Annotated in this window: 53 protein-coding genes and 4 pseudogenes (2 of these 57 running past the window's edge); 27 read left to right on the forward strand and 30 right to left on the reverse strand. The window is 44.4% G+C overall.

Annotated elements, in window-relative coordinates:
- On the forward strand, window positions 1–623 hold the end of the coding sequence (locus ACUALS_RS10955; protein ID WP_454448358.1) for a RecQ family ATP-dependent DNA helicase. The gene continues 1,309 nt to the left of window position 1, outside the view; the window shows 623 of its 1,932 coding nt (coding positions 1,310–1,932); its start codon lies beyond the left edge, outside the window; the stop codon is at window positions 621–623.
- A gap of 5 nt (window positions 624–628) precedes the next feature.
- Here ACUALS_RS10955 and ACUALS_RS10960 read toward each other — a convergent pair.
- Window positions 629–799 (reverse strand): annotated as a pseudogene (locus tag ACUALS_RS10960) (DNA polymerase IV); the annotation flags it as partial.
- Window positions 800–937: 138 nt separating this feature from the next.
- Between ACUALS_RS10960 and ACUALS_RS10965 the strand changes: the two are divergent.
- The 5 genes from ACUALS_RS10965 to dinB (ACUALS_RS10985) all read left to right on the forward strand — a co-directional run bounded on the left by ACUALS_RS10965 (window position 938) and on the right by dinB (ACUALS_RS10985) (window position 8,816).
- Window positions 938–3,277 carry a hypothetical protein gene (locus ACUALS_RS10965; protein ID WP_454448359.1) on the forward strand — a complete coding sequence of 780 codons (2,340 nt, stop codon included), beginning with the start codon at window positions 938–940 and terminating at the stop codon, window positions 3,275–3,277.
- Window positions 3,271–5,694, forward strand: a complete 2,424-nt coding sequence (locus tag ACUALS_RS10970; RefSeq protein WP_454448360.1) for an integrase — start codon at window positions 3,271–3,273, stop codon at window positions 5,692–5,694. Before ACUALS_RS10965 ends, ACUALS_RS10970 begins: the two co-directional genes overlap by 7 nt.
- Window positions 5,695–5,705: 11 nt before the next feature.
- Window positions 5,706–6,227: a hypothetical protein gene (locus ACUALS_RS10975; RefSeq protein WP_331402602.1), complete on the forward strand. Its 522-nt coding sequence runs from the start codon at window positions 5,706–5,708 to the stop codon at window positions 6,225–6,227.
- A 1-nt stretch (window position 6,228) separates the two neighbouring features.
- Window positions 6,229–7,593 (forward strand): tyrosine-type recombinase/integrase, encoded by a 1,365-nt coding sequence (locus ACUALS_RS10980; protein WP_331398979.1) that lies wholly within the window; start codon window positions 6,229–6,231, stop codon window positions 7,591–7,593.
- Window positions 7,594–7,766: 173 nt separating this feature from the next.
- Window positions 7,767–8,816: a DNA polymerase IV gene (gene dinB, locus ACUALS_RS10985; RefSeq protein WP_454448361.1), complete on the forward strand. Its 1,050-nt coding sequence runs from the start codon at window positions 7,767–7,769 to the stop codon at window positions 8,814–8,816.
- Window positions 8,817–8,854: 38 nt separating this feature from the next.
- On the opposite strand, the gene ACUALS_RS10990 is transcribed toward dinB (ACUALS_RS10985), so the two are convergent.
- On the reverse strand, window positions 8,855–9,184 hold the full coding sequence (locus tag ACUALS_RS10990) for a helix-turn-helix domain-containing protein (protein WP_331398976.1): 330 nt from the start codon (window positions 9,182–9,184) through the stop codon (window positions 8,855–8,857).
- 103 nt (window positions 9,185–9,287) lie between these two features.
- On the opposite strand from ACUALS_RS10990, the gene ACUALS_RS10995 reads away from it, so the two are divergent.
- The 5 genes from ACUALS_RS10995 (at window position 9,288) to ACUALS_RS11015 (ending at window position 13,240) form a co-directional block, all read left to right on the forward strand.
- The gene (locus ACUALS_RS10995; protein ID WP_331398975.1) at window positions 9,288–9,833 is read left to right on the forward strand and encodes a hypothetical protein; all 546 of its coding nucleotides are present in this window, start codon (window positions 9,288–9,290) and stop codon (window positions 9,831–9,833) included.
- A gap of 1 nt (window position 9,834) precedes the next feature.
- Entirely contained in the window at window positions 9,835–11,211 is a 1,377-nt protein-coding gene (locus ACUALS_RS11000) for a DEAD/DEAH box helicase (protein WP_454448362.1), read from the forward strand.
- A gap of 45 nt (window positions 11,212–11,256) precedes the next feature.
- The gene (locus tag ACUALS_RS11005; protein WP_269977267.1) at window positions 11,257–11,562 is read left to right on the forward strand and encodes a hypothetical protein; all 306 of its coding nucleotides are present in this window, start codon (window positions 11,257–11,259) and stop codon (window positions 11,560–11,562) included.
- A gap of 19 nt (window positions 11,563–11,581) precedes the next feature.
- On the forward strand, window positions 11,582–12,106 hold the full coding sequence (locus ACUALS_RS11010) for a hypothetical protein (protein ID WP_331398973.1): 525 nt from the start codon (window positions 11,582–11,584) through the stop codon (window positions 12,104–12,106).
- Between the two features lie 141 nt (window positions 12,107–12,247).
- Window positions 12,248–13,240 carry a hypothetical protein gene (locus ACUALS_RS11015; RefSeq protein WP_331398972.1) on the forward strand — a complete coding sequence of 331 codons (993 nt, stop codon included), beginning with the start codon at window positions 12,248–12,250 and terminating at the stop codon, window positions 13,238–13,240.
- A 120-nt stretch (window positions 13,241–13,360) separates the two neighbouring features.
- On the opposite strand, the gene ACUALS_RS11020 is transcribed toward ACUALS_RS11015, so the two are convergent.
- Window positions 13,361–13,489 (reverse strand): cyclic-phosphate processing receiver domain-containing protein, encoded by a 129-nt coding sequence (locus ACUALS_RS11020; RefSeq protein WP_454449252.1) that lies wholly within the window; start codon window positions 13,487–13,489, stop codon window positions 13,361–13,363.
- A 418-nt stretch (window positions 13,490–13,907) separates the two neighbouring features.
- Between ACUALS_RS11020 and ACUALS_RS11025 the strand changes: the two are divergent.
- From ACUALS_RS11025 to ACUALS_RS11035, 3 genes and pseudogenes are all read left to right on the forward strand, one after another.
- Window positions 13,908–14,236 (forward strand): annotated as a pseudogene (locus ACUALS_RS11025) (IS5/IS1182 family transposase); the annotation flags it as partial.
- Window positions 14,237–14,488: 252 nt separating this feature from the next.
- Window positions 14,489–15,304, forward strand: coding sequence for a phosphate/phosphite/phosphonate ABC transporter substrate-binding protein (locus ACUALS_RS11030; RefSeq protein ID WP_331398971.1), 816 nt, complete (start codon window positions 14,489–14,491; stop codon window positions 15,302–15,304).
- A gap of 9 nt (window positions 15,305–15,313) precedes the next feature.
- Window positions 15,314–16,969 carry an ATP-binding protein gene (locus tag ACUALS_RS11035; protein ID WP_454448363.1) on the forward strand — a complete coding sequence of 552 codons (1,656 nt, stop codon included), beginning with the start codon at window positions 15,314–15,316 and terminating at the stop codon, window positions 16,967–16,969.
- On the opposite strand, the gene ACUALS_RS11040 is transcribed toward ACUALS_RS11035, so the two are convergent.
- The 10 genes and pseudogenes from ACUALS_RS11040 to ACUALS_RS11085 all read right to left on the reverse strand — a co-directional run bounded on the left by ACUALS_RS11040 (window position 16,944) and on the right by ACUALS_RS11085 (window position 27,541).
- A complete protein-coding gene (locus ACUALS_RS11040) occupies window positions 16,944–17,297 on the reverse strand; it encodes an Hpt domain-containing protein (RefSeq protein WP_269977273.1) in 354 nt (117 codons plus the stop codon). The genes ACUALS_RS11035 and ACUALS_RS11040 overlap by 26 nt on opposite strands.
- 22 nt (window positions 17,298–17,319) lie before the next feature.
- Window positions 17,320–18,621: an HD domain-containing phosphohydrolase gene (locus ACUALS_RS11045; protein ID WP_331398969.1), complete on the reverse strand. Its 1,302-nt coding sequence runs from the start codon at window positions 18,619–18,621 to the stop codon at window positions 17,320–17,322.
- Window positions 18,618–20,243 (reverse strand): EAL domain-containing protein, encoded by a 1,626-nt coding sequence (locus ACUALS_RS11050; RefSeq protein WP_331398968.1) that lies wholly within the window; start codon window positions 20,241–20,243, stop codon window positions 18,618–18,620. The genes ACUALS_RS11045 and ACUALS_RS11050 overlap by 4 nt, the downstream gene beginning before the upstream one ends.
- A gap of 23 nt (window positions 20,244–20,266) precedes the next feature.
- Window positions 20,267–21,574, reverse strand: coding sequence for a sensor histidine kinase (locus tag ACUALS_RS11055; protein WP_331401867.1), 1,308 nt, complete (start codon window positions 21,572–21,574; stop codon window positions 20,267–20,269).
- Window positions 21,575–21,585: 11 nt separating this feature from the next.
- Entirely contained in the window at window positions 21,586–22,170 is a 585-nt protein-coding gene (locus ACUALS_RS11060) for a chemotaxis protein CheC (protein ID WP_331400857.1), read from the reverse strand.
- A complete protein-coding gene (locus ACUALS_RS11065) occupies window positions 22,167–22,535 on the reverse strand; it encodes a response regulator (RefSeq protein WP_269977278.1) in 369 nt (122 codons plus the stop codon). Before ACUALS_RS11065 ends, ACUALS_RS11060 begins: the two co-directional genes overlap by 4 nt.
- 9 nt (window positions 22,536–22,544) lie before the next feature.
- The gene (locus tag ACUALS_RS11070; RefSeq protein ID WP_331400858.1) at window positions 22,545–23,696 is read right to left on the reverse strand and encodes an HDOD domain-containing protein; all 1,152 of its coding nucleotides are present in this window, start codon (window positions 23,694–23,696) and stop codon (window positions 22,545–22,547) included.
- Window positions 23,697–24,150: 454 nt separating this feature from the next.
- Entirely contained in the window at window positions 24,151–24,879 is a 729-nt protein-coding gene (locus ACUALS_RS11075; RefSeq protein ID WP_331401716.1) for a transporter substrate-binding domain-containing protein, read from the reverse strand.
- 20 nt (window positions 24,880–24,899) lie between these two features.
- Complete coding sequence (locus tag ACUALS_RS11080; protein ID WP_331398690.1) at window positions 24,900–26,435, reverse strand: methyl-accepting chemotaxis protein; 1,536 nt, start codon at window positions 26,433–26,435, stop codon at window positions 24,900–24,902.
- 187 nt (window positions 26,436–26,622) lie between these two features.
- A pseudogene (locus tag ACUALS_RS11085) lies at window positions 26,623–27,541 on the reverse strand (IS5 family transposase).
- A gap of 169 nt (window positions 27,542–27,710) precedes the next feature.
- Here ACUALS_RS11085 and ACUALS_RS11090 point away from each other — a divergent pair.
- A complete protein-coding gene (locus tag ACUALS_RS11090) occupies window positions 27,711–28,973 on the forward strand; it encodes an EAL and HDOD domain-containing protein (protein WP_331398691.1) in 1,263 nt (420 codons plus the stop codon).
- A gap of 186 nt (window positions 28,974–29,159) precedes the next feature.
- A pseudogene (locus ACUALS_RS11095) lies at window positions 29,160–29,509 on the forward strand (transposase); the annotation flags it as partial.
- A gap of 355 nt (window positions 29,510–29,864) precedes the next feature.
- Here ACUALS_RS11095 and dinB (ACUALS_RS11100) read toward each other — a convergent pair.
- Entirely contained in the window at window positions 29,865–30,926 is a 1,062-nt protein-coding gene (gene dinB, locus ACUALS_RS11100) for a DNA polymerase IV (RefSeq protein WP_454448364.1), read from the reverse strand.
- 157 nt (window positions 30,927–31,083) lie between these two features.
- On the opposite strand from dinB (ACUALS_RS11100), the gene ACUALS_RS11105 reads away from it, so the two are divergent.
- A complete protein-coding gene (locus ACUALS_RS11105; RefSeq protein WP_454448365.1) occupies window positions 31,084–32,301 on the forward strand; it encodes a GGDEF domain-containing response regulator in 1,218 nt (405 codons plus the stop codon).
- Between the two features lie 64 nt (window positions 32,302–32,365).
- Here ACUALS_RS11105 and nqrM read toward each other — a convergent pair whose 3' ends face one another.
- The 9 genes from nqrM to ACUALS_RS11150 all read right to left on the reverse strand — a co-directional run bounded on the left by nqrM (window position 32,366) and on the right by ACUALS_RS11150 (window position 40,352).
- Complete coding sequence (nqrM, locus tag ACUALS_RS11110; RefSeq protein WP_005473545.1) at window positions 32,366–32,599, reverse strand: (Na+)-NQR maturation NqrM; 234 nt, start codon at window positions 32,597–32,599, stop codon at window positions 32,366–32,368.
- A 21-nt stretch (window positions 32,600–32,620) separates the two neighbouring features.
- The gene (locus tag ACUALS_RS11115; protein WP_454448366.1) at window positions 32,621–33,625 is read right to left on the reverse strand and encodes an FAD:protein FMN transferase; all 1,005 of its coding nucleotides are present in this window, start codon (window positions 33,623–33,625) and stop codon (window positions 32,621–32,623) included.
- A gap of 142 nt (window positions 33,626–33,767) precedes the next feature.
- Complete coding sequence (nqrF, locus tag ACUALS_RS11120) at window positions 33,768–34,991, reverse strand: NADH:ubiquinone reductase (Na(+)-transporting) subunit F (protein ID WP_005473488.1); 1,224 nt, start codon at window positions 34,989–34,991, stop codon at window positions 33,768–33,770.
- 33 nt (window positions 34,992–35,024) lie between these two features.
- Window positions 35,025–35,621, reverse strand: coding sequence for an NADH:ubiquinone reductase (Na(+)-transporting) subunit E (nqrE, locus tag ACUALS_RS11125; RefSeq protein WP_005436652.1), 597 nt, complete (start codon window positions 35,619–35,621; stop codon window positions 35,025–35,027).
- A gap of 7 nt (window positions 35,622–35,628) precedes the next feature.
- Complete coding sequence (locus ACUALS_RS11130; RefSeq protein ID WP_005473461.1) at window positions 35,629–36,261, reverse strand: NADH:ubiquinone reductase (Na(+)-transporting) subunit D; 633 nt, start codon at window positions 36,259–36,261, stop codon at window positions 35,629–35,631.
- Window positions 36,261–37,031: a Na(+)-translocating NADH-quinone reductase subunit C gene (locus ACUALS_RS11135; protein ID WP_005473481.1), complete on the reverse strand. Its 771-nt coding sequence runs from the start codon at window positions 37,029–37,031 to the stop codon at window positions 36,261–36,263. The genes ACUALS_RS11130 and ACUALS_RS11135 overlap by 1 nt, the downstream gene beginning before the upstream one ends.
- Window positions 37,021–38,265, reverse strand: coding sequence for an NADH:ubiquinone reductase (Na(+)-transporting) subunit B (locus ACUALS_RS11140; RefSeq protein ID WP_005473496.1), 1,245 nt, complete (start codon window positions 38,263–38,265; stop codon window positions 37,021–37,023). Before ACUALS_RS11140 ends, ACUALS_RS11135 begins: the two co-directional genes overlap by 11 nt.
- A gap of 5 nt (window positions 38,266–38,270) precedes the next feature.
- Window positions 38,271–39,611, reverse strand: coding sequence for a Na(+)-translocating NADH-quinone reductase subunit A (locus tag ACUALS_RS11145; protein WP_454448367.1), 1,341 nt, complete (start codon window positions 39,609–39,611; stop codon window positions 38,271–38,273).
- Window positions 39,612–40,043: 432 nt separating this feature from the next.
- Window positions 40,044–40,352 carry a BolA family protein gene (locus ACUALS_RS11150; RefSeq protein ID WP_005473588.1) on the reverse strand — a complete coding sequence of 103 codons (309 nt, stop codon included), beginning with the start codon at window positions 40,350–40,352 and terminating at the stop codon, window positions 40,044–40,046.
- A 138-nt stretch (window positions 40,353–40,490) separates the two neighbouring features.
- Here ACUALS_RS11150 and ACUALS_RS11155 point away from each other — a divergent pair, with 138 nt between their 5' ends.
- The 4 genes from ACUALS_RS11155 (at window position 40,491) to ACUALS_RS11170 (ending at window position 44,248) form a co-directional block, all read left to right on the forward strand.
- Window positions 40,491–41,621, forward strand: a complete 1,131-nt coding sequence (locus ACUALS_RS11155) for a methyltransferase (protein ID WP_454448368.1) — start codon at window positions 40,491–40,493, stop codon at window positions 41,619–41,621.
- A gap of 50 nt (window positions 41,622–41,671) precedes the next feature.
- Window positions 41,672–42,241 (forward strand): YajG family lipoprotein, encoded by a 570-nt coding sequence (locus ACUALS_RS11160; protein ID WP_005473590.1) that lies wholly within the window; start codon window positions 41,672–41,674, stop codon window positions 42,239–42,241.
- Window positions 42,241–42,786: a peptidylprolyl isomerase gene (locus ACUALS_RS11165; protein WP_038139609.1), complete on the forward strand. Its 546-nt coding sequence runs from the start codon at window positions 42,241–42,243 to the stop codon at window positions 42,784–42,786. Before ACUALS_RS11160 ends, ACUALS_RS11165 begins: the two co-directional genes overlap by 1 nt.
- Window positions 42,787–42,856: 70 nt before the next feature.
- The gene (locus ACUALS_RS11170) at window positions 42,857–44,248 is read left to right on the forward strand and encodes an AmpG family muropeptide MFS transporter (protein ID WP_454448369.1); all 1,392 of its coding nucleotides are present in this window, start codon (window positions 42,857–42,859) and stop codon (window positions 44,246–44,248) included.
- Window positions 44,249–44,299: 51 nt separating this feature from the next.
- Here the strand turns inward: ACUALS_RS11170 and ACUALS_RS11175 are convergent, their stop codons facing one another.
- The 3 genes from ACUALS_RS11175 to ACUALS_RS11185 are packed head-to-tail and all read right to left on the reverse strand — an operon-like array spanning window position 44,300 to window position 46,184.
- On the reverse strand, window positions 44,300–44,965 hold the full coding sequence (locus ACUALS_RS11175) for a ChrR family anti-sigma-E factor (RefSeq protein ID WP_454448370.1): 666 nt from the start codon (window positions 44,963–44,965) through the stop codon (window positions 44,300–44,302).
- A complete protein-coding gene (locus ACUALS_RS11180) occupies window positions 44,962–45,546 on the reverse strand; it encodes an RNA polymerase sigma factor (RefSeq protein ID WP_038139615.1) in 585 nt (194 codons plus the stop codon). Before ACUALS_RS11180 ends, ACUALS_RS11175 begins: the two co-directional genes overlap by 4 nt.
- Before the next feature lie 38 nt (window positions 45,547–45,584).
- Window positions 45,585–46,184, reverse strand: a complete 600-nt coding sequence (locus tag ACUALS_RS11185; RefSeq protein WP_038215620.1) for an LON peptidase substrate-binding domain-containing protein — start codon at window positions 46,182–46,184, stop codon at window positions 45,585–45,587.
- 344 nt (window positions 46,185–46,528) lie between these two features.
- On the opposite strand from ACUALS_RS11185, the gene ACUALS_RS11190 reads away from it, so the two are divergent.
- From ACUALS_RS11190 to csdA, 4 genes are all read left to right on the forward strand, one after another.
- Window positions 46,529–47,374, forward strand: a complete 846-nt coding sequence (locus tag ACUALS_RS11190; RefSeq protein ID WP_005473475.1) for a nucleoside-specific channel-forming Tsx family protein — start codon at window positions 46,529–46,531, stop codon at window positions 47,372–47,374.
- 101 nt (window positions 47,375–47,475) lie between these two features.
- The gene (panE, locus tag ACUALS_RS11195) at window positions 47,476–48,363 is read left to right on the forward strand and encodes a 2-dehydropantoate 2-reductase (RefSeq protein WP_454448371.1); all 888 of its coding nucleotides are present in this window, start codon (window positions 47,476–47,478) and stop codon (window positions 48,361–48,363) included.
- Window positions 48,360–48,965, forward strand: coding sequence for a DJ-1 family glyoxalase III (locus ACUALS_RS11200; protein WP_454448372.1), 606 nt, complete (start codon window positions 48,360–48,362; stop codon window positions 48,963–48,965). The genes panE and ACUALS_RS11200 overlap by 4 nt, the downstream gene beginning before the upstream one ends.
- Complete coding sequence (gene csdA, locus ACUALS_RS11205) at window positions 48,958–50,169, forward strand: cysteine desulfurase CsdA (protein WP_454448373.1); 1,212 nt, start codon at window positions 48,958–48,960, stop codon at window positions 50,167–50,169. The genes ACUALS_RS11200 and csdA overlap by 8 nt, the downstream gene beginning before the upstream one ends.
- Window positions 50,170–50,231: 62 nt before the next feature.
- Here csdA and radA read toward each other — a convergent pair whose 3' ends face one another.
- Complete coding sequence (radA, locus tag ACUALS_RS11210) at window positions 50,232–51,611, reverse strand: DNA repair protein RadA (protein WP_005473514.1); 1,380 nt, start codon at window positions 51,609–51,611, stop codon at window positions 50,232–50,234.
- A 133-nt stretch (window positions 51,612–51,744) separates the two neighbouring features.
- Between radA and ACUALS_RS11215 the strand changes: the two genes are divergently transcribed.
- A complete protein-coding gene (locus ACUALS_RS11215) occupies window positions 51,745–54,090 on the forward strand; it encodes a PilZ domain-containing protein (protein ID WP_038139629.1) in 2,346 nt (781 codons plus the stop codon).
- Between the two features lie 30 nt (window positions 54,091–54,120).
- On the opposite strand, the gene serB is transcribed toward ACUALS_RS11215, so the two are convergent.
- The gene (gene serB, locus ACUALS_RS11220; RefSeq protein WP_454448374.1) at window positions 54,121–55,101 is read right to left on the reverse strand and encodes a phosphoserine phosphatase; all 981 of its coding nucleotides are present in this window, start codon (window positions 55,099–55,101) and stop codon (window positions 54,121–54,123) included.
- Between the two features lie 104 nt (window positions 55,102–55,205).
- Between serB and ACUALS_RS11225 the strand changes: the two genes are divergently transcribed.
- The gene (locus ACUALS_RS11225; protein ID WP_038139633.1) at window positions 55,206–55,811 is read left to right on the forward strand and encodes a YtjB family periplasmic protein; all 606 of its coding nucleotides are present in this window, start codon (window positions 55,206–55,208) and stop codon (window positions 55,809–55,811) included.
- Window positions 55,812–55,899: 88 nt separating this feature from the next.
- Here ACUALS_RS11225 and deoD read toward each other — a convergent pair whose 3' ends face one another.
- Both deoD and ACUALS_RS11235 read right to left on the reverse strand, forming a co-directional pair.
- A complete protein-coding gene (deoD, locus tag ACUALS_RS11230; RefSeq protein ID WP_005473519.1) occupies window positions 55,900–56,619 on the reverse strand; it encodes a purine-nucleoside phosphorylase in 720 nt (239 codons plus the stop codon).
- Between the two features lie 90 nt (window positions 56,620–56,709).
- A protein-coding gene (locus ACUALS_RS11235; RefSeq protein WP_038139636.1) for a phosphopentomutase crosses the window boundary here: on the reverse strand, window positions 56,710–57,671 show its 3' portion. The gene runs 259 nt beyond the window's last position; 962 of the gene's 1,221 nt are visible here — the last part of the coding sequence; the start codon falls outside the window, past its right edge; the stop codon is at window positions 56,710–56,712.

Here is a 57,671-nt window from a genome sequence, read left to right on the forward strand (position 1 = left end):
AATTCATTCAAGCGTTGTTTAATTGCTCTCCGCAAGCCAGAACTTGGTGTCAGGTAGACTTTGATACGCTGTGGCACCAGTTTCAAGGCGACCGCGCCCGTGCTATCGCGGCGCTCGATTATTTTAATGAGAAGGGGTGGATTGAGCTTGAAAGTAAGTTAATGACTGAGGTTTACCATGTCGAAAAAGCGCCAAATATTAGCGCTGTGGTGTCAAAACTAGCAACTCTATTCCATGAAAAAGAGAGCAGCGATATTTCGCGCATTCATCACTTAATCGATTTTTTCCAATCGGAACAGTGCTTAAGCTCAAGGCTGGCACACTATTTTGGAGACCAAGCTGCCCCAACGCAGTGTGGACATTGCAGCGTTTGTCGAGGAGAGATCGCCGTATTGCCCAAATGCCCTCAACCAGACTCTAACAAGCACTTAATTGACGGTTGGCTTACTCAGTTGGAAGAGAAAACAAGGAGACCGCTCACGTCACAGCTGAAAACGAAATTTCTATGTGGGATTGCCACTCCATTTTTTACCAAGATTAGAGCGCGTACGCTTCCTGGATATGGGCAATATGAGAGCACCCCATTTAAAGAGGTTAAACAGTGGGTTGAACAAACTCGGTAAACCAACTAGAAGAAACTTAATTGCTTAGTTTGAAGTTCTGGCTTGAGCATGACACTCAAGCCTAACAATCGAATTTCTCGACCATTTTGGCGCTTGAGGATATCTCGTAGGAGTTGCTTAAAATGGTCGAGATCGAGCTCTGAATGAATGTGTTCAATCGTGGTTGGTTGGTATTCCCAATAGCACATAATTGTCAACACTATCATAACTTATTGTTTAAATTGATAAATGAAAAAAATAAGTAGTCAATTATACATTGACAGTTGTCAATTTATTCATATTATGTATTTATATACAGTAGTTATAGGTAATACATGAATACCACAATTCTCAACTCGTTATCAAAGTTACAAACTATTCGCTCTAGTGAGTACTTCCAGTATCTGATCCCCTTTGTAGAAGCCAATATATTTGAGGATCATCGCAACCAAATATTGAATATTTATGCTGCATATCTTCTAGTAACGGAGTCCGAACCTAAAAACTTTTCTAGTTTGCGCATATTAAATGACAGTCAATCATTTAATCAGCACATTCAAACTTTCGTGGGCTTCATCTACGCAGAAGCAGATGCATCTCTAGTAACCTCTTATCGCAGGGCAATGTATGCCAATAAAATATTTAGTCATATGGCTCTATCTTTAGATCTTAGTTTCCAAAAAATCGACTTAAGAACGAAAAAAATCACAGATGATGCCCAACATTGCATTGATTTATATCGTCACCTTTCTCTCGATAATGACAAATTGAATTATCTCAATGGCTGGGCAATAAAATCAAAAGAGGGAAAGGATCTTCAGGTCAATCTCGATCCCATTTATTGTAGATATGGTGACGATTTTACTAAAAAAATTCACATTGCATTAAAGAACTTTGGGTTAACTACAATATTAACTACATTAAAGACTAAAATGTCTTTCCTTTGTTCCTGTGTCTTGAATGGATTTACCCTGCATAGAGCCCAGACACTTGAAGAACTAAAAGTCAAATTATCAGCTAAAAATGTACAAAAATACTTCGCTGAAATAATGGATATCCAGTTCGCCAAGGTAAAAATTCAAGGTAATGATGAAAAAACGTTCTATTCAAAGTGGCTGGAGGCTGTTAACACTTATTCTCAATGTTTTATACAAACAGGGATTTTTGATGCCCCATTAAAGCCGTTCTTAACTCCGACATGGAAAGAGCCTGTCAATGACGACTTATCATTCAGTATTGGCGGTAACGCAACAGCGAAAGAATCTCAACGTTGGTTTGAAGACATTGACCTGCATATTAAAGATGAAGAAGCAGTTAAGACCGTTCACTTACGGCTAAATCAAGACTTAAACCACATAAAAACCGTATGCACTCATATTTTTGAACAAACAAAAGCCATTCACGCTCGTAATGCAAGTTATGTTCAAAATGGTGATATTAAACCCTTAAAAAATCCATCACGTAATTCTCAATACCCTATTGGCCCAAAAAACCTTGAAAACACCATTGCTACTTTTTACCATCATGGTATTGGAGCGGAACATTCTAATTATGCAGGTTTTTTAGGATTCGATTGTCTAGCACCAACACTTGCTAAAGAATTAGCTCTTCCTACTAGGACGACAATGAATGCTATCTTGTCACTACTAATATTGTCCCACCCTAAAATTACTCCAAGTTGGCTTCAAGAGTGGGAATTATTTGATAAAAAAGGCCGTCAAGTTGGTTTTAAGCAAGTTGGCAATCAGTGGATAGCGGTATCACTCAAAAAGCGAAGAGGTGTAACACTTGCTCAACAAGAGTTGATTCTCAATGAAGAAACGAAGGCTATAGTAGACTTTTTAATTGAGCACACAACTATAGCCAGAGCACGCCTGAAGTCACTTGGCGATAAAAACTGGCGAAAGATGATCATTATTGCCACACATAATAAAGCAATCGTGTACTCAAATTTAAACAACTCGTTAAGTATAGACTCGGGATTTTACCAAGAATTAAAGAACAACGACTATTTACCAAAAAACAGTGCACTTATTAATCAGGATGATATCAATGTTATCTCTGATATATTCTCACTTCGTTCACTACGTCGGCACAGAGGGTTACAAATCTATCTGGAAACGAAATCCATGAGTGCTGTCGCCAGAGCCTTAGGGCATAAAGAACTTAATTTAAAGTTGTTAGAAGGCAGCTATCTTCCCAAGCCCCTTATGGACTTTTTTGTTGATCGAGTTATACGGCAATTTCAGAATGCTATTTTATCAGAGGCAATGAAGGACTCTCCATATCTTTTGGATGCCATTGATATCTCAGAAAAAAATATAGCTGAATTCCTTGAGAATCACGGTATTTGTGACATTCCATTTCACTTAGGTCACGAAGTGAAAAATCAATCACAAGTAAAAGATGTTATTAGTGCATTTGATGGGATGGTTTTCACCATCAGTACAGCATTACTGCAACTTCTGATTACTATAAAAGCGATAATGGAGACTGTAGACACAAAAACCCAATTAAAAGAAGTTGTCGAGCATTGGTATCAATGTGCATTATTCATCCTCTTATCTCTTGAAACCGACATGTACAAGGAAGAAGAAGACTACAAACAGATGTTAGAAGACGCTAAAGCTAATCCAATTGATAGCAGTATAATCATGAGGGCGTTAACATGCTAAAGTCTCATCTAAAACTGATTGAAGATATCAAATCAGAAGAACGTTCATTAAGCTCCCTTTCAAAAAAAGAATTTGAAAGCGTTTACGAAGCATCTCTAGCTAGTAATGATTTCACAGTGTTTAGAATGATCACAAACCACAATACCGGCATCTATGACTACGATGACCGCGTACCTTCATGGCTAGATTCAGAATTCGAAGCGCCGATTTGGAAATTAACCCTCTTAGACACTCCAAAATTCATTCGATGGAATACTGTTATTCTTGATGATGGAGAAAAACTCACAGCTCCCAAACACGCCAAGCTTCTCAACGCCTTTAAGTATTGGATAACTGCCACAGCTAACCCATTGGAAAACAGCGGTAAAGTCGAGTTGGCTTCCAAAACAATATTAACAAAAGTTTACTATGTTATCAGATTAATCAATGCTATTTTGCTGAATGCGAAAGAACTTCTATTAGCAAAATATCAACTATCGTTTGTGGATACAAATTTTTGGCTGACTATTTTCACTCAAATGGCTACTTATGGTGCAACAGAAGGAGTTTATAGATTTGAAGAAAGAATCAAAAAACTAGTCGACAATGGCACAAAAACAATCAGCGACGAAGAATGCGAAAAATTCGTTGCACAATACCCTTACCTAAATTCCACGCTGGCATCCGAAGATATTTATATCAACCCCAATAATAGGCAAAAAGCAAGTGCATGGTTATTTAAGCAAGGGTATTACCGCACTTATCAAAACATACCCAAGTATAATGGCAATGGAGCAGTATTAGGTAGCCTTGTTTTAGGTGGAAAATGTTTATCTGATGACATCAGAATATCTAACTTTGTTGAATTCCATCTAAAACCACAAAGTATAACAACCGAATATAAACCCATTAACAATAAAGACAATAGTCGTGGTATGAATTCTTCTAGTTTAAGACAGTATATTTCAGTTCTTAAACTGATACATACTAACCTAGACCGTCAAGATGCCTGCACCCCGAATATTATTCCAGACACGCTCACGGTTGAAACCATTAATGATATTAAAGGGGTGAGACTAAAAAAAACAAAACGCACTCGAACTTTATCTCCTTCATTTGTTTTTAATCTAATTGACCAGAGCTATACATTTACGAAAGAAAACCAAGATGAAATATTGGAACAATGCTTAACAGCCTTGATTGAAGGTAAAGGTAAATCTTCAGATTCAGATAGCAATAAACTCAAGCCTCAACGTCATCAGAAATCATACAATGAAAAGATCCATGGAGAAATGTCTTCATCTGAGCGTAACCATTGGTTCGATACGGATGCAATTAATTGCGTCAGCAGTGAGTGGTTAAAAAAAGGGATCAAACAAGTTAATGCTTTTGAACTCAATACTCCTAACCGCCATCAACGTATTAGAAACAATGAGAGCCTTTTTGATTTGTTCTGCGTATTACAAGGCTCTATTCAATTTTTGGTTGGTGCAATTATGGCTAGACGACAAGATGAATTGATTGATCTCAAACCATATGGAAACTTGGTACCCAACAAAAATCCTTTTACTAGTGGTGAAAAGGAATGCATTGTTGAAAAAGGGGAAGATGGATTAATCGCCCCCAAGTACAGCTTACAATTCAAATTAAAAAAATCAGGTAATAAAGGGGAAAATCAAACCATTACTCGCCCTATTCCTACCTCTATTGCAAAATTTATTTGGAAACTGGAAGAATTTAATAGAAAGGCTGAAGATTCTGGACTAAACAAAGGTAAGCTATCACTTTTTAACTACCTACAGTCCAAATCTTGTTCTCTCTCCAAAGTAATCCCAATAAGCTTCGATGGACACTATAATGCCCTTTGTGATTACCTAGAAACGGATTTAGTGTTAATGGACAATGGCGAATACCGCCGGAATTACATCCGTCAACACCAACTCAGGCGCTTCTTCGCACTGGTTTTCTTTTGGTCAAAGAAAAAAGAAAGCCTGGATGCACTTCGTTGGATGTTGGGCCACACAGATATGGAACACCTCTACCACTATATTTCAGAGTCAGAAACCGGTGAGGTACTAAATGGTGCAAAAGCCAGTGTTCTCGCTAGTAGCGTTATCGACAAAACAGCTAATGAGCTCGATACCGAACAACTCAGAACACTTCGTAAACTCCTCGCTACCCGTTTAACTGGTAATGAAAACGCTGAAGTGATGATCAACTCTCTCAGCAATACAGCTGATGACTTTTACGAAGATGATTACGAGACCGTTCCTCACATTAGTCAAATTGAAAAACAGCAAGTAATAGAAAATGAAATTCTCCAATTACTAGATGATGAAACTATCTCTCTTGAGCCTGAATTTTTTAGTGTGACAAATTCAGAGGGAAGTACAGAAAAAACATTCAATTTAGTACTGACATTCAATGAGAAAAATTAAGGCGGACCACAATGGAAGCTAAAGAAATCAATCAATTAAAAGTGCTAAACACCGCAGAGTTTTTAAAAAAAGTTATTACCGAACCAGATAATTTCAAGGGTAATAACGTGCTTATTAAAGCACTCAACTCTCAAGGCGGCATAGCTAAATATGAAAATGAGGAAGAAGAAATTACCTCATGCTCTTTAAATACCCTCAAAACTACATCTGAAGCACTTTTAGAGCGAGGCTTCCTTGAACTCAATGAATTACGTTTAAATGCAAAATCTGCGATTGAGGGAGCGATTGAAGGCAATAAGGCCAACAAACAAACCAAAACGGGGCTAAAAAACACAGTAAATAAGTTAAAGGATGAATTAGATATTACTACCCGTAGTAATTTCTTACTTACAACTATAATCAGCGATCTTCGATCTAAACTTAAACAACTCGCAGAAGATGATGGTTCTGTAGAAGACAGAAAAGAACTTTATCGTAGATTCAACAAAGAAGTACAGACGAAACTAGATTACACGCTTGATGGGGAGCTTTAACATGCCCTATCGTAAGTTAAAAGACTTTGAATTCTGGAGCTATGTTAGTCCTCTCGATAATAAATTGGTTTTAAATAAACCCAAAGATATACAATTTTTTACATGGAGTAACCACGTTCCATGCTATGAAGCAAATATGTATGTTCACAAGCGACTATTAGACAACGTTGCAAATTCGACATTGAAACAAGAAGCAGGGTTAATCATCCACCTTATTCGTTTTGTCGAGAATCAACCATCAATTAGCTCATTTAGCCAACTTACCGATGCTTTGTTTAGGCTTTTTGTTCAGAATTTACAGACCCAAAGAGAACCACTAGGCGAGCTAAAGAGATCTAATAATCGAGTCATTGATATTGCTGAAAGATGCCTGGACTTCCTCAAATTTGTACAGGAGTTCCATGATCTGACTAACTTTATCGGAAGTGATAAAGCCAACGCTATACAAACGGTAGAAAAACCATACAAAATAAAAATTGAAGGACAAAAGGGATATAAAGAAGGTATCAAAACTTCTCATCCTTGCATACCGTCCAAGGATGCTATCAAGTCAAGGCATCCAGTGTCCTCTGATGATGCTTTAAAACTATGGGAATACCTTATGTCTCAACCAGTAGGAAGGGACAAACGTACTCGGGATAAAGCGATGTACGTAACAATGGAACAGCTCGGTGCCAGAATTACAGAGTTTCACATGATCACACTCTCTGATTATGAAGAAGCCAAGAGAACAGGCAACATTAAGGTACATACATTAAAACGAAGGGATGATAAAACGACTCGCTATATTCCCGTGCCAAAAATCGTCCTGGATTACATTTCTCAGTATGTCAAAGTTAGAAAAAGAGTGATGAAAAAGAAAAAAGTAAAGCATGACATGCTTTTCATTAACTTAAACAATGGGCTATCACTTTCTGCAGATAGTTGGGGGACTTACTTAAATGAATGGAAAAGAGTGATAGGTATAGACGGTGAATTACATGCCCACCTTTGGAGACATGCATTTATTACCAACAAGTTGAAAGACATGATCCTTACTCATAATGAGATAAACAACAAGGATGATTTTCGTAAGCACTTACTTCACACAAAAGCATTCAAACAACAGCTAATGCAATGGACTGGTCACAAAATGCTAAGTTCATTGGATACCTATATCGACTTAGTATTTGAAGAGATTAACGGTTACACAGAAACGTATAATGCCGTTTCATTAAAAAACAGTGTGGCGCTTATGAAACGTCAACTTTCCGATATTAGAAGCATGTACCAAAGCAAAGAGCTAACACGCGTTGAGTACGATTTGCGTTTAGATGAAATGCTTAATAGCTTTGAGCGTGATATAGATAGATGCGTGAATACATAACTTTGATTTTACATCCCCATGCAGATGAAAAATGAGTAAACCCCAAAACACTGTATATTAAAACAGGTATGGCATATAATTTAGGTTTAACCATAAAACACCCAATTGATTTTTCAACGTCTGTAAAGCAGTTTGGGTGATTATATTTTTAATCTATTAGGTTAACCGTTTTGGTGCAGAAAATCATCCACATAGATCTTGACTGTTACTACGCAGCCGTTGAAGCGAGAGACAACCCCGAACTACGAGGAATTCCTATCGCAATTGGTGGTTCTCAGTATGGACGTGGGGTTCTTTCAACATGCAACTATGAAGCTCGGCAATTTGGTCTGCATTCTGCCATGCCTACAGCCAAAGCTCTAAAACTATGCCCCCAGTTAACTGTTGTACCCGGCAACATGGATAAATACAAAGCAGTTTCAAAACAGATCCATGAGATTTTTTCGAGATACACTGATCTTATCGAGCCACTTTCATTAGATGAAGCCTACCTTGATGTCACAGACTCCCCGCTTTTTCATGGGTCCGCTACTTTGATTGCTGAAGATATCAGAAAAGCTATCTGGAGTGAGTTAAATCTGACCGCAAGCGCAGGAGTCGCTCCGTTGAAGTTTGTTGCTAAAGTGGCATCAGATGTTAATAAACCCAACGGTATCTGCGTTATTCCGCCGCATCAAGTAGACAGCTTTATTGAACAACTTGAATTAGGGAAAATATCAGGTGTAGGCAAGGTAACTTTAGATAAATTACATAAGCTTGATCTTTATAATGGTAAAGACATCAAAGAATGTGACCATCATGTTCTTTTAAATAATTTTGGTAAATTCGGCCAAGTCTTGTGGGAAAGGTGCCATGGCATCGATAACCGTAAAGTTGAAACAAGCCGGATTCGGAAGTCCGTCGGTGTAGAAAGAACTTTTCAAACTGACATTTATTCGGAACAAGAATGCATCGAAGCGATTGATATGCTTTATCCAAAGCTCGTTGAAAGGCTACAAAAAGCCTCACATGATAACGACATCATCAAGCAAGGGTTAAAGCTAAAGTTTCAGGACTTCAAGCAAACCACTGTCGAACACAAAAAATTGCAGTTAAATAAAGATTTCTTCTTAGAATTATTGAAAGAAGGGTTAGGAAGGCAACAAAATCGAGGCATCAGGTTGATCGGTATCTCTGTTAGTCTGAACACAGAGAAGGACAGTGACCAAATGACTTTGTTCTAGCGAGAACTCATTTTCACATTTACTTATATTTCATAATGTTAATCTTCGAACTCATCTCCTTTTTGAAGACTATGAATAAAATTAAGCACTTGGTTTCTTTGCTCTATAGATAGTTTTGAAATCTCAGTTGCTAACTCTGCTGATTCAGCATCTTCGCAGAAGAAATAGTTCAAAGGTACCCCTAGCTCTTTAGCCAACAGCTTTAGCGTCCGAACATCGGGAGTATGCACTCCTCTCTCATACTGATTCATGCGTGCACTTGCTACCCCTTCATCCATACCTATGCAAATCCCCAGTGATTTTTGAGAGATTTTCATTTTCTTACGGGCTTCTTTGAGGCGCTTTGGGATAGGGTTGTCTGTTGACACTTATGCTTCATACTTGTGGTACTCATTAAGACTAAGATTGTCTTAGTTTTACTTATTTATGTATACTAAGCAATACTTAGTGTTTGTGTTGTTCGAGTAGTAAATGAAACGTTCTCAAAAGATAAACGTATATGTTTATAAGTTGTTGATAGAAAAGAAGATGGATGGATTCTCAGTTGTTGAGGCTAGAGATGTCGCCCGTATGTTCCCCGAAAGCCCTAAAGATATCAATGAACTCCGCAAGATTGTTTATCGACAACTATTAAAGTGCATAGAATGTGGATGGTTGCGCTGTGAAGGTTCTGGTAGAGAAAAACGTTACTTCAAAACGGACGAGTTTAAATCGCTCTCTTTTGAACCTCGTAAACCTAAATCACGTGTAAAAAAGATCATCCCTAAAGTATCAGTTGCGAATAAAGGCAATAGCGATTACTCAGAACTATTGATTGAGCGCAATCGGTTAAAGGGAGAGCTGGAAGTTACTTTTGGTGAGATAGACAAGTACAAAACGTTAAAAGAACAATATCCCGAGCAATTTCAGCTCCTTGAACGTCTGCATGTCGCCGCTAACGAAAGGGCAGCTTTATTTATGGGCAATATTAACGCTATTACGAATATGCTGAATTCGTTGTCACACGAGAGAGCGTAGTATGTTAAGAAAATGGCAAGCAGAATGCGTCACTCACGCAATGGAAAAGTACAAATCCGGTTTTAATCATTTTTTCTGTCAGGCGACACCTGGAGCCGGAAAAAGCATCATGGCAGCTACACTGGCTAACACACTACTTAATAAAGGTATGATTGACCTCATTCTTTGTTTTTCACCTTCTGTTTCTGTAGCAGGTAGCATGAGAACTACGTTTTCGATAACCATCAATTGTCCATTCAACGGAAGTCTAGGCTCAATTGGTCAGTCACTTACTTATCAGTCCATTCAGTACTTAGGAGACGACTTTTGGCGAACCATTGAAAAATATCGGTTGCTTATTGTATTTGATGAAATACATCACTGTTCTGGTGATGAACCAGAAAGAGCGAACATTTGGGGACAGCAGATATTAGCCCGTATACAAGGTGTTGCCACCTATACTTTAGCTTTGTCGGGTACTCCTTGGCGCTCAGATAAATTTCCGATCGTCTTGGCTGAATATAGTGATCCGGAAGGCAAGCTATTTTGTGATTATCAGTATGGTTTAGCCCAAGCTATAGCGGACAATGTCTGCCGTAAGCCTAAAATAGTTTTGGTTGATAATGAACACTTAACGATTTCAGAAGGTTCCGAGAAGAGATCATTTGCTTCTATTCTTGAGCTCCTTAAGCAATCGAAAACATCTTATCAGGATGTGATTCATAATACTCAAGCGATGGAGTATATCCTCGGCTTGGGATGTCAGAAACTCAGTGAAATCCGCAAAGAATCTTTTAATGCCGGTGGTCTCGTTGTTGCCTCGTCAGTGAAGCATGCCAAACAAGTACAAAAAATATTGGTTGAAAAATTTGCTCAGTCGACAACATTAGTGACCTACCATCATGACGATCCTCAATCTGAAATTAAGGCTTATCAAACAGGAACGACGCAATGGATTGTGAGTGTCGGCATGATAAGCGAAGGTACCGATATTCCCCGTTTACAGGTGTGTTGTCATATCAGCTCCGTAAAAACAGAGCTTTACTTTAGACAAGTACTTGGCCGGATATTACGAGTCAACGACAGCTCAAATCAACAAGCCTGGCTTTATACGTTTGCCGAGCAAAATTTAATTGACTACGCGGAACGTATAGAACATGACATTCCTGAAACCTGTCTCTTTGCCAAAATCGGTAAAGAAGAGTTCGTCCCAGATCTGCAAGCAACTAATCAAAACGGTGAAGCCGAATCTGCGTCAAAAAAAGCCATCAAAGGATATAGCCAGTTAGATTGGGGAATTCAATCTAAACATTCCTCATCTGGTCGGGGTTCTGAGGATATTTTCGATGAAATCTGGTTAGGACGATTTCGTGAACGTGTCGTTTCAGCTTTTTTATAAACGGCGATGATATTCCATCAAGCAATACACTTCTAAGGAGTTGGTATGTTCTACATCGGTGTTAGCCATTATTACGCAACAGGTGAAGGCCTCACAATGTATGTTGCTAGCGGTAGCGAAGAATCAATACGGGCAGCCATTCCAGAGTATTTTCATCTTGGGCTCACTATTTTAACCCCTTCAGAGTGGCTAAAAGCTGCTGCAGGGGACTGTGAGGATGAATATCATCAATCGGAAGCGGAAGATCTGAAAACCTATTTACCACTCTTATGGAAGCAAATTGAGGAAAGAGCGTTAGAAAGAGGATGTCATCTGGATTTTTTCATGAAGCACCATTTTAACTATGCCTAATACGGACTAGGTGGTTTCAGTGAAGATTTTATATTTTGATACGCTTAGTTTACTTTATTCGAATGAGTATTTTCAACGTAATGCAAGTGTGCACACCAAGTATAAAGAATGGTTCCATACTCGTACAAAGACACTGTTAGAAATGGTGGAACCGGATTTTCAAGCTATCGAAAAGCTAAAAAATGCAGCGTCAGAAGCGGGGCTACTACTTTACCCATTAGGGACTTTTTATAATCGTTCATACCTTATTGAACATGGTGTGTTTTCCACTGATGAATTAGCGCCTAATACAGAATTACCCTTCAGGATGCAAATGGACGACAACGACCCTGTGCGTCGGATGATAGCCCACGCACATGGATTGAATGCCCAATGGTACGCCTGCGGCGAAATTGGATCTGAAGAACTATTACAACACTATCCGGAACGTCACTTACGTGCAGAATTTGGAAAAGGAGTAACGAGTGAATTACTCGCCCAGATTCTAAGGTTAAAAGCGACCAATACGCCAAGTTTGACCGATAACATTTTACGGGACAAATGAGGGTGTTTCAAAGAAAGATCGGAACCGTAGAGCAGATTCTCGCTTCTATCAGGGGCAGAAATTACGTTGATGTATTTCCTTCTCCAGAAAGACTAAAACTGTACGAACTGTGGAAACCAGGAATTGCTCAAAAGGTACGTGATGGCGTCTTTAATCTTAGCGAGTAAAAGTGCGCTGATTTACAGCGGAGTACGGTGTTATCGCAAGATAACATTAAAAAACAAAGATTGGTTGTTTATAGAGTTTAAAACAAAAAGGCGAATGTCACTTATGAAAAAACAGGGGTTGTTTGTAATTGGGGTGTCAGTATTGGCTCTTAGTGGATGCTCAGCAACGAGTGAAGAAAAGGTAGCAATGTGCTTGGGTGAGCCTTGTATTCAAGCAAAAAAAACGGCACCAAAGCCAACATTCTACGTGAATGACAAAGAAGAGAGGTTCACTCACTTTGATGATGGTTCTGTGAGTTCACATACTTTAGAACAAGGATTGTACCGCCTCAGAGAGTATTTCAACCGCGATGGTTCACTTCAAACGCGAAATGCAAGATTCGTTGATCCTGAACGTGGTTCATTGAATCAAAAGCCAACTGGTCGCCAGTTAAAATTCAACGGTGAAGGATTCGTAGCAAGTGCGAAGTATGGATACAACTTAGAGTTCAACCGACCGACACAACTGGATAGTTTTTGGATGAAAGAGTCACATTCATTTTATCCGGCATTCAGTGCTAATGACGATTTGATCGCTATTTTATATGCGAACCGAGAAAATCAATACACCGACTATGGTGTTCGATTTGGGGTTGTCAATTTAGAGAAACCAACATGTGAATTAGGCAAACTTAGAAGTCAGGCTTATGGTAAAGTTGGTGATAAAAATATAACCTTTATCCGTAAGTGTATGAAGATAGGTAATAAAGTAGCTTCGGTACATAAACCCGCTTCAAAATCTGATGCTCAAAAGATGATAAACGCGATTGTGATGCCAATTGCTCGTTCGAAAACTGTTGTTGGTGCAAAGCTAGGTTATTTGCATATAGATATACAAGGTAGACAAGTTCCATTTGATACTCGTGGCTGGGACGATTATTACCTTAAAAACAGTGAGCTGAACGTATCTCCGTACCGATTATTTTGAACCTTAACTGTGTGATTCATAGAGATGGTTTCAATTTTCGTCGTTGCAGATCAAGATTGCGATTCTATTCTTGAAACCTCTCTTCCTATATCAGGTAGCACTGTGAACCCGTGTTATAGGTTAAAAACTTTGCGTTGCAACAGCCTCTTCAATCCACACAACCACATCATAGACAGTGCCGTGTTCATCGTCACCAAGATCATGATCAAGACTGATCTCAGTTACCTTGCCTCGCTTGAGTAATGCAATAGCTTCTTCAGGCCAGTAAACCCTATGCTATCCGTTCGGAGTTGCTCGTTCGTCATCAAGGTAAATTTTCAGATAACCTATTGTTTTTATTGGATAGCTTGGCTTGAATTGATCCAAAGTTAGTACTTTTACAACAAGCCGTTAGATTCCTGCGCCTTTGCTCTGTAAGCCCGATAATAAGTTTTTCGAAGTCTGGATCACCCAGAAAGAACGTTAACATCGGTTGGCGCCTATTCAAACTAATCTACACAATAGTATTTGTGCTCAGAGGTAATAGTCAGTCAGGTATTCAAGCAAAGAGAAAGCGACACGCTCCCTCTTTGTTCTCACCAGTAACGTAACTTAATTAGAACTCTTGAATGGATGTTAAAGGTAGGTTGGACTCTGCTAATTTCCCCTTTTATCTATAAGGGTGTGTGCTTATGACACAAGGAATTGCCATAATGCTATACGAATCAAGCGAGCGGTTCCACTAATCCCGCCACGAGAAGGAGCTGTCCTCTGGGAGCAAGGACGCCCTCGTAATTTAGCAGTAGGTTGTCAAAAGCTCCATGGTTCTAACAAGAAGTGGAAAAAGCGGTATGGTTATCATAAGCGCTCGCTGTCAGAGGCAGCAATGTATTGTTGTTAGGTGGGAAATTAAACCTAAGAAGGTACAACGTTCAGGTTGTCAAGACCTACGCTATGATCACATCGCTGAGCAAACTTACAGGGGTTGGTATGCCTGAAACTCAATATGTTGTATGAGAAGTAATCCGCATTGGACTATCATGTATTCTTACCGACCTAAGCAACAAAGCCCATGAAGACTTGAAAGTTTCCGAAAGTGGAGAGGGCATATCTAACGTTAATACCACCATCTGACCAAGCAAGGAAGCTAAAAACTACTCGACTGTGCCACATTTCGTTTCGTCAACGCTATGAAAAGTCATAATAAGTTCGAATTTTTCCACCTTTTGTCTACGCTTTAGGTAGGTTGGCTATAGAAAGGACAACAAAATGGAAAAGTTGGTATTGGTTGCGTTAATCTTCGGGCTGCCACTGCAGGCTCAGGAAAACGTCCTAACGTTCGGCATAGTTCCACAACAGTCGGCAATCACCCTCGCCAAAAACTGGGGACCGATCTTGCAGCACCTGTCTGAAGAGACTGGCTACAAAATCGTCTTTCGCACCGCCAAGGACATACCAGAGTTTGAGCAACGTGTGCTCAAAGGCGAGTACGACATCGCCTACATGAACCCTTATCACTATACGGTGTTCCATCAAAAACCGGGGTACGAAGCATTTGCCAAACAAAAAGACAAGCTGATCCATGGCATCATCATCACCAAGAGTGACAGTCCCATCCAAGACTTAAAGGATTTGGACGGTGAAACGTTAGCCTTTCCTTCGCCCGCAGCCTTTGCCGCGAGTGTCGTCCCCCGGTCGTCGTTGCAAGCTATGGGGATCACATTCACGCCGCAATATGTCTCTTCGCACGATTCGGTATACATCAACGTCGCCAAAGATTTCTTCCCTGCAGGGGGTGGAATAGAGCGTACCCTTAACAACACCGATCCGGCGGTACGCAGTCAGCTCAAAGTGTTGTGGCGCACCCCCGGCTACACACCGCATGCATTTGCGACCCATCCCGCTTTGCCGCCAGACGTAAGCGCGAAGATCGCCGAGGCGATGTTGGCACTGAATGGCGACAGCGAAGGACAAGCGCTGTTAGGGCGGCTCAAATTCAAGGGGATCGAGCCGGCGCGGGACAGCGACTGGGACGATGTCCGCGCCCTAAATATCACCTTGCTCGACAAGTATCTAACGCCTTAGGTGTGAACCATGTCACTGAGACTGAAAACCATCCTCGGAGTGGCCCTGATTGAAGCTGTGCTGTTGGCTATTCTATTGACGTTGACGCTCAATTACTTACGCACGACCAACTTTGACGGTTTGGATCAACGCGCTTTTTCCACCTCTGACTTGTTCGCCTCCACGGTCAAAAATGCGGTGCTCTCTTACGATTTGGCGACCGTCGAGTCCTTTACCCAAGAGTTGCTACGCAACGAAGACATTGTCTATGTGGCGGTGTTCGGTGAGGGTGGGCAAGTACTGTCAAGTGTCGGTTCGGTACCCAGTGATCACGATCCTTCACGCTTGGAGAAGGGCTCGCATCAAGTGACAGATGGTATTTTTGACGTCTCAAGCCCGATCGCCGAAGCTGGAATCGAATTTGGCGCGGTGTGGCTTGGCTTTGACATGTCGGCCCTTAATGCTGCCATCGATTCGGCCAAGAAATGGAGCACGCTTATCGTGGTCGGCGAAATGACCTTAGTGGCGCTATTCTCCTATATACTCGGAGCGTATCTGACTCAACGATTGAGCGAACTGCGACGGGCCGCAGACGACATCGCGGCGGGTGCTCGGGATGTCGACGTTCGCACTGACGGCCGAGACGAGCTGGCCACGGTATCGCGCGCCTTCAGTAACATGGTCGCCCAGATCAAAGTGTCCGAAGACAAAGCTGAACGCTATCATAACGAGTTGGCGGAAGCCAACGCGACATTAGAAACCCGAGTACAAAGGCGCACGCAAGCGCTGACCGAGGCCAATCATCAGTTGACGGCCACGAACGAACAACTCAAAAATACCCAAGAGAAGCTGGTCGAGTCGGAGAAACTGGCTTCGATTGGTACCATGGCTGCTGGAATGGCGCATGAAATCAACAATCCCATGGGGGCTGTGAGCAGTAACCTTCAAATGTGCCAGACCTACCTAGGTACTTACCAAAAGTGGATTGAGCGCAGTGAAGCGTTGCGCGAAAGCTGCGATGCTCAAGCTAATCAAGACCTAGAGCAATGGAAACAAGCCCATCACGTAGAGTGTCTAGAGGAAGACTTTCGTGACAGCCTGAACGACGCACTGGTGAGCGTGGACCGGGTCCGAGCGATCGTCACGGCGTTGCAACGTTACGCCACTCAGCTTCATCAACCAAAAGGCAATCGAGAGCCCATTTTGCTCAAACAGTTAGTGACTCACTGCCTGGAGACGCTGGCGCCGCCGGAGACGTTGAGTATCACTGTGAGCACGTCGCTCACTGACTTACCCCAATGGCGCGTGAACCCAGACGACTTTCGACAGTTATTCACTGAACTTCTGAGGAACGCCATTCAAGCGTGTGAGCGCAAGCCTAACCCGGAGGAAGGACAGATATCCATCGCCGTCCAACAAGACGGCCAACGTTGGGTGATCCACGTGGTAGATAACGGGGTGGGTATTGAGGCGACTGACCTCAAACGTGTGTACGATCCTTTCTTTACCACCTTACCCGTCGGCCAAGGAACTGGGCTGGGATTGACCTTTGCGTACAATATCGTGCGTCATCATGATGGGGTGATTCACGTTCAAAACCGAGATATCGACGGTGTGGTTGTCACGCTGGCCTTTCCCCTTTCACTCTCAGATCAGGCAATCAACGAGACTGAAGATAGTGCGTGATTTGCGTATTGATGTCTTTTAATTGCAGTTGAAGATCGGCCGCCATGGTGGTGATGGCAACGCTGCACACCGCGCCATTCTTACATTCCATTTCCAGGGCGAGAGCCTCTTCGGCCACTCGTTCAGCACCGATAAACTGGCTGGCCGCCTTCAGTGAATGCACCGTGCGATAGAACGTGGCGTTGACCACTGTGCCTAGAGCTGGAGCGGGCATTGTTAAATATTGATTGGCCAACCCCTGATATTCGGTGAGCAATTCTTCAACGCCCTCCTCTCCCACTAGCCCGGCAATGGTGTCTGGGGAAAAGACGTAGGTAGGTTTTGTCATAATTACTTCTCTTTCTATCGGCTCAAATGTACACGGCAATAGGCACTTCCACGGACGCTTCAATTTGTTTCAGTTTGTTGAGCAACGCCTCGTTGATCTCTTGGCCCGCAGACAGCATCATCTGGCCGTTCGGGTGATACACGTCCTGCTTAAGCACCGCGCCAATTTTAAGTTCATCAAGACCAACACATAAGTCAACGTCAGCGTTTTCCACTTCGCTCTTGAGCACTTCCAAGAAATGGCGAACCACTTCAGGATCGTAAAGAGTGCCCGCTTGTTGCTCTAAAAAGGCTCTCGCACTGCTCGGCTTGAGACGAGCGGAGTTATACAGACTCGAGACGAAAAAATCGTAATTTTTGATCACCCGTAAAATCCGGGCACCAACGGGGATAGTATCCCCAGCAAGATGATCAGGATGGCCAGTCCCGTCAAAGTTTTCATCCTGATGACGAATAATGTCTACCAGCGGGCCAAAACGCTTAATTTGTCCAACGATGGTGGCGCCTACTTCCGCGTTCGCTGGAGGAGCCAATTGGATCTGCGAACCGTCTCCTTGGCTCGTCAGTCCCTCGGACCCAGGCCTGACTCCTATCAAGCCAATTTCATGCAGCAATGCACTCAAGTAACAATGGCTCACTTGGGCTTCGGGCAGTGCCATGCGTAATGCAACCAACTTAGTATATTCGGCGACCCGATCACTATGTTGGTGTGGCTGGCCCGTAGCATGTTGAATAATGGCAGACAGAGCGGCAAGGATGTCTTTAAACGTTCGGGTACGACTGGCCAGCAGTACGCTCATCTTTTTATTAGAGTCTTGCAATGCGGCTGTGCGTTGTTTGACTTTGCTCTCAAGCGCGTTATTCCAGTCTCTCAGTTGAGCGTTCTTTTGTTGCAGTTCATCAGTCAGAGCCTGCTTTTGACGGCGCAACTCGAATAGCTCAGAGGCTTTAGACAGCGTTAGTTTTAAGCCTTCATTATCCCAAGGTTTGGCAATGTATGTATGGATCCCCCCTTCATTAACTGCTCGAATCGTCGACGCCATATCGCTGTAGCCCGTTAAAAGAAACCGAATGGAGTTAGGACGGAGCGCGCGAGCTTTAGTGAGAAATTCCGCGCCGTCCATCTCAGGCATACGCATGTCAGAGATGATGATCGACACGTCATGCTCTTCCAAATGAGCCAAGGCATCATAACCGTTGTTAAACGACACCACTTGATAATCAAAACGCAACACACGCGTCAAAGACTTGAGAATGTCAGGTTCGTCGTCTAAGAGTAGAAGGTGCAACTTGTCTGTGGGGGCACTGACGTCAGCATCATTCATAATTCGGCTCCTGCCACACGGTTGTCTAAAAAATACAAAAATTCGTCTAGGGGCAACGGTGGACTGACCAAGTATCCTTGGATACGTGTGCAGCCTTTGCTCCTAAGGTACTCGGCCTGACGGCGCTTCTCCACCCACTCTGCAACCACTTCCATATTGAGCGACTTAGCACTGTTGGTGATCGAGGACAAAATCACCTCATCGGATAAATTTTCACCCAAAGCACGAACGAAACGTCCATCAATTTTAACCACATCGAACGGCAGTTCACAAAGAGACTCAAAACCAGAATAACCTGTACCAAAATCATCCATAGCAATTGTAACTCCGAGAGCATGCAACTGATGGAACTGAGTTAGGGCCCGTGGATAGTCAAAGATCTGATGGGTCTCCACTACTTCGAGTTCGATATCGCTGAAAGCAACGGCAGGGTTTTGTTCAAGCTCTCTCAACGAGCGTTGGGCAAAGCCTGTAATTAACTGCTTGGCAGTGACATTAACACTCACCGTCAATGTCCCCGGTGCCCCCTTGCGCTTTAACATGTCCGCCGCATGTCGCAACATTACAATGGTCAATAAGTCGTAGAGGTCATATTTACGGATTAAATACAAAAAATCCACTGGGCTTTGATAGGAATTGTCGGGCAACCGGCGCCGAGCCAAAGCTTCGCAGTGAGTAATATCACCTGTTTCGAGTGCCAATTGTGGTTGGAAAAACGCCTCGACTTTGCCCTGCTCCAGATCTTGGATTAGGGTGCCTAATTCGGAGTACTCCTCTGCGATCGCCCGATTGCTCTCTTGCACCAACCAGTACACGTGAGCATTGATAGGTAGAGCGTTGGCTTTACTCGACAACACCTGCTGCTCATTCCACTGACCCCAATGTTTGGCCTCGCTAATGTAACAGCGCATATCGACCGCTTGAGGGTGCGCTGAACAGATCGCCTTAATTCGCTGACTTAGGATGTCAATCGTTTTATGGCCTTCGACCGAGTATTCGGTGAATGTGACAAACTTGTCATCAGCTCGATACCATATCTGGTCCGTACTTCGCTGGAGAGCGATGGCCATTTGCTGGATCAGGTTGTTACCAGAGGCTTTACCATACTTGTTGTTATAGGCGTCCAACTCAGCAATGTCGACAATGACCAGCAGCCATAGGCGGCCATTCCCCGTGAGATCAGGCAATAACGCCAAACGTCTGTCGAGCTCTCGGCGAGTCGCCATTTGAGTACGGCGGTCTCTAACTGGCTCATGGTCATGTAACGTGGTAGCGATCACCGAAGCCAGTTTGTTGGCATCCCAAGGTTTATCCACGTACTGATTGAGCACGCCAGCGTTGATGGCCGCCGTCACACTACTGAGATCAGCCTGTCCCGACAACATTATCGCGGGTACTTCTGGGTAGCGTTGCTTAACTTCTAGCAGCAGTTCGGTGCCAGTCATCCTCGGCATGCGATAATCGGTGATGATTAAATCAATGTGGTGTGCGTCGAGGACCTCGAGCGCTTGAGCCGCGTTTTCCGCCGTGTGTACGGTGGCCACTTTAAAACGCAGCTCTCGTCGCAGTGCATTGCGGATGTTCATTTCATCATCCACTATAAGAATCTCAGCAAATTCCATAACACTCCTTCCCGCCGATTGCTTTAACTGATCGAGTCGGCTGCGTCCGCCGTGGTTTTGTGCACAGGTAGAGTCAGCGTAAAGGTGGTCCCCTTACCCACTTCGCTATCCACTTCTATAGTTCCCCCGTGTGCATTGACTATCCCATACGACACGGACAAACCCAGCCCTGTGCCATCGCCGACGGGTTTGGTCGTAAAAAACGGCTCAAAGATCACCGACAAGTTTTCTTTAGGGATACCAGCACCGTTGTCTTCGATCTGAATTTGTACCAAATCGTTCGCGAGTGGTTGCACCCGCACTCGGATGACGCCGTTTTCTTGAATGGCATGACTGGCGTTAACCAACAGATTAAGAAACACCTGGTTAAGTTGCATTGGTTGGCAATAGATATTCGGCGTGTCGTCGGCGTATTCGCGCTCGACGGTAGTGGTGTATTTGATTTCGTTGTTGATGATGCGCAGAGTAGAGTCTAATCCCTGTCTGAGATCACTATAGAGCCATTCAGAATCGTCGACATGCGAGAATTCTTTCAGGTTCTTAACAATCGCCATCACTCGAGAAGAGCCCTCCAATGACTCCACGATCAGATCGGTGACGTCTTCCAGCATGTAAGTCAGCTGATACTGTTCCATCAACTGCTGTTTGTGCTCTACCAGTAGCGCGTTGCCCGAACCATCGATCGCTTTCTCCAGTGCACTCATGAAGTCTGAGATCTTGCAAAAGTAGTCATCCAACGTCTGAATGTTGGAGGTAATAAAGCCGAGAGGGTTGTTAATTTCATGGGCGATGCCCGCCGACAGTTGACCAATCGATGCCATTTTCTCCGACTGCAGCAGTTGGCTTTGAGCATTTTTAAGGTGGGATAACGCGTCTTTGAGTTCTTTTTGTTCACGGTGCAGGCGGCGAGACAGACTCTTGAGTTCTGTTTGTTGACAGGCTTGAGCTGTAAGATCGTAGACACAGATGCACACATGATCCAGAGCTCCGTCATGACCATGGATAGGGATAAACTCCAGATCCTGGAACATTTCCTCTTCTTGTCCAGATACTTGACGAGAAGATTGGAACGGCAGAACATGAGGGGCTTGCTCCCAAGACGAAAAGCTAGGCGATTCAATGACAAATGCCGTATCGATTTTACGTTTCAGTACAGCGGCGGCGCCAGAGAAAACCGACAAGACGTTTTGCCCCAGTAACGCATCTTTGGTGAGGCCCGCCCGTGACTGGAAGTACGAGTTGGCCATTACGATGGTGTAGTCTTTACGAACGATACACATCGCTACTGACAACTGGTTAAGTAAATCTGAGAGCGCAAGTTTTGCTTTCATACGTCCCCCTGCTACAACCACTCGTCCAATCGGTTTACGATGGCATTAAAACCATCTTCGGCGAAACAAATGATTGTCTTGGTTTCAAAACTTGCAGATTCGATCAAGAAGGAAACATGCAAAATAATCGCTTGCTGCCATTTATTACCAGGAATAGGTTGGCGCGCCGGAGAATACATAAACGGTGGTTGAGTCCGTGTATCCAACTCAATTTGCTCACATAGCCCTCTCAAGCTTGCGCCAGAAAGGATGTTCGACACCTCGAGCAAACTATCATGGAGCATTTGGCTATCGATAGCTTGATCATCGTCCTGCGCCAACAAACCACAGGCTATTGTCCGGCCGCCTTGCTTAGTTAATTGGGTAATTACCTCACCAGACATTTGGCCGAAAAATGGTTGCCGGGTGTAGTAATTAGCTTTGACATCACCGAGCATTCCCATCAACTGACTCGGCGAGGCGATATCAATACTGGGAATGGTCAAGGTCACTGGATGATTGAGCAAAATTGCCAGTTTACAAGCCGCCTGTCCCATAGAAATGTTGAGCAACTCTTTGAGCGAGTCTTCGTGATCGGCACTTAAGGTCGGATTCATATAATACCCACCTCGTGCAGTAGCTCTTTCAACATCGATGCATCCAGTGGCTTTTTGAGAAACGACACTGCTCCCAGTTCCATGACTTTTTGCTGAGACGTAGGCTGAATGTCTGCGCTTATCACAAACACGAAATTCCGCGCGGCCCGTTTTTTTAGCTCAGACAAAACTTCAAAGCCGTCCATGATGGGCATGGTCAGATCCAGAAACATGACGTCGGCTTTACCCTCATGGAATTTTTCAAGGGCTTCTACCCCATTTGTGGCTTCATAGACGTTATCATGCAGTTCCGGCGGCAAGGCTCTCATCACGGCTTTTCTCGACATTTTAGAATCATCTACAATAGTTACAGAAATAGTTGACATAGACTTCCCCTACTTTTCCAAAAATGACAACAAGCCCGCCAATGCGCCCAATGGCTCAGGAAGGGAATGCTGCCATTCGTCCAACGTCCCAGCGTTATGCGCTCTAGTGTAGTCGTAACAGAAGAGCACCAGTTGCCCCATTTCCCACTGATGAGGGTCAGCGACGTCGGAAGTTTGGCCGAGCGTGAGAATCGCTTCCGCCAAGGGCAAGTGGTAGCCCCACAAGATCAGTACGTAGGCACTGATCACGTCGGTGTCTCGATAGCCCACTTGCAAATCGAGCGGATTGTCGCTGTCCAACGCTTGTGTGTGACCCATCTCCTTGAGTATCAATTCCCCAATCGCGGACAACAAACACACTAGATAGACGCTGTCTTTATCTTCCGGAGACCAATGTAATTGCTGGGCAAGTGCCCCAGCAAGGTTAGCGAGCGTTTGATGGCGTGCCACGACTGCCTCATGCTCTTCATCGCTTAGTTGGCGAAAAGTCTTTCGATTCATCATAGTCATCGCAATGCCGCACACCACCTTAACGCCCAACCGAGATACAGCGGTGCTCAATGAATTGGTAGTACTTTCAAAGCCCAGATATACGGAGTTAGCAGCTTTAAGCACTTGGCCCGCTAAAGGAGGTTCATCAGCAACGATATTTGCAAGCTCTGAACTGCCACATTGCTCGTTGGCCATACACAGCTCCAGTTGCCGAACTATACTAGGCAAGACAGGCAAGTTTTCGATACCAGCTAATTTTTGGCGACAACGGGCTGAAAAAGGCAAGCCTCTTAGCCTCTCAGCACAGATGAGAATTTGCTCAAAGTCTTTATCTGAGAACGGTTTAGGTAATATAAAATGAGCCCAGTTGTTAACTAGCGCTATAATATCCACCGTCGTGTCACCAGTAATTAAGGCTCGGATGCTATTAGGAAAACGTTGGCTGACTTGCGCCAATAGCTCGTCGCCCTTTAGCTCAGGCATGACCAGATCGCTCAGAACCAAATCAGGGGATATGGCCTGTGCGTCGGTCAGAGCCCGCCACGAGGTAGGGTCTTGAATCAAAGTGATTGACCATTCGGGCTTCAAACGCTTAAGCAACCGACTGGCAGCTTTAAGCATGAACTCATCATCATCTATATAAAGCACCTGAAAACTGCTCTTTGCCATACTCTCTCGCTTATTTTTCTTTTTGATAACTATTGTTGCTGACTACAGCTTCGCCGTACACTCCTTCACTTATTTTAATCATAGACAAAAAACTGGATTTTGCCGCCAATCACTTAACAAATATCGAAAATACAGATATTGAGAACAAATCCAACCTTACTAGATCCATACAGAAATTGTTTTTTAACTTTTAAATCACCAACGATTGGCAGTTACTACTACAGGCTAATTATCGGTTAGTTAAACTTTGCTGCGAGTATAAATATAGATGAGTCCCTTTACGAACAAGTCATATGCTAAGTGAAACTGATTTTTTGAAAGGCCTTAAAGCTTGCTATCGGTTAGTCGGGATACTTGTAATAAAGGCAAGATGAGGTTAATTGCAAATGCAGTTCTAGAATAAAACCGCCCATCTTACGTGCGCGGTTTACACCTTTTTCAATGTGAACGATAGCTACTTGATACCATACTTTGCCAAAATATTATCAAAGGTCCCATTAGCTTTTATCTCTGCTAATCCCTTGTTAAAAGCAGCAATATAAGCATCATGATTTGGATTCGATAACCCTACAGTGACATGTAGTGGGTTCACAGACAACGCAGTGCTCGAGAAATCAAAATCGGCCAAATCCATTCCAGCTCCGGATAAAGTCGACTTTGCTACCAGTTCATCTTCTAAAGTGAGGTCGATGCGTTCAGCCAGCAACTTCTTAGCATTGCTGACCAAATCACTTGCTTCAGGTTTTTTGAAGTTGGTTGCTGCTAAGAATTCATCACCGTAGCCATAATTACGAACGATCCCCACGTTTTTTCCCGACAAACTGGCCATACCGCTGTACTCAAATCCGTATCCTTTGCGCATAATAAACTTGAGAGAGTTTTCAAGATATGGCTCACTGTATTTCAAATAGGAAGTGCGTTCACTAGTTAACCAAGTTGCAACTAATAGATCTACCTTACCGCTTTTGACTTCATTGAGGGCGCGGGTCCAAGGCATGATTTTAAAGTCAACAGTGTGACCTTGACTCTTAAAAGCTTCGGTTATAATCTCTACTGATATGCCTGGGTTAACGCTGTCTTTCTGAACAAACGGAGCCCATGGGTCTTGCGCAGCTGTAATGGTGGCAGCTGAGGCATTAAAATAAAGTAATGTACTGAATATAAATAATGTAATATTTTTCATAACATATCCTTTGTTTACTTTTAAACACGGAACTTAGACATGTGCTGAGCTATGCTTTGGCTAAGTTCCAAGACTTGGTCTGTCCTTTGAGCGTTCTTCGTTGCACCTGATGACACCTCGTTCGAGGCTTCTGATGCTTCCACGATCGCTTGACTGATTTCTTCAACGGCCATCCGCTGATCATCAGTTGCTTGAGAGATCTGTCCACTTCGTTCAGAAAGGATGGTGATTAGGCTCTGTACTTCACTTACCGAGCCCTGAGATTCACCAACTTGCGAAGCAGTTTTTTCAAGTAGAGTCGCGATACGTGTTAACTCTTCTTCAACCGATTTAGTGGCGCTGCCGAGTGATACTATATTTTTCTGAATTTGCTCTGTAGACTCGCTGGTTTTAACGGCAAGATTCCGCACTTCGTCAGCGACAACGGCAAAGCCCCGACCTTGTTCTCCAGCTCTTGCTGCTTCAATCGCGGCATTAAGTGCCAATAGATTGGTTTGATCTGAGATATCTTGAATGACATTTAGCACTGTGGTGATCTTCTCTCCTTCTTCTATTAAGATGTACATTTCTTTTTTCACATGCATCATATCTCTACACAGATTGATGATGGCGTTGGCACTGCTTTCAATTGTGTTATTTACGCTTGAAGCTAGGAAACTGGCTGTATGTGCTTGTTCTGCCGTTTCAGAAGCTGTTTCAGCCACGGTGGAAACCGATTGATTGAGCTTTGTCGTTGCATCTGCGACGGTTGCCAATTGATGCTTTTGTATCTCAAGCTTCTGTGCATTGGTCTTGGCCGTGACGCGGTTGGCTTGAGCTTTATCTTTCAAAACATCAGAAGATTGGTTGACATTTTGTACAATCGCTCGCAGCGATTCAGTAAAATTATTGATTCCCTCGGTGATGTCAACAAACTCTTGGTATTTCGCTGGTTCGAGCTTATTAGTCAAGTCTCCTTCTCCAGAAGCGAGATCTTTGATAACATCTGTCAGTTGAGAAATAGGTCTAATCACTGTCACCGAAAGCAGCAACACGATCACGATTGATATGATGGTATCGAGTACTATCAAATCGATTATATTGGTGTAAAGAAAGTCCGTGAGCTTGGCATCAAGAATATTAGAATCGGAAAAGACTCTCACGCTGCCGACAGCATTCTCTTCACCATATTCCACAAAAGTGAGATCAGCACTTATGCTGTTCTCTTCCAATAAAAGAGAAGAATCGCTGACTTCTAGGATCTCAATCTTGTCATCTATTACTTGCGTAGTCAGAAACAGCAAATCATTGCCATCACTATCAATAAGCTGGACCGCGGAAATCTCAGGCGATTTGAGTTCCGCAGATATTGAGACTCGAGCCGATTCCAAATCAAAATCCCATACTGCTTTGGGAAGACTAATAGCCATTCGCTGAGTCGTATTTTCAACCGAGAGTTGTAGTTCTTCAAGGAGGTTATTTTTAAACGAGTGATACTTAATGAAAGCTGACACGAGCAATACTAGTGTTAAAGAAACGATAACTTGGGCTAAAAATACTACCTTTAATTTTTTCATTACTGCCTCCTCGACTTGACAGCTATTCCAAAGTTAGCAGCTAGTTTAGCTTTAATCAATTTGGTGATTAAACTTTCATCGCATATGGGATAAATCTATGAATGTTACGGTATATGCCTTGATGCTTAGTTCGGGCTTTGTAGCGTAATTCATTTTCGAAATAGACCAGACCTATTTTGGTTGATTGTTAGGCAACACGGCCAGTTTTAGGCTCACCAAGTCCTGTTAGCTTGTTCAACGCTTTGATCACCACGTATGTTTCAGCAAATCGTGCGTTGTAATTTCTTAGACTTAACCATCCTCCAAGTAACTGCTTCACTCGATACATAGATTTTTCAGATAACGAGCGTTTGTGATAACGATAGCGTTCTTTCCAGTGCTTGTTCGAACCGTATAGCTTTTGGCAACCAACCGCTAAGTTTCTTGTATGGCCTCGTTCCCAGAATGCAGCTCCCTCTCGTGGCTGTATGAGCGCAACCGCTCGTTTAATTTGAATAGCCTTATGGCACCCCCTTGTGTCATAAGCAGCATCACCTGATATCTCAAGGATTTTCCGACGTGTTTGCTTAGGCAAATAAGGCAGCTCTTCTGCATCAGTCACCGTTGATAAGCTCAGCTCTGCGCCAATAATCTCATGAGCACTCGTATCTACTGCGAGGTGTAATTTCCGTCACACTCAGCGTTTACCATCCGTGCCATGTTTTTTACTTTCCACTCGCCTTCTCCCTAAACCTTAAGGCCTGTCGCATCGATAGCAAGGAGCTGAATCTGTCCTTTGGTTTCGTTTTGAAACTCACATTAACATCTTTGGCTCGACGACTGATACAACTGTAGTGTGGGCAGCGCAGTGGAAGCTGAGCGAGTCGAAATACAGAATCCATAACCCCTTATGTAGTACGAAGTGGCATTGAAATCATACGCTTTACCATCAAAACGGTTGTGATGGCTAAGTCACTGTAAATACGAGGTCTTTCGTGCTTGTTTTGCTTACCTTGTTTCCACTCTCTTATCGCTTGCTCATCAATCCAAAACGTCAGAGAGCCACTGTTGGTGAGAGCTTGATTGTATTGCTTCCAGTTGTTTGTTTTGTAACGAGGTTTCGACATGATACTACATACTTGAATGTAGTAGATCAGATCGTAAGCTTTGGATTTAGTTCCATCGATTTACGCAACAAAGCCAACAAATAATACAGCACTTAAAAATGCACAAAAAACTACAGCAAACAAAATGTGTTAATATATTATTAACATAATAGGTTACGGAGGATGTCTAGTGGTTGGTATAGTTAATTTGAATATAAACGAGAGTGATAATATTTATGTTGCAAAGCAACCTATTCTTAACACAATTCGAAACACTGTTGCCTTCGAGATTTTGTATCGGAATAGCTCAGACAACAGATATCCCGCCAGTATTAGACACATTGACGCAACTAAACTCATCCTTACAGAGCAATTTCTTTCATCTACAGGTTCCTTCTTAGAAGGTAAGGACGGTTTCATAAATTTCGATATAGAGGCATTGCGTGAGCGATTAGTCTTTAATTTTCCTGCGGAAAAAATTGTCGTAGAAATCCTAGAGACTTGTCCACCTGATGACGAACTCTTTGACATAATCGTTGAGCTTAACCAAGCAGACTACAGAATCGCATTGGACGATTTTGTCCCTTCACCAGAATGGGAGAGATTTTACCCTTTTGTTGATATAATCAAAATAGATATTCAAGCATACTCCTTACTCAACGCGAGCTTCTTCATAGAAGCTATGAGCCACTCGAACATAACTTTTATCGCCGAAAAAGTCGAAACCTATGAAGAGTACCAATTAGCCATTAAGTGTGGTTTCTCATTGTTTCAAGGATATTTTTTTAAAAAACCTGAAGTTGTTCAGAAAAAGAAACTATCTACTATTTTACAAACTGTGCTCGAGCTCTCGTCACTCGTAATGAGCAAGGACTTCGATTTCGCGAAAGCCACCAGAATTGTATCAAATAGCCCAGAGCTAACGTATCAACTACTTAAACACGTCAATAACACTGGACTACAACGGGAAATCAAAAATGTAGAGCAAGCTATTGTTTACTTGGGCGTTAAACGGTTACAAAATCTCTGTTCCAATCTTCTCTTACAAAATACCCCTAGTAACAAACCGCACGCACTGTCTCATTTGGCCCTATTCCGTGCCAACTTTTTACAATCGCTTACCGCTCTCTCTCATTCAGAAGAGAGACAAGGTTCTGCCTATTTATGCGGCTTACTCTCCACTCTAGATGCGATGTTGGACACCGATATTGAAACTATTACTTCGGAGTTGAGTATCGAATGCTCAGTAAAGGTCGCATTACTAATGAAAACTGGTTTTCTTGGCCTCTGTTTGCAGTGTTCTGAAGCCCTCGAAAATGAAGACTGGGATCAATTAAATAAAACGTCTAAAAGTATGAACTTGTCGTTACAACAAATCATTAGTTGTGCAGAAATCGCGTCAAAAGTAGCAGAAATAATTTTAGAAGAACCAATTAACGAAGAAAACTGTTAGTACTGCGGATTAGTCATTTTACCCTTAACTCGGCTTTATTACTTAAATCGATTGAGCCAGATAGAGAAGTTACAAGCTGATTTGGCTACACTAATTGTTCGACCTAGCCTCGTTACAACACAACTAACAGAAAGCGGTACAAACAAGTAAACTGTATTAAATCGTAGTTAACTCGCTTTCTGAAACAATGAAGACACCATACTCGAGTGGAAACTGACCAAACAAAGCAAGCGTGGAAAAACTAGCGTATTCAGCAGCTTAGCCATTATCACCACTCTAATGGTGAAACGTATTTTCTCTATGACATTGAGAGCGCTGTAAGGTTTCTAAGCTCTGTATTTAAGCTAACATCCTGCTTGTTTGCCCGTATGAGCCCCCGAGCTAAGGTAGTTGAGTTTTTTATCACCAAAGGCACAATAGTCATCTCACCACTGATGCGACTGGTCTCAATATTTATGGCGAAGACGAAAGTGAATGGGTAGGTCAAGAAGCATGGTACTAGCGTGAAGAGCAGAGCCTGGAGAAAGTTGCATATCTAACGTAACCGATGCCGAAGTGCTCCCCACTAACTCGATCAGACTGTAGTGGTCTTGCAAAAAAACTATATTAAGAGCCTACAGCTAATTCGGGTAAGTACAGAGCTGTACCACCTATGCTAGACACGCCTTTAGGAGGCTTTCCACATCTGAAGCAATTCATAATTTACTAAATTAGCAAAGCCGCAGAAACAGTTTTGTCCAACGGCGTGCCAGCTTAGTATCGGCTGACAGTGTGATCACCAAGGTATCCGTTTAAACCAATCAGAACTGTGCAGGACCAATCCGAACCAGTTTTTAGACTACATTTAAATGAATAAATTCATTGCATTTTTATGCATATATTATTCATTTATTAAGTTGTAGCAAAAAAACATGCCGCAATTTCTTTACGGTGTATACTCTTCGTTCCGCTATGCGTCTGAAGCGACGCGCTACACTCAATCAGCTTTGGCAAGTTGCTCCTATCAATTGACAAGAAATCGGCAATAATGGGCGCATTGGGAAAAAATTGGAAATCAGCAAACTTCAGCTTGATGCCTTGCTTAATAATGGCTTTATTCGGTGAGGCTTTTATCAGGCGCTTTTCGAGTTCGGGGAACAATCGCTCCTCAATCACATGCCAACATTGATCGTAACTCGAAATGTTTTCAGAAAATGTTCTCTCTACGCCAACCGATTTACGCTCGCGCTCAACAATGACCTCACGATTATCAATACCATGGCTTTTTTTCCACAACGACGCACCCAAACGCCCAAAGCGAAGCAATAACTCCCTATAATCACTCTCCTTGATGTCCTTGCCCACAAAGTAGCCCGCTTGATGCAGTTTCTCCAAACTCACCTTGCCCACACCCGGAATTTTCTCAAGTGGCAACTTATCGACTTCTTCTTGGACTCGATCAGGGGTGATGACATATTGCCCATTGGGCTTATTCATATCCGATGCGACTTTGGCCAGAAACTTCACGGGCGCGATGCCTGCCGACGCCGTCAATTGAAGCTCTTCAAAAATGTCTCGGCGAATAGCCTCTGCGATCAGCGTAGCACTGCCGCGACATTGCTTTGAGTGAGTGACATCCAGAAATGCTTCATCCAAAGACAAAGGCTCGATAAGAGAAGTGTAACGAGAAAATATCTCTCGAATGTGCTGAGATACTTGTTTATAGACTTGCATGCGCCCCGGAACAACCAGCAAGTGAGGGCATAGTTGCAGCGCTCTCGCTGTGGGCATAGCGCTGCGAATACCGAATTTTCTCGCCTCGTAATTGCACGTGCTCAATACACCTCGCTGTTTTTCATGACCACCGACAGCAAGAGGGCGTCCTCGATAACTGGGGTTGTCGCGCATTTCAACTGCGGCATAAAAGCAATCCATGTCCACATGGATGATTTTTCTGATCGTTTCTTCGCTCATACACTCGCACCGAGAACTGTATATAAAAACAGTATAAACCTTTCTACCCCTGTCGCCAATAGCGTGGTGAAAAGCCAATTTTTGTACTGTGCTTATAGAAGTATCAGAATATCCAGTTATTATTAGGAAACAGAATCTAGAGATAGGGAGTCGCCGTTTGGGCAACAAAGTATTGGTGGTCGAGGATAGTCGAGCTTACCGAAATTATCTTGTTCAACAGCTGGAGTCATTAGGTTGTCACGTCATAGGGTGTGAGAGTTATCAAGAGACGCAACAAGCGTTAGATACTCATGGTGAGTTCCATTTTGCGGTGCTCGATTATTGCTTGCCCGATGCTCAAGATGGGGAGGTCATCGATCTTGTTCTAGAGCATCAGCAAAAAGTGATTGTTCTTACCGGGACTTTTAACGAGCAAACCCGCGATTATTTCCTTGCAAAGGGCGTTGTTGACTACATCCTTAAAGACAGTATGGCTTCGGTGTCTTACTTACTTCCGTTGGCTAAGCGTCTGATCAACAACGTCAACCATCACGCTTTAGTCGTGGATGACTCTCAAACTGTACGTCGCCACGTCAGCCAACTTCTCGAGCATCAGTACATTCGAACGACCCAAGCCGTCAATGGCAGCGACGCTCTGCACAAGCTAGCGGAAAACAGTGACATCACTTTCATCATTACTGACCATGATATGCCTAGCAAAGATGGTATTACCATGACTCGTGAGATTCGCCAGCAGTATGATAAAAACAGTCTTGCGATTCTGGGAGTCTCTGGAAGTGATGACAGTACGATGACGGCTCGATTTCTTAAAGCGGGTGCCAATGATTACCTGAATAAACCGTTTAATCATGAAGAGTTTTACTGCCGCGTTCACCAGTTACTGGATATGAAAGAAGCCACAGATAATCTCTACCGCATGGCAAACCAAGATGCTTTAACTGGGCTTTGGAATCGTCGTTTCTTATTCAATCAGGTTTGTTCTGGATGTGAGAAGCGCAGTATCGCAATGTTGGATATTGATCATTTCAAGAAGGTCAATGACACCTATGGTCACGATGGTGGGGATGCCGCGCTCGTCACTGTCGCCAATATCTTAAAAATCTACTTCCCTGACGATGTCGTTGCTCGATTTGGTGGTGAAGAGTTTTGCATTCAATCATGCTCGGACAATAAAGAGTTCATTGCTCGGCTAGAGCAGATGCGTCAACGACTCCAAAAGACGCCAATCAAGCACAACCAACAAGAAATAAAGGTGACCATAAGTATCGGAGTTTGCTCACTTGAAGCCTCGCTGAACGAGCAGATTAAAATCGCCGATGACCGCCTCTACGTCGCGAAGGAAAGAGGGCGTAATCAGATTGTCGCGACCGGCTGACTGTGCGTTTAGCCCACTATGACGTAGAGACAAAAACGCCCAAGTTAAACTTGGGCGTTTTTCGTTAAGCAATACGGTCTTTTTCCCACGCCGCCAGCTTTTCTTGACGGGCTGCTTCACGAGCTTCGCGCTTTTTACGCGCATCACACGGCTCTGGGCAGTTGCAGACTTTTTCGATACCAACTGCACCTAAGCCACCACAGCTCCCTTTTACAACTTTCTTTTGGATAATATAGCCAATTGACATTGCGCCAATCACGGCCATAAACACACCAAAGGTAATTAGAAATGTATTCATACTGACATGCTCACTTAGGTCTTATTTGTTCATGTACGGTTTATAGGCGGATGAAGCTAACTCTTTAAATCCGTTATCAGTTTTCACTATCATAAACACAGCGATATTGTTTTCTTCGGCAACTTTCATGCCCTGCTCTTCACCAAGCACCATCAGTCCTGTTGCTAGACCATCGGCTGTCATCGATGATTTATCGAGCACCGTAACCGATACCACTTTGTGGTTGATAGGCTTACCTGTTGCTGGGTTAATAATGTGCGAATAACGAACTCCGTCTCGCTCAAAATAGTTGCGGTAATCGCCTGATGTCGCGATGGCCATGTCACCCGGTTCAATGATCTCTTGAATAGCGCGCTCTTCCACTGACGGTTTCTCTATTGCAATTCGCCAAGCGACACCTTCACGGTTTAGCCCTTTGAGACGCATCTCACCACCGACTTCAACCATGTAGTTTTGGATACCTTGAGATTGAATGTAATCTGCGACCACATCCACGCCCCACCCTTTTGCTATCGTAGACAAGTCCACATACAGATTTGGAATCGATTTTTGAAGAGTGTTGCCTACGACAGAGAGGTGCTCTATGCCCGTCATCGCTTTACGCTGCGCGAGCTCTTCATCTGTCGGTACGACCTCTGGACGAGCTTCAGGGCCAAATCCCCATAAGTTCACCAATGGTCCAACTGTCACATCTAATGCACCTTGAGTAAGACCGTTTAAACGGATTGCTTCTTTCACTACCGTCGCGGTTTGCGGCGAAACTTCGAAGGCATCCGCAGATTGACTCTGGTTGAAGCGACTCAGCTCTGAGTCTTTACGATACGTCGACATTTGATCGTTCACTTCTTCCAGTAAACGATCGACTTCTTTTTGTAATACCTCTGGTGAAGGAACGCCATCAGCAGAAATATACTTAATATTGTAAGTCGTACCCATCGTTGGGCCAGTTAGGTGTACCTGTTCAGCCGGCTTTTCACAACCCGCTAAAACCAATAGAGAAGCAAACGCAACAAGCCACTTTTTCACTTGTTAACTCCTATTGTCGTTTATTAAATGGATAGAGGGAATGAGACTGAAGCCAATCAACCTTGCCTCTATCAATTCGGAAAACCGAAAAAGAAATGGCTGACTCAATCGAGCCAGCCATAGATTCAATCACTTAGGTAGATTAACCACCGAAGTCATCCAGTAGGATGTTTTCATCCTCTACACCTAGATCTTTCAGCATGCCGATAACAGCAGCGTTCATCATCGGTGGACCACACATGTAGTACTCACAATCTTCAGGCGCTTCATGGTCCTTCAGGTAGTTTTCGTACAGTACGTTGTGGATGAAGCCTGTGTAACCATCCCAGTTATCTTCTGGCATAGGGTCAGACAGTGCACAGTGCCATACGAAGTTGTCGTTTTCAGCTGCTAGGCCATCGAAATCTTCTACATAGAACATTTCGCGCTTAGAACGCGCACCGTACCAGAAAGACATCTTACGCTTAGACTTCAGACGCTTAAGTTGGTCGAAGATATGCGAACGCATTGGCGCCATACCCGCACCACCACCAACGAAGACCATCTCGTTGTCTGTGTCTTTCGCGAAGAACTCACCAAATGGACCAGAAATAGTACACTTGTCGCCTTCTTTAAGAGACCAGATAAACGAAGACATGATACCAGGTGGTACATCAGGATTATTAGGCGGCGGCGTAGCGATACGCACGTTTAGCATAATAATGCCTTCTTCTTCAGGGTAGTTAGCCATTGAGTAAGCACGGATAGTCTCTTCACTTACCTTAGACTCGTAACGGAACAGGTTAAACTTGTCCCAATCTTCACGGTACTCTTCAGGTACATCGAAGTCAGCGTACTTAACGTGGTGAGCTGGTGCTTCAATCTGGATGTAACCACCAGCACGGAAAGGTACTGATTCGCCATCTGGAATTTGTAGCTTAAGCTCTTTGATGAATGTCGCTTTGTTATCGTTAGAGATAACTGTACATTCCCACTTCTTAACGCCGAAGATCTCTTCAGGAAGTTCGATGTCCATGTCAGTTTTCATTGCAACCTGACACGCTAGACGTTCACCTTCACGCGCTTCACCTTTAGTAATATGGTCAAGCTCGGTCGGTAGGATGTCACCACCACCTGATTTAACTTTTACGCGACACTGACCACATGAGCCACCGCCACCACAAGCAGAAGAAACGAATACGCCAGCACCAGCTAGAGCACCCAGAAGCTTACCGCCTGGTTGTGTAACGATAGCAAGCGAGTCGTCACCGTTCACAGAAATTGTAATGTCACCTGTTGGTACAAGCTTAGACTTAGCGAAAAGAATCACTAGTACTAGCGCAAGTACGATCAGAGTAAACATCACTACACCAAGAATAATGTCCATTGACTATTCCTTAATTGTTGCGGTTTACCCGACTTACAGTTGAACACCAGAGAAAGACATAAAGCCTAACGCCATAAGACCTACAGTGATGAACGTGATACCAAGACCACGTAGACCAGGAGGCACGTCAGAGTACTTCATCTTCTCACGGATACCTGCAAGAGCGACGATAGCTAGCATCCAGCCCACACCAGAACCGAAACCGTAAACAACAGATTCAGCAAAGTTGTAGTCACGCTGTACCATGAAAGATACACCACCGAAGATTGCACAGTTTACTGTGATCAGCGGTAGGAAGATGCCTAGTGCGTTGTACAGAGGTGGGAAGAAGCGGTCTAGAACCATTTCTAGAATCTGTACAAGGGCCGCGATTACACCGATAAAGGTGATGAAGTTTAGGAAGCTAAGATCAACACCTTCAACTAAAGCGTTCTCTTTTAGTACCAGGTTGTAAACTAGGTTGTTTACTGGAACAGCGATGGTTAGTACTACTACTACCGCTACACCCAGACCAAATGAGGTCTTAACTTTCTTAGATACTGCAAGGAATGTACACATACCTAAGAAGAAAGACAGAGCCATGTTTTCGATGAAAATCGATTTAACTAATAAGCTAATGTAATGTTCCATGACGTCCTTACTCCTTCGCTTCTACTTGTTCTGGTTTCAGAATACGGATTGCCCAGATTAGGAAGCCGATTAGGAAGAATGCAGACGGTGCTAGTAGCATCAGACCGTTTGGCTGGTACCAACCACCGTTGCTCACTAGAGGAAGTACTTCCATGCCGAACAGTTTGCCTGAGCCAAACAGTTCACGGAAGAAACCAACAGTGATAAGAACGAAACCGTAACCAAGACCGTTACCAATACCATCGATTAGAGATGGTAGTGGCGCAGACTTCATTGCGAATGCTTCAGCACGACCCATTACGATACAGTTCGTGATGATCAGACCTACGAATACAGATAGCTGCTTAGAGATATCGTATAGGTAAGCTTTTAGCACTTGGTCTACCACGATTACTAGAGATGCGATGATCGCCATCTGAACGATGATACGCACACTGTTAGGAATGTGGTTACGGATTAGAGATACACAGAAGTTAGACAGCGCAGTTACGAAGATAACCGCTAGAGTCATAACGAATGCAGTCTCTAGTTTAGTTGTTACTGCAAGAGCAGAACATACACCAAGAACCTGTAGCGCGATTGGGTTGTTATCCAATACTGGCGCTAAGATGCTCTTTTTAATGTTTTGTGCGCTAGACATTAGTTCAGACCTCCGTCACGAACTTTTGCTAGGAATGGACCAAAGCCCATATCGCCTAACCAGAAATCAAATGTGCCTTGAACACCGTTACCAGTTAGTGTTGCACCAGAAAGACCGTCGATACCATGCTCAGAACCTTGCGGAGCGCCACCTTTCACAATCTTGATTGCAGGCTTGTGGTTTTCATCGAACAGTTTCTTGCCAACCCACTGAGCACGCCATGTTGGGTTCTCAACTTCACCACCAAGTCCAGGAGTTTCACCCTGCTCGTAGTAAGTGATACCAGACACAGTGTTACCGTCAGTTTCAACTGCAACGAAAGCGTACATCATTGACCATAGACCAGTACCGTGTACTGGAAGGATGATCTTTGATACTTCATCGCCTTGTTTCACTAGGTATACAACACCAGTGTTTGCACGACGTAGGATCTTCGCTTTATCCTCTTCAGCCGTTAGCTTGATAGATTCAGCAGGATCTTTAGCAGCTTTACGTTGGTCGTAAGTTGCTGCGTCACCATCAAGGAAATCACCTGTGTTGAAGTCAACTAGACGTGGTTCAATGTACTGGGCAAATAGCTCAGGTACTTTTTTACCTTCAGCGTCAATGCCAGCAACTTCAACGATCTTAGTTTGCTTATCTAGTACAGCGTTAGCTTTTTGCTTATCGCGTAGACCCACGGCTGCTGTTGAAACGATGATTGAACAAACAAGGCTCAACCCGATAACAACACCCAGCGTCTTTTTAATGCTGTCGTTATTACTTGCCATAGCGTGCTTGTCTCCGCTTGATGTTCTTCTCGATAACTACATGGTCGAACAGAGGTGCAAACAGGTTCGCGAATAGAATCGCCAGCATCATACCTTCTGGGTATGCTGGGTTAACTACACGAATCAGTACACACATCACGCCAATTAGCGCGCCATACCACCACTTACCTTTGTTGGTAAATGAAGCGGATACAGGGTCTGTCGCCATAAAGAACATACCGAATGCAAAGCCACCAAGAACTAGGTGCCAGTGCCATGGCATGTTGAACATTGGGTTAGTATCAGAGCCGATTACGTTAAACAGCGTTGCTGTTGCAATCATACCGATCATCACACCTGCAATGATGCGCCAAGAAGCGATTCGCATGTAAACGATCATCGCTGCGCCAATCATAAGTGCAAGTGTTGATACTTCACCAATAGAGCCAGGAATGTTACCGATGAATGCGTCCATCCAAGTGATTGGAGCGCCAGTTACTGTATTCACTAGTGCACCGTTACCACCTTGTGCCCATTGGCTAAGCGCCGTTGCACCAGAGAAGCCGTCTGCTGCAGTCCAAACTACGTCACCCGAGATTTGCGCTGGGTAAGCGAAGAATAGGAAAGCACGACCAGCAAGTGCTGGGTTAAGGAAGTTACGACCAGTACCACCAAAGATCTCTTTAGCAACCACAACACCGAAGGTAATACCTAGTGCTGCTTGCCATAGAGGTAGCGTTGGTGGAACGATCAGTGCAAACAGGATAGAAGTAACAAAGAAACCTTCGTTAACTTCGTGCTTACGCACCATACAGAACAACACTTCCCAGAAACCACCAACGATAAATACCGTTGCGTAGATAGGTAGGAAGTAAGTCGCACCTAATAGCATTTTACTGCCAATGCCGGCTTCTGCACCTAACGTGCCGCCCAGCATTTCGGTTAACCAGTAATGCCAGTTACCTGCAACTACAGCTGCAAGTTGCTCACCAGCATACATGTGGTTAAGCGCTGCGATAGCTTGGCCACCCGCGTTGTACATACCCCAGAACATCGCTGGGAACACCGCGAACCAAACCATGATCATGATGCGTTTCAGGTCAACGCTATCACGAACGTGTGAGCTCTTCTTTGTAATTAGACCAGGTGTGTAGAAAACTGTCGCGACAGCTTCGTACAGAGCAAACCATTTTTCATGTTTGCCGCCTGGCTCAAAGTGATGCTCGATGTCTTCAAGAAACTTTTTAAGAGCCATGAAAATTACCCTTCCTTCTCGATTTTATCTAGGCATTCACGAAGTAGTTCACCGTACTCGTACTTACCAGGACAAACAAAGGTACACAATGCTACGTCTTCTTCATCTAGCTCTAGTACACCTAGTGCCGCTGCACTGTCAGTATCGCCAGCACATAGATCGCGAAGGAGCAAAGTAGGTTCCATATCTAGCGGCATTACGCGCTCGTAATTGCCAATTGGAACCATAGAACGATCACTACCATTAGTCGTTGTTGTCATATTGAACAACTGACCTTTAAAGATGTGACCAAGGAATGAGCGAGTTACCGAGAACTTGTTCTTACCAGGCATTGCCCAGCCAAACAGTTCCTTCTCACGGCCTTCACGTAATACAGAAACCTGTACGTGGTAACGACCAAGGAAAGCGTGAGGACCAGTTGCGTGAGTACCTGTGAGTACTGAACCAGAAATCACACGAACTTCGCCAGGCATCAACTCGTTGTCCGTGATGTCTTCTAGGCTAGCACCTAGAGTCGTACGAACAAGACGAGGGTTGTTCACTACTGGACCAGCCAGAGAAACAACGCGGTCAGTGTAAAGTTCACCAGTTAGGAACAACTGACCAAACGCAATAACGTCTTGGTAGTTGATGCTCCACGCCACATTTTCTGCATTTACTGGGTATAGGAAATGCATGTGGGTGCCAGCAAGACCTGCTGGGTGAGGGCCATCAAATACATGCTCTTCAACGTTAGATTGAGAAGAACGAGGAAGACTTTCGCCTGATTTACATACGTAAACCTTGCCATCAGTCAGAGTTGAAAGCACATCTAAACCGGCAACGAACGCTTCTTGTTGTTCATTGATGATCAACTCAGGCTGGGCCGCTAGTGGATTAGTATCCATAGCAGTTACGAAGATAGCCTGTGTAGAAGACTCAATTGCTGGAACCTTGCTGAACGGACGAGTACGTAAAGCAGTCCAAAGACCTGAATCAACTAACTGAGTTTTCACCGCTTCACGGTCAAGACTTGCTAGTTGGCCAGCTTCAAACTTATCGAACGTTACCTGCTCTTCGCCTGCCACTTCAATCACAACAGATTGGAGGACACGCTTAGCGCCACGGTTAATTTCGATCACTTTACCAGCTGCTGGTGAAGTAAATTTCACCCCAGGATTCTTCTTGTCTTCAAAAAGAACTTGAGCTTTCTTTACTTCATCGCCTACGCGGACATGCATAGTAGGACGCATGCCGACGTACTCTTCGCCAAGCAAGGCGACTTTTTTGATGGTCTTACCATCATTAATCACCTGGGTAGGAGTTCCTGCGATAGGCAGGTCCAAACCCTTCTTTATTGTAATCATACGCACTTGCACTACTTTTATCGGGAAAAAGATTCTTTGATTGCGTAACTTTTAGACACGACACTAGTGTCCGGTTTTGGCATCGTTTCAAACACCAAAATCGCAACATCCTATTAAAAACCTCGCTACAAGAAAACGGCGAGATTTATCAGGTGCGATAGTCTAGCATCTTTTGGGAAGTTGATGCCATGACCAATGCAGGCAATAAGGTAGATATTTCGAAGGATTTGAGTTTAAAAGGCTAAGGAATAGTCATAACTTTGAGCCATCGCACAAACCCCAATATCCACAAACTGAGCAATGTTTCTATCCATTCATATCGTGAAACATTTTGAATTAAAACTAATCGGGCAGTTTATTTGTTTATACATTGTTAACCCATGTACGCTGAACAGGCACTAAAAAGGCAGCTCTCGCTGCCCTTCTATCTCTCTACTTTGAACCACCTAAGCACATTGGGCTATCAGGTGCTAAACCGTTCTGCTCTTTCCATTCAGAGCTTGTGTAAGTGTGAATCGAAAGAGCATGGATATGATTAGCTAACTCATCTGCGAGCACTTGGTTGACAAGTCGATGACGGCCGATCAATCGAACGCCTTCAAATTTCTCACTCACGATGATCACTTTGAAGTGACTTTCTGAACCTGGAGCAACATTGTGCATGTAGCTTTCATTAATAACTTTAAGGTACTCAGGCTCAAATTCTGTATGCAGTTTGGTTTCAATCACTTCTTGCAGCATTGTGTGTCACCATCTAATTATGAACAGTGTTAAAGAACAGATAATAATCGTACTCACCGTAAAGCAAAAGGTTTTAGTTTCCTGTTTGCCTAGCATCTGCGACAATTTGACCACTGTTTATTAGCTAATTACTCAATTATGAAAACTGAGCTTACGTTACATCAGCGCACCCTTTCTCTCCATCGATTCCCTAAACGAAACAACGAAACCCTTCAAGCATGGGATGCTGGCGACGAATATCTCATCAATCATGTTGAAGAATTAGCTCTTGCTCATGGCGAGAATGTATTGATTCTTAATGATCATTTTGGCGCATTAAGTTGTTGGTTCTCACAAAGACATCAGGTGACGATGATGAGTGACTCATTCATTTCTCATCAAGCAACGTTGGCCAATCTAGAACAAAATCAATGCAACCCAATCACGATGGCCTCAACGTTTGATCCGATTCCTAAAGATGTTGATCTTGTTTTGATGCAATTGCCAAAAAGCAATCGTCATCTCATCTGGCTGTTAACGCAATTAAGGCTCGCTCTACCCGAAGATGTGCCTGTTATTGCGGTTAACAAAGCCAAAGAGATCCATACTTCGACGTTAAAGTTGTTCGAGAAATATTTGGGGACGACGACAACTTCCCTCGCTTGGAAAAAACATCGCTTAGTCTTTGCCAACGCCAATTCACCAAAGGCTTTGGATGTTGAGCCATTTACCTCGTGGCAAGTCGAGGAACACGATATTCAGCTTGATAACTTACCAAACGTTTATTCCGGAGAGAGTCTCGATCTCGGCGCCCGTTTTATGTTGCCTAATCTACCGACAGGACTTGGCAACAAGCGAGTGATTGATCTCGGCTGTGGCAATGGGGTGTTGTCCGTGAAGCTTGCGCAGCTCAATCCTGACATCACGCTGACCTGTGTTGACGAAAGCTTTATGGCGACACACTCGGCGCAGCGTAATCTAGATAAGAATGTTCCAAACGGCACAAATGCCAAATGTCTAACCAACAACTGTTTAGATGGATTTGAAGCCCACAGCGCCGATCTTGTCGTTTGCAACCCACCTTTTCATCAACAACAAGCCATTACCGATCATATCGCTTGGCAAATGTTCTGTGATGCAAAGCATGTTCTCAGTACTGGTGGGCAATTATTAGTTATCGGTAACCGTCACCTCGGCTACGATGGAAAGTTAGCAAGGCTGTTTGGTAAGTCGAACGTTAAGCAAGTTGCGGCAAACAAGAAATTTGTTATTTTACAAGCAACTAAATAGTTCACTATCCTAACTCTAGGATTATAGAGTTTCGAATAAAGGAAATTACAATGAGAAAACTGGTTTTAGCCGCATCAATGGCACTTCTCACTGCGTGCGCAGCTCCTCAACAAGAACAAATCAACTTTATGCCAAAAGCGGTATTGAGTAATGGTGATCTCGTTCAAGATGCGACATTTAGCTTGACCAGCAAGGATGTTCGCTCAGCACAATATGTCGCACTCGTTGACAGTGGCCGTTCTAACATTGAACCGATTCATTCAAAGCAGAACGTACGTATTTCGATCGAAAATGCCCTACTCGAACAGTTCCAGTCACAAGGGTTTAGAAACACAGTAACCAGCGAAAACAGCATTCAAATTGAAGTGCAAGAAGCGTTGGTTTCCGTAAAACACACCATCATGGAAAACGAAATGGATGGTAAAGTGGTGATCGAAATTACCGCAGAAAACCCACAAGGCAAATTAGTTAAGACATACACGGGGACTGCGAAGCGTACTGGCGCGTTGAGTGCGTCTAACGAAGATATCGAAGTCGTTCTTTCTGATGTCGTCAACCTAGTGTTACAAGAAGTGGCGAATGATCGTGAGCTGCAAAACTACATGCAGGAGCGTTTCTAATGGGAAAATTTGCGATAGCCTCTTTAGCGCTCTTTACTAGCTTGGCGTTTGCTGGTCCTAAAGTCGAATTTGGTACCACAATGGGGTCGTTTACCATTGAACTGAACGAAGAACGTGCACCAATTACAGTAAAGAACTTTATTCGTTACGTTGAAGATGGCAGCTATGTCGGTACTCAATTCCACCGCGTTATCCCAGGCTTTATGGCTCAAGGTGGTGGTTTTGATAAAGAGATGAACATGGTGCCAACGTACGCACCAATTAAAAACGAAGCGTCAAACGGTTTGAAGAACCAAGCGGCTACCGTAGCAATGGCTCGTACCAACGATCCAAATTCGGCCACTCGCCAATTCTTCATTAATTTCGTCGACAACAACTTCCTCGACTATGATCAACGCCCACCGGGTTACGCCGTATTTGGTAAAGTCACTGACGGGTTCAATATTATTCAAGACATGAGCCAAAAACGCACTCATTCGGTTGGACGTTATCGTGATGTACCTGTTGAACCTATCATCATCACCAGCGCAACTCTCATTCGTTAAGCTCTCACAAAAGATAGGCTCTCGATAATCCTTGAGCCTATCCACTCTACATTCTTAAAAGGAATTGCGTATGTCTTCTGACTCCCCTTCCATGACTTGGCGAGAAACCATTCAAAGCTATATGGACAAGCGGCTACTTTGGGTGTTTATGCTCGGCTGCTCGAGTGGCTTCCCTTGGGTACTTATTGGTTCAAACATGTCAGGCTGGCTGAAAGATGCCGGATTAACTCGCGCAGCAATCGGCTACTTTGGCAGTGTGTTTGCCGTTTATGCCTTTAACTTTCTTTGGGCTCCACTTGTCGACCGTGTCCGCTTACCTCTTTTACACTCCTTTTTAGGTCAACGTCGTAGCTGGATTTTCTTGTGTCAATCTATCGTTCTGGTTTGCACACTATTTATTGCTGGTGTCGATCCTTCGCAGAACTTGATGCTAACGTCGATGCTTGCACTTGGCATTGCGATCTCTTCTGCGACCCAAGATATTGCCATTGACGCTTTTCGTATCGATAGTTTCCCAAAATCTGAGCCTTCAAAATTGCCCCAAGCCTCTGCCATGGCGGTCGTTGGATGGTGGACAGGCTATTCGCTGCCAGGTTACATCGCCTTTATTAATGCAGATGCAATCGGTTGGAATGGTGTCTACTACGGCATGGCGGCCATTGTTGGTTTGCTGATGATCTTTACGCTTCTGGTTGGCGAACCCAAGACCCATCGCGCGTCGCTGCAAGCCGAAGCAGAGAAACGTCATAGCCAAGTTGTTGGGAATAAAGTGCTTGCATGGATCACCGTAACGGTTGTCGAACCTTTCCTTGATTTCTTTAAGAGAAATGGTTTTCGTGTGGCTCTCACTCTGTTGTTGTTTGTTTTCCTATTCAAAATTGGTGAAGCATTCCTTGGTCGTATGTCGATCACCTTCTATAAAGAGATCGGTTTCTCCAACGAGCAAATCGGCTACTATTCGAAACTGATCGGCTGGGGTCTCACCATTCTATTCACGTTAATCGGCAGTATGGTCAACGTGAAGTTCGGAATTGTCCGCGGTTTGATGATTGGTGGTATCGCAATGGCATCAAGCAATCTCATGTTTGCATGGATGGCGAAAGTTGGACCGAATGAACAGCTCTTCCTAGCAACCTTAGTCGTAGACAACTTTACCTCTGCATTTTCGACCGTGGCGTTTGTCTCCTTCCTGACCGTGGTAACAGGACAAGCCTTCTCGGCGACACAGTATGCCTTGCTTGCTTCACTCGGTAACTTTGGCCGAACAACTCTCGCCTCTTTCTCTGGTGAGTTGGTCGATTACCTCAATGATTGGTCAATGTTCTTTATCTTGACCGCGGTAATGGTCATTCCAAGTTTGTTAATGCTCTACTCGCTACGACACTATTTCTCGGACATGTTGGATAAAGCACGCAAGCGTGACGCTGAAGAGTCGGCGCAAAGGGAAACAACCGAATCATAAACGCAAAAAAGGCTTGGTTACCCAAGCCTTTTCCTTGTTCGTAGTAAATGATTACGGGTACATCCCCTTGCCAAACATGTTGAACAGACGCGCGACGCCTTGAGTGAATATCATTGGCTCGGTGAGCACAGCCAAGCACAAACAATCTTCCCCTGGTTTAGTAAATGGGCTGTGTTTGATGGAAGCATCCTTAACCAGATAATCCCCCACTTCGTAGTGACCATCTTCATCACTAAAGCCCCCGTGTAAAACTAAAGTGGACTCAATACCTTTGTGCGTGTGCTGAGGAATTTGGACGTCTTCAGCAATGTACATCAAATTGACACGACATGAATCTGCGATCTCTATCGGCGCACTAAACACTTTACCGCCGTAGCTTTTCCAATCACCAATTTGGTCACTAAAACGTCCTAGAGCTCTTGGCAGCATAAACGTCTTGTTGTTTACAGTGATCGGTTTTGCTTGCTGTGGCGCACGGAATGGTTCGCTGTTTTGCTCTAACGTCACAATTTGAGCAAACATGTCATCAAAGTTGTCTGGGGTTTGCTCAATCGGAGCGTGGCTCAGTGCTTCACCACACTTCTGCTCTGCAAGCGCAACTTTGCGTTTGCACTGCGGGCAAGATTCTAGGTGTATAGCGATGGTAAACGCCGTCACCTCGTCCAACGAACCTTCAACGTAGGCTTGTAAAATATCGCTTTGTGGGTGATAACTCATAACTTATCCGCCTCTATTGAAATTCGTAGTTTTTCGACAGCAAGTCTAAGTCGTGACTTTACTGTCCCCAAAGGTATATCAAGCATGTCCGCGACTTGCTGATGGGGCAAGTCTTCCAGGTAAACCGCTTGTACCACCTTTCTTTGTGCTTCAGGCAAAGTATCGAGGAACTTAACCACCTGCTCTTTCATCCTGTCAGCTTCGGGGGAGTAATGCTCTACCATATCAGGCGGGCAATAATCATTTGGCCAAATATCTTCTGAGTGGATATGCTGATCACGTCCTTTTTGTCGGCGTAACATATCAAAACAGAGATTCCTCGCTATGGTAAAAATCCATGTAGATAAAGAGCTTTTCTCACTGTTAAACAGAGCACTTTTCTGCCAGACCGTGGCGAGCGTTTCCTGCACCATCTCCATCGCGACTTGCTCATTACCGACATGGCGATAAGTGAACTGCTTCAAGCGAGGAGAAAAGTGTTTAAAAACTAATGCAAACGCCTGCTTGTCTTGTTGTTTAACGCGCTCCATACACGAAGCCCAATCGGATTTCGAAAAGTTTTGCGTGTCCACGTTGCTCATTCGACTGTCCTTTGCACCCTTAAGATTCACTTTGTACGTTAAAGCCGAGTGTCGAGATCACTTTGCTCGTCATTTATTAACGCTCGGCTCAAGTACTCTATTGTTACCGTACAATCTAACTCTAATGCAAGGAGGTCAAATTGCTTATTTGACAAGGGGAGAATTTCTAACCAACGCTGGCTAACCCAACATTCATCATCAAAAAATTTCTGGTCGTACAGCTCATCTAACTGTTCAAACTGAGCATAAACTTGCTGCAGTTGCTGACTGAGCGAGGCACCCTGCTTTGAAAGCGGCATTAAAGGCCAGTTTGCCAACGGTTCTATCTTTGCAAAGCGCAACCCGTCGTGCTCTGTTCTCACTTTTCGTATCATGAAACGATGAAGACCAGTGACAGTGATCCCCAACAAACCATCGTCCAGCTGCTCAAAGTCGACGATTTTTACCAAGGTACCGACTACTGACAACTCACTGTTCTCTGCGCTCGCCTGCTTTTGGAACAAGCAGATACCAAACGTGCCATCGCCTTTCAACGCCTCAACGACCAAGCGTTTGTACCTTGCTTCAAACACCCTTAAGCGCATTTTACCTTCGGGTAAAACTATAGAACTTAGCGGGAACAGCATTACTTCTTGCATCAACCTAATTCCTGTAAACATTTTAATTACAGGTACGCAACGTATTTAAGAAAGATCAGCGAAACATTTAATTGAACATGTGATGACCATCAAATAAAAGTGAAGCGTTTGCGTAATCGTTACCCCTAACATTTTTTATGCAACTAATATTTAGTTCCGTTACATGGCAGCTTTTAACTTGTTAATGAGATCTAGATCGCTCGTTTTAGATTTTTTTACATGAGTTGCACATGGTTTTTGAGATTTTTGTCGATATTATGCAGCCCCATAAAGCACAACAAAGAGTGTGCACTTAAACAAATATCCAATGAATAATTGAATTAACAAACATAGAGAGTTCCACTATGCGTAAATCACTTCTAGCTCTTGGTGTTGTGGCAGCGATGTCAGCTCCAGCAATGGCAGCAGACTACTCAGACGATGTTCACAAGAATGACTCAAAGTTCCTGCAGTTTAACTTGATGCACACGGTAAATGAAAAGCCAGGCAGCATCGACCACACTTACCTTGAAATGGAGTTTGGTGGTCGCTCAGGTATTTTCGATCTATACGGTTACATTGATGTATTCAACTTAACGAATGATGACGACAGCGATAAAGCAGGCGGTGATCGTCTATTTGCTAAATTCGCGCCTCGTATGTCACTAGACGGTCTAACTGGCAAAGACCTTTCTTTCGGTCCAGTTCAAGAGCTATACATCGCAAACTACACCGTTATTGACGGTGGTTCATCATACAGTTACGAACTAAGCAAAACTGACCCTAAAACAGGCGAAAACCTAGTCGCTGAGAAAGAGCCTGGCTTCCAATCAATGATCGGTATTGGTTCGGATGTCATGGTTCCATGGTTCGGTAAAATGCAGTTCAACCTTTACGCAAACTACGACGTAAAACAAAAAGACTGGAACGGCTACCAAGTATCGACAAACTGGTTCAAACCATTCTACTTCTTTGAAAACGGCTCATTCATTTCATACCAAGGTTACGTTGATTACCAATTTGGTATGAAAGAAGAGTACAGCTCAGCTAGCCATGGTGGCGCAATGTTTAACGGTCTCTACTGGCACAACGATCAATTCGCTGTCGGTTACGGTCTAAAACTATACAGCGATGTATACGGCATCGAAGACAGCAGCGCATTCGAATCGTCTGGCGTTGGTCATTACTTCGCTGTCACGTACAAGTTCTAAACAGCGCATAACAAATGGCACCTTCGGGTGCCATTTTTATTGGCTTTCTCTTTTGATCACTTTATCCTCTTGGCCATCCCCTCTATTGCCAGAGAATTAAGATGAATATCGTAGTATTAGGCCCTGGTGCCATTGGTTCGCTATGGGCGTATTCTTTACATCAGGCTGGGCATACCGTCGCCCTTTACTCCAAGCAAGAGCACGACAAGCTCCCCCTTCAGCTTGATGGCAACACTCCGATTACTCTGGCAAATAACCAACCAGTCAGCCTTCAAAACGCCGATGTATTGCTTGTGACCGTTAAAGCGCCACAAGTCATCCCCGCACTTGAGGTACTGCGAAGCGACCTTCATCCAGATTGTATTGTGGTACTGATGCATAACGGGATGGGAACCGCCGAGATCGTCGCATCGCGTCTACCGAATAATCCTCTCGTACTGGCAACCACAACACATGGAGCTCTGCGCCAATCACGCCATCAGGTGTTGCATACGGGGCAAGGCAGCACTCAGTTAGGAGGCTATAATTCGAAAGGCAATCAATGCGATTTTCTTCAACAGGTCTTTGCTCACGCCTTACCCGATGTCTACTGGAACGAGAATATTCTTGACGCATTGTGGTTAAAACTGGCGATCAACTGCGCAATCAACCCGTTGACCGCGATTCATCAAGTCAAAAATGGCCAGCTTGCAGACGAGGCATTCAAGCCAACCTTGCTCCAGTTGTTGGATGAAGTACATCAAGTGATGACTTGTGAAGGGCTAACACTTTCCCGCAACGAACTCGATACGCACGTATATAATGTGATTCAGGCGACCGCGGAAAATCGATCGTCGATGCATCAAGATATTTGCCATCATCGACTAAGCGAGATCGACTTTATTACTGGTTATTTAATACAAAAAGCGCACGACCACCAGCTGGATGTACCTAGCAACGAGGCGCTTTATCAACAAATCAAACGAATCGAAAAAAGTTGGACATCATGAACAAGAAAGTACTGATCCCTATCGCACCCGGCACCGAAGAGATGGAAGCGGTAACCATCATAGATATGATGGTCCGAGCGGGCTATGACGTGGTTGTGGCGAGTGCCGATTTTGATGGCCAATTAACCATGAAAGCTTCTCGCGGTGTCACCCTAACCGCAGAGTGCAAGTTAGTCGATATTGCCGATGACGAGTTTGATGCCGTGATCCTTCCCGGTGGAGTTGAAGGCTCTGAAACCTTTCGCGACAGCACGGTATTGGTCGAAATTGTTCGTCAACAAATGTATGAAGGCAAACTGGTCGCGGCCATCTGTGCGGCGCCAGCTATAGTCCTGCTGCACCACAACCTCTACACAGAAGCTTTGATGACGTGCCACCCAAGCTTTCAAGATCAGATTGCCGAGAAGTACCGCCGTGTTAAACGCGTGACTTACGACATCAATCACAACCTGCTCACAAGCCAAGGACCAGGAACTGCCCTTGAGTTCGCGATGGAAATCATCATTAACCTCTCAGGCAAAGCGCACGCTTGGACCGTTGCAGAGCCAATGGTGACCATTCCAACCTTGCAATACCACAAACTGGGTGATGAAGATGTTTGATGCACAGCTTGTCGCAAAGCAGTTTCCGGCTTTAACACAAACCATTAACGATCAACGTTTAGTCTATTTAGACAGTGCCGCCACGACTCAAAAGCCGAAATGTGTGATTGAGGCCATCAGCCAATACTATGAGCGACAAAATGCGAACGTGCATCGCGGAAGTCATCGCCTAACAGCTGAAGCCACCTCACAGTTTGAGGCCGCGCGCGAAAGAGTTGCTCGCTTTATCGGCGCAGCCTCGCCAAACGAAGTGATATGGACTCGCGGCGCAACAGAAGCGCTCAACTTGATCGCCCAAACTTACGCAAGAAATACGCTTAAACCCGGTGATGAAATACTGGTCGGGGAAATGGAGCATCATGCCAACATTGTTCCTTGGCAAATTGTCGCACAGCAAACTGGCGCAAAGGTCGTCAAGATTCCAATGACCAATGACTGTCAGTTGGATATGGCTGAGTTCGAAAAGCAGTTAAGCAGCAAGACGAAAATTGTCGCCGTAGCGCATATCACCAATGTCACGGGTACCCGTCAGCCCATTGAAGCGATTATCCAGCGGGCGCATAAAGTAGGCGCCGTGGTCGTGGTAGACGGCGCTCAAGGGATAGTTCATGAGCAGCTAGATATGACTGCTCTGAATGCGGATTTTTATGTTTTCTCAGGCCATAAACTGTATGCCCCTGCCGGAATAGGTGTTTTATATGGAAAGATGTCGCTATTAGAAGCAATGCCGCCGTGGCATGGTGGAGGCAAGATGGTTGAAAAAGTCTCGTTTTCTGGCACCACCTTCACCCAGGTACCAGGGAAGTTCGAAGCGGGTACGCCGAATGTCGCCGGTGCCATTGCTCTCGCAACCGCAATTGATTGGTATACACAGTTCGATCATTCCACGGTCGAACACCATGTCCATGATTTGGTCAGTAAGACATACCAAGCGTTGAATAGCATCGACGATGTAACGATTCTCGGATATCAACCGGACGCATCGGTGCTGTCTTTCGTCATTGAAGGGGTTCATCATCAAGATGTAGCGACTCTACTCGACCAACAAGGCATTGCCGTTCGAGCGGGTAACCATTGCGCGCACCCGTTGATGGATGCGCTTGGCGTGAAAGGGACTATCCGAGCATCATTCGCCATCTACAACACGATGGACGATGTAAAGCGTTTGGTCGCAGCCGTTGAGAAAGCCGTTGATATGCTTTAAACCAAGATAAGGGTTGATGTATATGACACATCAACCCTTGCCCTCACTTCGCCATGTCCGGTCTATAGCTCATCAAACGCTTCTATCGCTTCAGAAAGCTTCTTCACTCCATGAATCTGCATGCCCGGGATTCCCCCTTTAGGCATGTTGGCCGCTGGTACAATCGCTTTCTTAAATCCATGCTTAAACGCTTCATTTAAGCGTTCTTGACCACTTGGAACAGGGCGAATTTCCCCCGCCAATCCAACTTCACCAAACACCACGACATCCTTCGGTAGAGGGCGGTCTCTGAAGCTAGAGAGTAGCGCCATCACCAATGCTAAGTCTGCGCTGGTCTCGGTCACTTTGACGCCACCCACCACATTAACGAAGACATCTTGATCCGCCATCTGCAAACCGCCGTGTTTATGCAGCACAGCAAGTAACAGGGAAAGCCGGTTTTGCTCTAAGCCCACAGCAACACGACGAGGGTTTGCCAATTGGGAATAATCGACTAAAGCTTGAATCTCAACCAAGAGTGGACGAGTGCCCTCCCAAACGACCATCACGGAGCTGCCGGAAGTCTCCTCCTCACCTCGAGACAAAAAGATCGCCGATGGATTGCTCACTTCTTTGAGGCCTTGCCCCGTCATGGCAAAAACCCCTAACTCATTGACGGCACCAAAACGGTTTTTATGGCTACGCATAGTTCTGAAGCGATTATCTGTTCCGCCATCTAAAAGCACCGAGCAGTCAATAATGTGTTCGAGAACCTTTGGTCCTGCCAAAGTGCCATCTTTAGTTACATGTCCAACAATAAACACAGAGACATTGTTCTGCTTGGCGTAGCGCGTCAGCGCGGTGGCCGACTCTCTTACTTGAGCGACACTGCCAGGCGATGATTGAACGTCAGATACATGCATTACTTGGATAGAGTCGATCACCATAATTTTCGGCTGCTCTTTCTCCGCAATCTGGCAAATTCTGTCGACGTTGGTTTCCGATAACATCTTTAAATTGTCTTTTGGCAACCCCAGTCGAGAAGCCCGCATCGCAACTTGCTGCAACGACTCTTCACCGGTGACATAGAGCGTCGGCATATGCGCCGCCAAATAACACATGGTTTGCAACAGCAATGTGGATTTACCTGCGCCAGGGTTACCACCAATCAGTATCGCCGCCCCGGGTACAACACCGCCACCTAACACTCGGTCAAACTCTTTGAACCCACTGGTAAAACGAGGGACTTCCTGCAGATCAATTTCCGACAATGTCTGAACTTGAGTTTCGCCGCTATTGCCCGCATAGCCCGACAATCGTTCGTTGCGCGCCGCCGCTGGAGATGCCGCTAGTCGCACTTCACTGATCGTATTCCATGCCCCACATGCATTGCATTGACCTTGCCAACGAGGGAAATCTGCTCCACAGTCGTTGCATACATATGCTCTTTTCGCCTTAGCCATGTCGCCTCATATTTGTATTTGTGAACTGAGATATTGGTTTGTGCTTAATTTTGCTTGATTCGCGACAACATATCACTAAAGATCTTTATATCAAGGTCGATAGTTTAGGTATGGAGTACTTCAAACAATAAATATGCAGCAGCCTGAAATCCTTTCTATAGCAGAAAGACTTATTCCTGCTTATCACGCGGACGATTTCGAGTTTCTTCTTGGTCAGATGACAGAGGGCGAACCGCCGTCGGTTAAAATCTTGGTCAAAATGGAACTGAACCGCGTTATGGCTCCATGCACTAAGAGTATTGACCTACGCGGACGCGTCAATGGCGAATGCCGAGAATACGAATTAGATGGCCTAAAACACTGGCTGGATGACGTAGCGTTCAACGCCTACCATAAGAATACCCGAAAATTCGGTGGCTACACCGAAGGGGTTTGGGAAGCACTGTGCAACACGCACAACAACTTCCGCGTGATGAAACAACGCGGTCAATCACTGAAAGGCGGCAACACGGCAGAAAGCTCGCCGTTTGAAGTCGAACCCATCAACCTAGGATATGACTTAAAACGTCGTGAAAACCGCTTAAGAATTTGCTCCCAAATCGAAATAAAGCTAGCCAATAAGCAAATTGTTCACGCGGTGACCGTCGATCTTTCTCCCTCAGGCGCTAAATTTAAAGTGCCCTCAGCGTTTGGCTACAAACTTGGGGAAATCGTCAATGTTCGCTTTGTCGAACTAGAGAAAAACAGTGATATTGAAGGCATTCACGATGCCATTCCTTACCGAATTGTGGGTGTAGACGAATCGTACGAGAACGACGCGGTTAAATTTTTACGACTGCTTAAGCTCGATGATACCAACACACTAAGCATCGTCATTGAGCAGTACCTCAAAAGTGACGCTCAAAAGGCACGTCATGATAATCAAGACAAAATCATCCGCGCACGCTCGCGTGGCTTTGAGCACACCTACCTTAAGCACACTTGCAATCTGCCCGTGTTCTTTAGTGGGGATGAACTCAAACTGGTCTTGATGACAGAGAATAACCACTCGATATGGCAATATTGGCAAGACGAACGAAACCAGCAAACGTTAAGCAGTCTGTTCAACAGTCAGCGAATGGCTAATCTCACTACCCCTGGGATGAAGGGCAGCAATAACGTTCTTTACTCGTTTACGCACGACCACAAAGGTCAGCAACTGTTTTTCTCTATGATGATGCCTGAAGCCTCTCGCGAAGTTCGCCAGTTGTTTTGGCACATTGGAGCCAAAAAAGAGAGTTGGAAAGCATTCCGTTTGTCCGTTTTTGAGCTATCGGAAGAGGAACGTCAAGAGCTATCGGCTCATTCCACCGAGCTGGGGTTAGAACCTAACTGCCTAACCCATTGTGGCATGCTGCAAGAGATATCCGATCATCGTAGTCGCCAAGATTATTTACTCACTGACAAGCCTCGACTTCCAAGCAGTGAATTAAATCCATTTCGCCACGCTCGCAATCCTAGCTACAACCCGATTTGTTTGTACTTTGATGCTAAGTCTCGTCGAAAAGAGCCAAGGTACCAATTTAAGTCGCCAGTAGAGCTCACCAGCGAAAATGGCGAGAAACTTCAAGGCACAACGTTAGATCTATCAAAGCATGGGGCGAGCATTCAACTTGCAGAGCCTAGCCGCATGAAAGCGGGCGAGCTGTGTAATATCAACTTCAAAGAACTTCAGCTCTATGATAAAAAGCTGCCGCTTGATGCTGTGCCTTATAAGGTTATCCGCATTAGTCCAGGTGGCAAGCAGCTTCAACTTGCGATAATTGAAGAGAGCCAGACCATGCGAGTCATTGCGTTCTTTGGCAAATTGATATCTCACAACCAAGAAAAGTTGATAGCGAAAAAAGAGCTGTTGCCAAGCAATAATTTGTTGGAAGGACTGCATGATATTTTGCTCGACAAAGCGGTAAGCGCTCCGGTCTTTGTCGAGAAGAAAGGCAGCAACATGAGGCCAAAAGTAATAGGGGTGCACTACCCAATCCCTGCCTATTTAACGCTGTTTGCAAAACTGGGCAACGGGCAAAGTTATTCACTAGAGCCTATATACAAGGGGCGTTCTGCTACGCTGCTGGCAGAGCCCATGAAGCACATTGAAGGTGCCGAGCCCCAATATCATGAACTCTACTTAAGCGCCGTCAAGTTTGGGACCCGTATTCAATCTGTTGAATCGAAGCTGTTAAGTGATTTCAGCGGAATCAAGGAGCGGATAAAGTTCATAAAGAATGCGCAGAATATTGGTGAGTTTTATGCGATCAGAATTTGTGGCGCCCCTGTATTTGATCCAATGACTGCATTAGTGCGCAAAGATTTGGAAGAGCTTGCCCAAATCAGCCTGCACAAAGCACGCAGCTTAGAAAAAGAAATTAACGGCATTATTGGTTACGGTGAACTCACCGACATTACAGAAGAGATCTTAATAAGACTTGAACTGACTCAATAGAAAAAGGCGAGGATTTCCTCGCCTTTTTGTTTATTTGAGTGGAGAGAAGCTTACTCGCTTTTGCTTGACCAATATCGCAGATAATACGCAGATCAGCCCTCCTAAACCATGATAACGGATCGCTGTTTGAGCCTGCTGTTCAACCTTCGGTTTCGCGTGGTAAGCAACGCCTAAACCCGCAGCCGCCATCATGGTTAAATCATTGGCACCATCACCGACGGCAATCGTATTGTGTGGCTCGATGTCGTATTGCTCTGCCAGTTGAACAAGAATGTCGGCTTTGGTTTGCGCACTCACCACCTCACCAATCACGTTGCCCGTCAACTTGCCATCGACGATCTCCAACTGATTTGACTGAGCGTGATCCAGTGAAAGCATCTCTTGAAGATGATCTGAAAAGTAAGTAAATCCACCGGAAGCAATCGCAGTTTTCCAACCGAAACGTTTTAGCGTTTGAATCAGCTCCGGCAAGTCAGGCATCAGTGGTAAAACAGAACGAACTTGCTCCAAAATCGCTTCATCTGCGCCAGCCAGTTTACCCACACGCTGGCGAAGACTTTGTTCAAAATCAAGCTCCCCCTGCATCGCGCGTTCGGTTACTTCGGCCACTTCTTCCCCAACACCGGCAAGCTTGGCAATTTCATCAATACACTCAATTTGAATCACGGTTGAATCCATGTCGAATACAACCAAACCTGGCTTGGAGAGATCCGGAATGTCTTGCAGTCGAGCATAATCCAGCTCTAATGCTTGGAGAATCTCTTCATGCTCCGGCGTCAACTGACCTTCCATCAAGGCCACTTCATACTGACCGACTTTCCAGACATCGACCACAGATTTGTAGAATCCAGTGAAGAAGTCTATATCTTCAAAGCTTGCAGCAGAAAGGTGTGTACTGTAGACAACCCAACCTGCATTGGCTTTATCAAAACGTGTAGAAAGGCGAGTTTCTGGTAAGCGATTGATAAGAGGAATGTGACGACGAATGGGTAATGTATTAAACCTGTCCATGTTTAGAATCCTTATTAAACCTTGCAACACGTTAACCTATTGCAATTTGAAAGCGCAAGTCTCAATATGTTGATCCGCTTATTTAATGGATATTTTGGTGCCAAATGGACTCATCTCTGTTTTCATTTCGAAACGCAATACGAGCACTTGCCATCCTCTGCTTGGTGGCGATGGTTGCGATTATTGGCGTAAATAGCGTCAAGATCACCAAAGGGAACGAGCAGATCCAACAGAATCAGTTGGAGACTCTCACCCAAATTTTGATTTCCCAAGCCTCTCTATCTGCTGGCGATATGATCGTCGCTCAAGACCAAGAGCGCTTGCTTAAGTTGACTAACCAGTTAGCTAAAGATGCACTTGTGTATGACGCCGCAATCTATGACGCTGAAGGCATTCGTCTCGCCTCAAGTGAGAGTGCCAAGTCTGTACGTCAGATCCTAGGCTTAGATACTCCACTTGAAACGGCACGCATTGGTAAACAGCAGTTAGTCGAACCCATTATTCGCGATAACGTCGTTCTGGGCTTTGTTCGCATCACCTTTGAGACCGGCCGTGTAACTGCCTTTTCTGATCACTACTACAGAAAAAGTGATCGCTACATGTACACCATGGTGGGAATGAGCTTTATCGCAGGCTTGCTGCTAGCTATTGTGATTCGTCGTAAACCCAAATCGAAAAGCGAAAACTTACTGCTCAAAGATATGCAGTAGAAACAAAACAGGGTTGGCATAATGCCAACCCTGTTTGATTAAATCGTCGAGAATCAAGGTAAGGAGCTACCTCCTTCACTCAGCTTGATTATTCTGCATCACCTAGCAACACAGAATCTAGCGCGATGATCATCATATCGTTGAACGTTGTTTGACGCTCATCTGACGTGGTTTGCTCGCCTGTTTTGATGTGGTCTGACACCGTACAAATAGTCAAAGCTTTAGCGCCATACTCTGCACATACGCCGTAGATGCCCGCCGCTTCCATCTCTACGCCTACGATGCCGTACTTGTCCATTACGTCGAACATTTCTGGATCTGGCGTGTAGAACAATTCTGCCGAGAACAGGTTCCCCACTTTAACTTCAATGCCACGAGCTTTCGCTGCGTCTTCTGCGGCACGAACCATCTTGTAGTCTGCGATAGCCGCAAAGTCATGACCTTTAAAGCGAATACGGTTTACTTTAGAGTCAGTACACGCGCCCATGCCAATCACAACGTCGCGCACTTTAATATCTTCACTCACCGCACCACAGCTACCGACACGGATGATCTTCTTCACGCCAAAGTCTTTAATAAGCTCAGTGGCGTAAATTGAACACGATGGAATACCCATACCGTGGCCCATTACTGATACCTTACGGCCTTTGTATGTACCCGTGAAACCGTACATGTTGCGTACGTCACATACCTGTACAACATCTTCCAGGAACGTTTCTGCAATGTATTTCGCACGTAGTGGATCACCCGGCATTAAAACGACATCAGCGAATGCACCCATTTCTGCGTTGATATGTGGAGTTGCCATGATTTCATTTCCTTTTCTTAATCGGATATAAGTAAGCGATAAACAAAACAATAGAGGGACATGCCCTCTATTGATAGTAACGAATTAGAATTACAGGAAGTTTTTACCGTAATCCATTGGTGAGGTACCAAAGTGGCTTGCTAGCGTCTGACCAATATCAGCAAACGTATCACGAAGACCTAAAGATCCCGCCGGTACTTTAGCGCCGTAAACAATCACTGGGATATGCTCACGAGTGTGGTCTGTACCTGGCCATGTAGGGTCACAACCGTGGTCAGCAGTAAGAATTAGCAGATCATCTTCTTCCATCAGCTCCATGACTTCATGGATACGCCCATCAAAGTACTCTAACGCTGCAGCGTAGCCCGCAACATCGCGGCGGTGACCGTAAGCTGAGTCGAAATCAACGAAGTTTGTGAATACGATAGTATTGTCACCCGCTTCTTTGATGGCATCTTTTGTTGCATCAAATAGTGCAGGAATGCCTGTTGCTTTGGTCTTCTTAGTGATACCACAGCCAGCATAAATATCAGAGATCTTACCGATTGAGTGAACTTCACCACCCTTCTCATCAACTAGTTTTTGAAGAATCGTTGCTGATGGCGGCTCAACTGATAGGTCACGACGGTTACCTGTACGCTCAAACTGACCTTTACCTGGGCCGATGAATGGACGCGCGATAACACGGCCAATGTTGTAGTCTTCAAGCTCTTCACGTGCGATTTGGCACAGCTCTAACAGGCGGTCTAAACCAAACGTTTCTTCATGACATGCAATTTGGAATACAGAGTCAGCAGAAGTATAGAAAATTGGCTGACCAGTCTTCATGTGTTCTTCACCCAAGTCATCAAGAACTTGTGTGCCCGACGCATGGCAGTTGCCTAGGAAGCCATCAAGACCTGCACGCTCAAGAATGCGGTCTGTCAGCTCTTTCGGGAAGCTGTTTTCTTTATCAGTAAAGTAGCCCCAGTCGAACAAAACAGGCACGCCTGCAATTTCCCAGTGGCCTGATGGAGTATCTTTACCGGAAGAAAGCTCAGCCGCGTGGCCGT

Source organism: Vibrio sp. NH-7 (assembly GCF_053643215.1).

Coding starts and splice junctions, on each gene's coding strand:
- ACUALS_RS10965 (WP_454448359.1), top strand. CDS start 938: ATGAATACCACAATTCTCAACTCGTTATCAAAGTTACAAACTATTCGC.
- ACUALS_RS10970 (WP_454448360.1), top strand. CDS start 3,271: ATGCTAAAGTCTCATCTAAAACTGATTGAAGATATCAAATCAGAAGAA.
- ACUALS_RS10975 (WP_331402602.1), top strand. CDS start 5,706: ATGGAAGCTAAAGAAATCAATCAATTAAAAGTGCTAAACACCGCAGAG.
- ACUALS_RS10980 (WP_331398979.1), top strand. CDS start 6,229: ATGCCCTATCGTAAGTTAAAAGACTTTGAATTCTGGAGCTATGTTAGT.
- ACUALS_RS10995 (WP_331398975.1), top strand. CDS start 9,288: ATGAAACGTTCTCAAAAGATAAACGTATATGTTTATAAGTTGTTGATA.
- ACUALS_RS11000 (WP_454448362.1), top strand. CDS start 9,835: ATGTTAAGAAAATGGCAAGCAGAATGCGTCACTCACGCAATGGAAAAG.
- ACUALS_RS11005 (WP_269977267.1), top strand. CDS start 11,257: ATGTTCTACATCGGTGTTAGCCATTATTACGCAACAGGTGAAGGCCTC.
- ACUALS_RS11015 (WP_331398972.1), top strand. CDS start 12,248: ATGGCGTCTTTAATCTTAGCGAGTAAAAGTGCGCTGATTTACAGCGGA.
- ACUALS_RS11030 (WP_331398971.1), top strand. CDS start 14,489: ATGGAAAAGTTGGTATTGGTTGCGTTAATCTTCGGGCTGCCACTGCAG.
- ACUALS_RS11035 (WP_454448363.1), top strand. CDS start 15,314: ATGTCACTGAGACTGAAAACCATCCTCGGAGTGGCCCTGATTGAAGCT.
- ACUALS_RS11040 (WP_269977273.1), bottom strand. CDS start 17,297: ATGACAAAACCTACCTACGTCTTTTCCCCAGACACCATTGCCGGGCTA.
- ACUALS_RS11045 (WP_331398969.1), bottom strand. CDS start 18,621: ATGAATGATGCTGACGTCAGTGCCCCCACAGACAAGTTGCACCTTCTA.
- ACUALS_RS11050 (WP_331398968.1), bottom strand. CDS start 20,243: ATGGAATTTGCTGAGATTCTTATAGTGGATGATGAAATGAACATCCGC.
- ACUALS_RS11055 (WP_331401867.1), bottom strand. CDS start 21,574: ATGAAAGCAAAACTTGCGCTCTCAGATTTACTTAACCAGTTGTCAGTA.
- ACUALS_RS11060 (WP_331400857.1), bottom strand. CDS start 22,170: ATGAATCCGACCTTAAGTGCCGATCACGAAGACTCGCTCAAAGAGTTG.
- ACUALS_RS11065 (WP_269977278.1), bottom strand. CDS start 22,535: ATGTCAACTATTTCTGTAACTATTGTAGATGATTCTAAAATGTCGAGA.
- ACUALS_RS11070 (WP_331400858.1), bottom strand. CDS start 23,696: ATGGCAAAGAGCAGTTTTCAGGTGCTTTATATAGATGATGATGAGTTC.
- ACUALS_RS11075 (WP_331401716.1), bottom strand. CDS start 24,879: ATGAAAAATATTACATTATTTATATTCAGTACATTACTTTATTTTAAT.
- ACUALS_RS11080 (WP_331398690.1), bottom strand. CDS start 26,435: ATGAAAAAATTAAAGGTAGTATTTTTAGCCCAAGTTATCGTTTCTTTA.
- dinB (WP_454448364.1), bottom strand. CDS start 30,926: ATGAGCGAAGAAACGATCAGAAAAATCATCCATGTGGACATGGATTGC.
- nqrM (WP_005473545.1), bottom strand. CDS start 32,599: ATGAATACATTTCTAATTACCTTTGGTGTGTTTATGGCCGTGATTGGC.
- nqrF (WP_005473488.1), bottom strand. CDS start 34,991: ATGGACATTATTCTTGGTGTAGTGATGTTTACTCTGATCGTACTTGCG.
- nqrE (WP_005436652.1), bottom strand. CDS start 35,621: ATGGAACATTACATTAGCTTATTAGTTAAATCGATTTTCATCGAAAAC.
- ACUALS_RS11130 (WP_005473461.1), bottom strand. CDS start 36,261: ATGTCTAGCGCACAAAACATTAAAAAGAGCATCTTAGCGCCAGTATTG.
- ACUALS_RS11135 (WP_005473481.1), bottom strand. CDS start 37,031: ATGGCAAGTAATAACGACAGCATTAAAAAGACGCTGGGTGTTGTTATC.
- ACUALS_RS11140 (WP_005473496.1), bottom strand. CDS start 38,265: ATGGCTCTTAAAAAGTTTCTTGAAGACATCGAGCATCACTTTGAGCCA.
- ACUALS_RS11145 (WP_454448367.1), bottom strand. CDS start 39,611: ATGATTACAATAAAGAAGGGTTTGGACCTGCCTATCGCAGGAACTCCT.
- ACUALS_RS11150 (WP_005473588.1), bottom strand. CDS start 40,352: ATGCTGCAAGAAGTGATTGAAACCAAACTGCATACAGAATTTGAGCCT.
- ACUALS_RS11155 (WP_454448368.1), top strand. CDS start 40,491: ATGAAAACTGAGCTTACGTTACATCAGCGCACCCTTTCTCTCCATCGA.
- ACUALS_RS11160 (WP_005473590.1), top strand. CDS start 41,672: ATGAGAAAACTGGTTTTAGCCGCATCAATGGCACTTCTCACTGCGTGC.
- ACUALS_RS11165 (WP_038139609.1), top strand. CDS start 42,241: ATGGGAAAATTTGCGATAGCCTCTTTAGCGCTCTTTACTAGCTTGGCG.
- ACUALS_RS11170 (WP_454448369.1), top strand. CDS start 42,857: ATGTCTTCTGACTCCCCTTCCATGACTTGGCGAGAAACCATTCAAAGC.
- ACUALS_RS11175 (WP_454448370.1), bottom strand. CDS start 44,965: ATGAGTTATCACCCACAAAGCGATATTTTACAAGCCTACGTTGAAGGT.
- ACUALS_RS11180 (WP_038139615.1), bottom strand. CDS start 45,546: ATGAGCAACGTGGACACGCAAAACTTTTCGAAATCCGATTGGGCTTCG.
- ACUALS_RS11185 (WP_038215620.1), bottom strand. CDS start 46,184: ATGCAAGAAGTAATGCTGTTCCCGCTAAGTTCTATAGTTTTACCCGAA.
- ACUALS_RS11190 (WP_005473475.1), top strand. CDS start 46,529: ATGCGTAAATCACTTCTAGCTCTTGGTGTTGTGGCAGCGATGTCAGCT.
- panE (WP_454448371.1), top strand. CDS start 47,476: ATGAATATCGTAGTATTAGGCCCTGGTGCCATTGGTTCGCTATGGGCG.
- ACUALS_RS11200 (WP_454448372.1), top strand. CDS start 48,360: ATGAACAAGAAAGTACTGATCCCTATCGCACCCGGCACCGAAGAGATG.
- csdA (WP_454448373.1), top strand. CDS start 48,958: ATGTTTGATGCACAGCTTGTCGCAAAGCAGTTTCCGGCTTTAACACAA.
- radA (WP_005473514.1), bottom strand. CDS start 51,611: ATGGCTAAGGCGAAAAGAGCATATGTATGCAACGACTGTGGAGCAGAT.
- ACUALS_RS11215 (WP_038139629.1), top strand. CDS start 51,745: ATGCAGCAGCCTGAAATCCTTTCTATAGCAGAAAGACTTATTCCTGCT.
- serB (WP_454448374.1), bottom strand. CDS start 55,101: ATGGACAGGTTTAATACATTACCCATTCGTCGTCACATTCCTCTTATC.
- ACUALS_RS11225 (WP_038139633.1), top strand. CDS start 55,206: ATGGACTCATCTCTGTTTTCATTTCGAAACGCAATACGAGCACTTGCC.
- deoD (WP_005473519.1), bottom strand. CDS start 56,619: ATGGCAACTCCACATATCAACGCAGAAATGGGTGCATTCGCTGATGTC.